The sequence below is a fragment of the Agrobacterium sp. genome (assembly GCF_059499945.1).
Genome location: NZ_JCABZP010000015.1, coordinates 1 through 57,454 on the forward strand (window position 1 = coordinate 1; position 57,454 = coordinate 57,454).

50 protein-coding genes and 1 riboswitch are annotated in these 57,454 nt (G+C 58.7%); of the genes, 24 read left to right on the forward strand and 26 right to left on the reverse strand.

The features are described from left to right. Positions 1-541: 541 nt before the first annotated feature. From AC5I5B_RS17550 to AC5I5B_RS17560, 3 genes are read right to left on the reverse strand one after another with little or no spacing between them, the layout of a single operon-like run. The gene (locus tag AC5I5B_RS17550; RefSeq protein WP_495752774.1) at positions 542-1,018 is read right to left on the reverse strand and encodes a hypothetical protein; all 477 of its coding nucleotides are present in this window, start codon (positions 1,016-1,018) and stop codon (positions 542-544) included. Next, a complete protein-coding gene (locus AC5I5B_RS17555; protein WP_173614800.1) occupies positions 1,018-1,650 on the reverse strand; it encodes a hypothetical protein in 633 nt (210 codons plus the stop codon). Before AC5I5B_RS17555 ends, AC5I5B_RS17550 begins: the two co-directional genes overlap by 1 nt. After that, complete coding sequence (locus AC5I5B_RS17560) at positions 1,637-1,897, reverse strand: hypothetical protein (protein WP_173614799.1); 261 nt, start codon at positions 1,895-1,897, stop codon at positions 1,637-1,639. The genes AC5I5B_RS17555 and AC5I5B_RS17560 overlap by 14 nt, the downstream gene beginning before the upstream one ends. A 185-nt stretch (positions 1,898-2,082) precedes the next feature. On the opposite strand from AC5I5B_RS17560, the gene AC5I5B_RS17565 reads away from it, so the two are divergent. Together AC5I5B_RS17565 and AC5I5B_RS17570 are read left to right on the forward strand one after the other, a co-directional pair. Beyond that, entirely contained in the window at positions 2,083-2,802 is a 720-nt protein-coding gene (locus AC5I5B_RS17565) for a hypothetical protein (protein ID WP_174031441.1), read from the forward strand. A 507-nt stretch (positions 2,803-3,309) separates the two neighbouring features. Next, positions 3,310-3,825: a disulfide bond formation protein B gene (locus tag AC5I5B_RS17570; RefSeq protein WP_111833895.1), complete on the forward strand. Its 516-nt coding sequence runs from the start codon at positions 3,310-3,312 to the stop codon at positions 3,823-3,825. Positions 3,826-3,856: 31 nt separating this feature from the next. Here the strand turns inward: AC5I5B_RS17570 and AC5I5B_RS17575 are convergent, their stop codons facing one another. Continuing rightward, positions 3,857-4,414, reverse strand: coding sequence for an HNH endonuclease (locus AC5I5B_RS17575; RefSeq protein WP_003507075.1), 558 nt, complete (start codon positions 4,412-4,414; stop codon positions 3,857-3,859). A gap of 346 nt (positions 4,415-4,760) precedes the next feature. On the opposite strand from AC5I5B_RS17575, the gene AC5I5B_RS17580 reads away from it, so the two are divergent. From AC5I5B_RS17580 to AC5I5B_RS17590, 3 genes are all read left to right on the forward strand, one after another. Continuing rightward, a complete protein-coding gene (locus tag AC5I5B_RS17580; RefSeq protein ID WP_165001489.1) occupies positions 4,761-5,060 on the forward strand; it encodes a hypothetical protein in 300 nt (99 codons plus the stop codon). Positions 5,061-5,195: 135 nt separating this feature from the next. Continuing rightward, positions 5,196-5,801, forward strand: a complete 606-nt coding sequence (locus AC5I5B_RS17585) for a transglutaminase-like cysteine peptidase (RefSeq protein WP_080864801.1) — start codon at positions 5,196-5,198, stop codon at positions 5,799-5,801. 261 nt (positions 5,802-6,062) lie between these two features. Further along, a complete protein-coding gene (locus tag AC5I5B_RS17590) occupies positions 6,063-6,854 on the forward strand; it encodes a metallophosphoesterase family protein (RefSeq protein WP_111833896.1) in 792 nt (263 codons plus the stop codon). Between the two features lie 31 nt (positions 6,855-6,885). Here AC5I5B_RS17590 and AC5I5B_RS17595 read toward each other — a convergent pair whose 3' ends face one another. From AC5I5B_RS17595 to AC5I5B_RS17610, 4 genes are all read right to left on the reverse strand, one after another. Continuing rightward, entirely contained in the window at positions 6,886-8,112 is a 1,227-nt protein-coding gene (locus AC5I5B_RS17595; protein ID WP_080866918.1) for a glycosyltransferase family 4 protein, read from the reverse strand. Next, the gene (locus AC5I5B_RS17600) at positions 8,109-9,446 is read right to left on the reverse strand and encodes a polysaccharide pyruvyl transferase family protein (RefSeq protein WP_111833897.1); all 1,338 of its coding nucleotides are present in this window, start codon (positions 9,444-9,446) and stop codon (positions 8,109-8,111) included. Before AC5I5B_RS17600 ends, AC5I5B_RS17595 begins: the two co-directional genes overlap by 4 nt. Further along, positions 9,434-10,918 (reverse strand): lipopolysaccharide biosynthesis protein, encoded by a 1,485-nt coding sequence (locus AC5I5B_RS17605; protein WP_003507087.1) that lies wholly within the window; start codon positions 10,916-10,918, stop codon positions 9,434-9,436. Before AC5I5B_RS17605 ends, AC5I5B_RS17600 begins: the two co-directional genes overlap by 13 nt. 162 nt (positions 10,919-11,080) lie before the next feature. Then, positions 11,081-12,316, reverse strand: a complete 1,236-nt coding sequence (locus AC5I5B_RS17610) for a glycosyltransferase family 4 protein (RefSeq protein ID WP_111833898.1) — start codon at positions 12,314-12,316, stop codon at positions 11,081-11,083. Positions 12,317-12,809: 493 nt separating this feature from the next. Here AC5I5B_RS17610 and AC5I5B_RS17615 point away from each other — a divergent pair, with 493 nt between their 5' ends. The 7 genes from AC5I5B_RS17615 to AC5I5B_RS17645 all read left to right on the forward strand — a co-directional run bounded on the left by AC5I5B_RS17615 (position 12,810) and on the right by AC5I5B_RS17645 (position 22,457). After that, positions 12,810-14,129, forward strand: coding sequence for a hypothetical protein (locus AC5I5B_RS17615; RefSeq protein WP_111833899.1), 1,320 nt, complete (start codon positions 12,810-12,812; stop codon positions 14,127-14,129). Positions 14,130-14,272: 143 nt separating this feature from the next. Then, entirely contained in the window at positions 14,273-15,385 is a 1,113-nt protein-coding gene (locus AC5I5B_RS17620; RefSeq protein ID WP_111833900.1) for an acyltransferase family protein, read from the forward strand. Between the two features lie 183 nt (positions 15,386-15,568). Beyond that, positions 15,569-16,480: a hypothetical protein gene (locus AC5I5B_RS17625; RefSeq protein ID WP_111833901.1), complete on the forward strand. Its 912-nt coding sequence runs from the start codon at positions 15,569-15,571 to the stop codon at positions 16,478-16,480. Positions 16,481-16,610: 130 nt separating this feature from the next. Then, complete coding sequence (locus tag AC5I5B_RS17630; RefSeq protein ID WP_111833902.1) at positions 16,611-18,860, forward strand: polysaccharide biosynthesis tyrosine autokinase; 2,250 nt, start codon at positions 16,611-16,613, stop codon at positions 18,858-18,860. A 13-nt stretch (positions 18,861-18,873) separates the two neighbouring features. Next, positions 18,874-19,527: a hypothetical protein gene (locus AC5I5B_RS17635; RefSeq protein ID WP_087745879.1), complete on the forward strand. Its 654-nt coding sequence runs from the start codon at positions 18,874-18,876 to the stop codon at positions 19,525-19,527. Between the two features lie 78 nt (positions 19,528-19,605). Then, entirely contained in the window at positions 19,606-21,177 is a 1,572-nt protein-coding gene (locus AC5I5B_RS17640) for an O-antigen ligase family protein (RefSeq protein WP_099087287.1), read from the forward strand. Positions 21,178-21,251: 74 nt separating this feature from the next. Beyond that, positions 21,252-22,457 carry a glycosyltransferase family 4 protein gene (locus AC5I5B_RS17645; protein WP_111833903.1) on the forward strand — a complete coding sequence of 402 codons (1,206 nt, stop codon included), beginning with the start codon at positions 21,252-21,254 and terminating at the stop codon, positions 22,455-22,457. A gap of 41 nt (positions 22,458-22,498) precedes the next feature. Here the strand turns inward: AC5I5B_RS17645 and AC5I5B_RS17650 are convergent, their stop codons facing one another. Together AC5I5B_RS17650 and AC5I5B_RS17655 are read right to left on the reverse strand one after the other, a co-directional pair. After that, positions 22,499-23,593 carry a glycosyltransferase family 4 protein gene (locus AC5I5B_RS17650; protein WP_099087289.1) on the reverse strand — a complete coding sequence of 365 codons (1,095 nt, stop codon included), beginning with the start codon at positions 23,591-23,593 and terminating at the stop codon, positions 22,499-22,501. Positions 23,594-23,648: 55 nt separating this feature from the next. Further along, complete coding sequence (locus tag AC5I5B_RS17655; protein WP_111833904.1) at positions 23,649-24,797, reverse strand: glycosyltransferase family 4 protein; 1,149 nt, start codon at positions 24,795-24,797, stop codon at positions 23,649-23,651. Between the two features lie 412 nt (positions 24,798-25,209). Here AC5I5B_RS17655 and AC5I5B_RS17660 point away from each other — a divergent pair, with 412 nt between their 5' ends. Together AC5I5B_RS17660 and AC5I5B_RS17665 are read left to right on the forward strand one after the other, a co-directional pair. Next, entirely contained in the window at positions 25,210-26,544 is a 1,335-nt protein-coding gene (locus tag AC5I5B_RS17660; protein ID WP_162695479.1) for an SGNH/GDSL hydrolase family protein, read from the forward strand. Between the two features lie 138 nt (positions 26,545-26,682). Beyond that, on the forward strand, positions 26,683-28,107 hold the full coding sequence (locus tag AC5I5B_RS17665; protein WP_162694578.1) for an O-antigen ligase family protein: 1,425 nt from the start codon (positions 26,683-26,685) through the stop codon (positions 28,105-28,107). Between the two features lie 54 nt (positions 28,108-28,161). On the opposite strand, the gene greA is transcribed toward AC5I5B_RS17665, so the two are convergent. After that, positions 28,162-28,644 carry a transcription elongation factor GreA gene (gene greA / locus AC5I5B_RS17670; RefSeq protein WP_003509544.1) on the reverse strand — a complete coding sequence of 161 codons (483 nt, stop codon included), beginning with the start codon at positions 28,642-28,644 and terminating at the stop codon, positions 28,162-28,164. 274 nt (positions 28,645-28,918) lie between these two features. Between greA and eglC the strand changes: the two genes are divergently transcribed. Then, the gene (gene eglC / locus AC5I5B_RS17675) at positions 28,919-30,316 is read left to right on the forward strand and encodes an endo-1,3-1,4-beta-glycanase EglC (RefSeq protein ID WP_035213495.1); all 1,398 of its coding nucleotides are present in this window, start codon (positions 28,919-28,921) and stop codon (positions 30,314-30,316) included. A 78-nt stretch (positions 30,317-30,394) separates the two neighbouring features. Here eglC and AC5I5B_RS17680 read toward each other — a convergent pair whose 3' ends face one another. The 6 genes from AC5I5B_RS17680 to AC5I5B_RS17705 form a co-directional block, all read right to left on the reverse strand. Beyond that, positions 30,395-31,309 carry a TIM barrel protein gene (locus AC5I5B_RS17680; protein WP_003509546.1) on the reverse strand — a complete coding sequence of 305 codons (915 nt, stop codon included), beginning with the start codon at positions 31,307-31,309 and terminating at the stop codon, positions 30,395-30,397. Positions 31,310-31,335: 26 nt separating this feature from the next. Continuing rightward, positions 31,336-32,061 (reverse strand): glycerophosphodiester phosphodiesterase, encoded by a 726-nt coding sequence (gene ugpQ / locus AC5I5B_RS17685; protein ID WP_003509547.1) that lies wholly within the window; start codon positions 32,059-32,061, stop codon positions 31,336-31,338. 11 nt (positions 32,062-32,072) lie between these two features. Then, on the reverse strand, positions 32,073-33,185 hold the full coding sequence (locus AC5I5B_RS17690; protein ID WP_003509548.1) for an ABC transporter ATP-binding protein: 1,113 nt from the start codon (positions 33,183-33,185) through the stop codon (positions 32,073-32,075). A gap of 5 nt (positions 33,186-33,190) precedes the next feature. Next, a complete protein-coding gene (locus AC5I5B_RS17695; RefSeq protein ID WP_003509549.1) occupies positions 33,191-34,267 on the reverse strand; it encodes a carbohydrate ABC transporter permease in 1,077 nt (358 codons plus the stop codon). After that, positions 34,267-35,178 (reverse strand): carbohydrate ABC transporter permease, encoded by a 912-nt coding sequence (locus AC5I5B_RS17700; RefSeq protein WP_003509551.1) that lies wholly within the window; start codon positions 35,176-35,178, stop codon positions 34,267-34,269. Before AC5I5B_RS17700 ends, AC5I5B_RS17695 begins: the two co-directional genes overlap by 1 nt. Positions 35,179-35,246: 68 nt before the next feature. Next, positions 35,247-36,620, reverse strand: coding sequence for an ABC transporter substrate-binding protein (locus AC5I5B_RS17705; RefSeq protein WP_111833907.1), 1,374 nt, complete (start codon positions 36,618-36,620; stop codon positions 35,247-35,249). Positions 36,621-36,713: 93 nt separating this feature from the next. Between AC5I5B_RS17705 and AC5I5B_RS17710 the strand changes: the two genes are divergently transcribed. After that, the gene (locus AC5I5B_RS17710; protein ID WP_003509555.1) at positions 36,714-37,853 is read left to right on the forward strand and encodes an ROK family transcriptional regulator; all 1,140 of its coding nucleotides are present in this window, start codon (positions 36,714-36,716) and stop codon (positions 37,851-37,853) included. A 28-nt stretch (positions 37,854-37,881) separates the two neighbouring features. On the opposite strand, the gene AC5I5B_RS17715 is transcribed toward AC5I5B_RS17710, so the two are convergent. Both AC5I5B_RS17715 and AC5I5B_RS17720 read right to left on the reverse strand, forming a co-directional pair. Next, positions 37,882-38,298: a hypothetical protein gene (locus AC5I5B_RS17715; RefSeq protein ID WP_223567331.1), complete on the reverse strand. Its 417-nt coding sequence runs from the start codon at positions 38,296-38,298 to the stop codon at positions 37,882-37,884. Positions 38,299-38,348: 50 nt separating this feature from the next. Then, positions 38,349-38,840: a hypothetical protein gene (locus AC5I5B_RS17720; RefSeq protein WP_003509559.1), complete on the reverse strand. Its 492-nt coding sequence runs from the start codon at positions 38,838-38,840 to the stop codon at positions 38,349-38,351. Between the two features lie 172 nt (positions 38,841-39,012). On the opposite strand from AC5I5B_RS17720, the gene AC5I5B_RS17725 reads away from it, so the two are divergent. The 7 genes from AC5I5B_RS17725 to AC5I5B_RS17755 all read left to right on the forward strand — a co-directional run bounded on the left by AC5I5B_RS17725 (position 39,013) and on the right by AC5I5B_RS17755 (position 45,398). Continuing rightward, entirely contained in the window at positions 39,013-40,965 is a 1,953-nt protein-coding gene (locus AC5I5B_RS17725) for an AfsR/SARP family transcriptional regulator (RefSeq protein ID WP_065695112.1), read from the forward strand. A gap of 8 nt (positions 40,966-40,973) precedes the next feature. After that, the gene (locus tag AC5I5B_RS17730; protein ID WP_060724938.1) at positions 40,974-41,402 is read left to right on the forward strand and encodes a hypothetical protein; all 429 of its coding nucleotides are present in this window, start codon (positions 40,974-40,976) and stop codon (positions 41,400-41,402) included. A gap of 37 nt (positions 41,403-41,439) precedes the next feature. After that, the gene (locus tag AC5I5B_RS17735; protein WP_060724992.1) at positions 41,440-42,639 is read left to right on the forward strand and encodes a YcaO-like family protein; all 1,200 of its coding nucleotides are present in this window, start codon (positions 41,440-41,442) and stop codon (positions 42,637-42,639) included. Then, entirely contained in the window at positions 42,636-43,346 is a 711-nt protein-coding gene (locus tag AC5I5B_RS17740) for a TfuA-like protein (protein ID WP_060724939.1), read from the forward strand. Before AC5I5B_RS17735 ends, AC5I5B_RS17740 begins: the two co-directional genes overlap by 4 nt. Beyond that, entirely contained in the window at positions 43,343-44,506 is a 1,164-nt protein-coding gene (locus tag AC5I5B_RS17745; protein ID WP_031234105.1) for a hypothetical protein, read from the forward strand. Before AC5I5B_RS17740 ends, AC5I5B_RS17745 begins: the two co-directional genes overlap by 4 nt. A gap of 126 nt (positions 44,507-44,632) precedes the next feature. Then, positions 44,633-45,070, forward strand: a complete 438-nt coding sequence (locus tag AC5I5B_RS17750; RefSeq protein ID WP_020012131.1) for a helix-turn-helix domain-containing protein — start codon at positions 44,633-44,635, stop codon at positions 45,068-45,070. 94 nt (positions 45,071-45,164) lie between these two features. Then, the gene (locus AC5I5B_RS17755; protein WP_026364026.1) at positions 45,165-45,398 is read left to right on the forward strand and encodes a hypothetical protein; all 234 of its coding nucleotides are present in this window, start codon (positions 45,165-45,167) and stop codon (positions 45,396-45,398) included. Between the two features lie 188 nt (positions 45,399-45,586). Here AC5I5B_RS17755 and metE read toward each other — a convergent pair whose 3' ends face one another. From metE to xylF, 4 genes are all read right to left on the reverse strand, one after another. Further along, complete coding sequence (metE, locus tag AC5I5B_RS17760; RefSeq protein WP_111833908.1) at positions 45,587-47,935, reverse strand: 5-methyltetrahydropteroyltriglutamate--homocysteine S-methyltransferase; 2,349 nt, start codon at positions 47,933-47,935, stop codon at positions 45,587-45,589. Between the two features lie 99 nt (positions 47,936-48,034). Next, a riboswitch (cobalamin riboswitch) is annotated at positions 48,035-48,251 on the reverse strand. Between the two features lie 69 nt (positions 48,252-48,320). Further along, a complete protein-coding gene (locus tag AC5I5B_RS17765; RefSeq protein ID WP_111833909.1) occupies positions 48,321-49,103 on the reverse strand; it encodes an ATP-binding cassette domain-containing protein in 783 nt (260 codons plus the stop codon). Between the two features lie 18 nt (positions 49,104-49,121). Further along, entirely contained in the window at positions 49,122-50,435 is a 1,314-nt protein-coding gene (locus tag AC5I5B_RS17770) for a sugar ABC transporter permease (RefSeq protein WP_111833910.1), read from the reverse strand. A gap of 79 nt (positions 50,436-50,514) precedes the next feature. Further along, on the reverse strand, positions 50,515-51,555 hold the full coding sequence (xylF, locus tag AC5I5B_RS17775) for a D-xylose ABC transporter substrate-binding protein (protein WP_003509574.1): 1,041 nt from the start codon (positions 51,553-51,555) through the stop codon (positions 50,515-50,517). 242 nt (positions 51,556-51,797) lie between these two features. Between xylF and AC5I5B_RS17780 the strand changes: the two genes are divergently transcribed. Continuing rightward, the gene (locus AC5I5B_RS17780) at positions 51,798-53,030 is read left to right on the forward strand and encodes an ROK family transcriptional regulator (protein ID WP_162695480.1); all 1,233 of its coding nucleotides are present in this window, start codon (positions 51,798-51,800) and stop codon (positions 53,028-53,030) included. Between the two features lie 19 nt (positions 53,031-53,049). On the opposite strand, the gene AC5I5B_RS17785 is transcribed toward AC5I5B_RS17780, so the two are convergent. The 3 genes from AC5I5B_RS17785 to scpA all read right to left on the reverse strand — a co-directional run bounded on the left by AC5I5B_RS17785 (position 53,050) and on the right by scpA (position 57,331). After that, positions 53,050-54,594: a glycerol-3-phosphate dehydrogenase gene (locus tag AC5I5B_RS17785; RefSeq protein WP_111833912.1), complete on the reverse strand. Its 1,545-nt coding sequence runs from the start codon at positions 54,592-54,594 to the stop codon at positions 53,050-53,052. Positions 54,595-54,759: 165 nt separating this feature from the next. Then, entirely contained in the window at positions 54,760-55,176 is a 417-nt protein-coding gene (mce, locus tag AC5I5B_RS17790; protein ID WP_111833913.1) for a methylmalonyl-CoA epimerase, read from the reverse strand. 13 nt (positions 55,177-55,189) lie between these two features. Further along, entirely contained in the window at positions 55,190-57,331 is a 2,142-nt protein-coding gene (gene scpA, locus AC5I5B_RS17795; RefSeq protein ID WP_087745906.1) for a methylmalonyl-CoA mutase, read from the reverse strand. Positions 57,332-57,454 lie beyond the last annotated feature (123 nt).

Sequence of the window (57,454 nt, forward strand, 5' to 3'; positions counted from 1 at the left end):
ATTAAGCCCGAGAAAATTCTACTTTTGAAGCCCGTTATTCGGCGGGGGGATTACCCTACTAGGAGACGACCAAAATCAGTCTCTCTCATACAAGCTGAGACTACGAGCTAGTGCATTAGCGTTTCTTGGGAAAACCAATCACACGCCCCTCAGCATCGCGCAGTTGGTGAAGGATGTTTACGCGGCACGATCATCGATAGTGCACGGACTTAAAAAAAAGACGTCAAAGAAGCTAAAGCCGGTTTCAGACAAGCGATATGAGGATGAGCGACATAAAGCTTCTGAGCTGCTCCGCTTCGTAATAGATGCTCTTCTCATGCACCCAAAATTTCTCGATCCCAGTAAAATCGATACAGAGCTGCTGCTCCGCTCAGGTGTTGATAGTGGCGAGGATAGCTGAACGAGGAGGCTGCTCAAAACTGTCCAATCTTTACGATAGATCGAGCTTCCCAAGCTGCACTCCGGCATTCACACTCATTGAAGCGCGAACGTCACGCCTTCCAGCAGGTGGAAAATAATAATATCCGAAGTCGCGTATTCATTAAACGGGTTTGCGTCTAAGATTCTCGCTTTCATTCTGGGATAGGCAAAGCTTTTCCGCTTTCTCGGAAGTCCACCGTATGCGTTCTCTCGATAAAAAGCGTAAGGTGTTTTTAGCCTCTGTGATCTTTGTTAGGTCATCTGTGTGGTAGTACATTCCACAATGAGGCAATTTCTTTTCTCGGAAAGATATGATGTCGGCATCCTCGTCGTTCACTTCCAACAGGCATGTTTCGATGTCGAGAAGAGCAACCGCACCATTGTCGATAGTGAGCTTTTTACCGATAATATCAAACGCGTTAGAGAAACAAGCCTCGTCGTCGGCGCCGGAAATCATGAAGAAAGAAACGTACTCCTCAGGCGGGCTCTCACGCAAATCGAAAGCGCATGCTTGAACCTCATCTGCTCCCCTAACCCAAATAGACTTTAAAAACCGAGAAGCGATACCTTCTGTGATATTGCTAGAAACAATTTCCATCAGATCATCCTGAGGACGCGTTCGAACTGCCCGAAATCCCGCTTATCCTTGATTTTCGCCACACCCGAGATTTTTACGAGCCTGACGCCCCTGTTGATATACGAGTAGTGGATGTCTCCCTTCCCCGTTAGTAACGCGCTCATCAAGCTTTTGTCGCTAGACAACAATGCTACAGTCACGAAGCCTGTGTCAGCATCGATTGACACTTCATGCTTCCTGCGAGACAGAACTGGCAGAAGATAAAAATAATTTCTTGCTGAATCAGGCGAAATCTCTTCGCGCTGGTTCTCGGCGCTAACTGCTATGTAATCTTTAATAGCGTCGACCAGTTTTCCAACTAGTTTTGAATACTGAGAAAACGCAGGTTCATTATCTTGTTGCTCTGGGAGCAACTCAGAATGATGACTAAAATCGATGTCTAATGAATCAACGAATGAGCACCAGCCAGATATATCCGCAGGTGCGCTTTGTAAACCTTCAACTTTACTAGGGTATTGCTTATATCGGACCGATTTAGTTTCGATGCCTCTAGCAACATTCACCGAATCGTATGACGTTTTGAAGCTTCCCGTTTCCTTTTGATGGACGCGGTCCCTGCTTTCAAGTCTGATATAAAGCCTACTCTGTTTCATCCTTGATCCCAAGAATAGAATTTGCGAGCAATCGAGCCCTGCTCGTCGGCATAGCAATCGAAGAAATTATCCGCTGATTCTCATTCTCATCTGCCATGTCAAAGAAATCTATTACGATAATATCGTCCTCAACACGCTGAAGGCCAAAACCGAAGGGAAACAACGTCGGTTCTGATTTATCAAAGTTCTCGTTTTTGGGTCGAGTTTTTTTAGCGCTCATGTCAACCTTGGCCTCACGGCTATTCAACTGGATTTCTTATACGCTACCGCGCCTTGTCTATGTCAAGGATAATGATCGATTCATCACATAGTGGCATTAGACACTGTCTCAAGCCGACTCCTTATGGGTTCATCGAAGCTGTCGGTGGATGCACAGGCTATCTGAGGTAGAATGCTAATAGCCCGAGTCGCGTTAGGGGAATTACACAAAGCATGGATTACGAGCTCATTACGGATGACGATTACGAGACTCTTCCTTCAGAGCCTGAGAAAAGGTTCACGACTATAGAAAGGATTTGCCGCAAGAACATGTTGGCGATTATCTCGAATGAGACAAGTCAGCCGTTCGACAGCCTTGTGCGAACCCAATATATGACGATCGTCACAGCCAGCGCTGAGGAACTGGGGATTCCGGGCATCCGGTACATCAACGAGTACCAAACAGTTGAGCAGGACCTTAATGAATTCTTTCGGCTGGTCACGGGGGTCACAGCAAAGATTAGGCTTCGGAATTCCTCAAGTCGTGATGCGCTTTCCGTTCGGCTCGCCAGCAAAACAAAAGGTCTCATTGAGAATGAGCTGACGAAGCTTCGAGCATCGGTTGAAGAGAGCAACCTCTCGGACGACAAGAAGGAGCGCCTGCTTGGAAAGATTGGTGAGTTCCGCACAGAGCTTCATAAAGAGCGTTTGCGGTTCGGCGTTTCACTGTCTGTTCTGGCGTCTATCGGGGCCATGGTGGGCGGCACAACAGCCTTTTTAGCTGAGGCACCCCAGGCAATTGCAACAATTACCCACCTCATCGGCGTTGATAAGCAGAAAGAAGACGAGGAGATACTACGGCTGGAAGGTCCCACGAAGCCTAGGCTGCTTGCCCCGCCGCCGTCTGCTACAAAAGGCTCGTGGGATGCGCTTGATGACGACATTCCATTCTAGCGAATAGTCTTTGCCATTTTGGAAAGCGGGGCCCCACCTTAACAGCAATTACGGAGCAACTCGTTTGGACGCCAAGACCTTTTCGACACTATGACCTTTGAAACCGGAAGCCAGAGCTTCTGAGAATGGCATTGGACACTTTTTGAAAAAGCCTAGTAAGTGTATGGAAAACCAAGGTGTCCAACAATGCCGCAAACCGCTGATTTTCCATAAAATCAGCGGCCCGGCTTGGGGTACCATTTCCAAAAGCGCATTGATTTCTCTAGGCTTTGTCCAGCACCCGCCAGTGAGTTCTTCAACGGCCCCATGCCGGCCGGCAAGCTCACGAAACTTTGCTTGCGCACCCCCCGAATATTGCCAGGCTTTCATTTGCCAGATGCGGCGGACTGGATTAGACGAATCCCGTTACACCCCGTGAGGACCGGCGACTTAATTTCGCCATCACGCCCGCCTTTTTGAAAGCCCGTCCGGGATATCTGCTTCTTCGCGAAGTTTGAGGAAAACAACATGGCCAATGCGACCACCGCCGACAATAGCCGCACGCTCGCCGCTCTCGGCGTCACGGCGGGAATGATCTTCACCGTCGGCTCCGCCCTCGGTTTCCAGCATATTGGCGGTTATACGCCCTGCGCGCTGTGCCTGCTGCAGCGCGATCCCTATTATTACGCCATTCCGCTGGGCGTATTGGCCGTTGCGACCAGCGTCTTCAAATTGCCGGTTCAGATCACCCGGGTGCTTCTTGCCCTTATCGGCGTGGCGATGCTGATCGGCGCCGGGCTCGGCGTCTACCACGCCGGCGTGGAATGGGGTTTCTGGGCAGGGCCGATTACCTGCGCCACCGGGGCGCCGTCCATCACGACGAATGCCGGCGATCTCCTGGGTAATCTGAACGCCATCAAGGCACCCTCCTGCAACGACGCGGCCTTGCGGGTGCTCGGCCTTTCCTTCGCGGGCTGGAATGTCATCGCAAGCGTTGCACTTACGGCAGTCGCCTTTTTTGGCGCGAGCCGGAAAAGCCGGTAAGCGGAAAAGCCGCATTGCAGTCCTGAAAAGATCAGGGCTGCAGTTCGGTATCCCAGTAAAGATAGTCCATCCAGCTTTCGTGTAGATAATTGGGCGGGAACAGCCGCCCGTTATTGTGCAAATCCTGAACCGTGGGCTGGAAGGGCCTCTGCGCCGGGAACATGCCCGCCTGCTTGGGAAGCTTGCTGCCTTTTTTAAGGTTGCAGGGAGAGCACGCCGCAACGACATTGTGCCAGGTGGTTTCACCGCCATGCGCGCGGGGAATCACATGGTCGAAGGTCAATTCGTCCCGCGTGCCGCAATACTGGCATTCGAACTTGTCCCGAAGGAAAACGTTGAAGCGTGTGAAGGCGGGGTTGCGGGTGGGCTGCACGTAAGTCTTGAGGCTGACGACGCTCGGCAGCCGCATGGAAAAGCTGGGGGATGACACCGCGTGATCATATTCTGCAATGATGTTCACACGGTCTAGAAAGACAGCCTTGATCGCGTCCTGCCAGGACCATAACGACAAGGGATAATAACTCAGTGGCCTGTAGTCTGCGTTCAGAACGAGCGCCGGCAGGGCCTGTGGTGAAACTGCAATCGTCAAGGGCTTCTCCTGAGCGATTCGGCATCTGCACTTGTATATTAGGTCCGTTGTTACAGGATTGTGAAGCCTATAAATGCAGCGGCAAAGAGCTTAATTTTTGAGCCCCAGAATGGCGTTTTTCGCATTCCTGACGATCGAGCGGCACGGTGACGCCTCCTGGCGACGTGGCACCGCTGGCTGATGCGGCAGGGAGGCGATTCGGCCTTTGCCAGACACAAATCCTTCTCACACCGGATGCAATATCGGTGATATGATTACCCCCGACAGACGCTGAAAAAGCAATGCGCGCCGGGCGTGGCAAATGTGCGGCGGCGTCATCCATTATTTCGTCCATGGAGGAACGGCCATGACGGTGGGCAGGCAGCAAGCAGCAGCATTGCGCAGGAGGCTTGCGGCCGGGGTTCTGGCCGCCACGATCGGCTTCTCCACGGGTGCCCATGCGCAGCAATATCAGAATTTCGAAGTGACGCCGGATGGCCGCGGCGGGGCGCAGGGAACGATCGGCGGACGCAATTTCGAAGTTTACCGGAATTACGACCGGCCGCCGGCAAGCAGAGCCTCACCCGATACACAGCGAGAACTCCGACGAGCCGTCCCGCAACAGACCTGTATTGTCGACACGGAAGGTCGAACCCGCTGCAAGTGAGCGCGAACCCAATTTTTCAACGCGCTGTAACAAAATTAGATTTCATTAAAATGCAATCTATCGACTTAAACGGCCCGCAAGAATGGGTCGCTATGGTGCCAGCACAAGAGAAGGCAACTGTGCAGGGGCAAGGACATGGCGAAGAGAACAATCCGTCTGGCAACGTTTTTTGCCGTCGCTGCCGGCATGGCGGCGAGCATTGCGACAACGGCATCGGCCGTGCAGCTTGGTGGCCTTGCCCAAAAGCCTGGCGCATCGCGGCCCGGCCTCTTCATGACCACGAGCCGTCCGACCATCGCGCCCATTGCCTTTGCCAAATTCTGTGAAAGCGCCGCCGACCAGTGCATCCGGACTGGTGACCGCGATACGGTGGAGCTGAGCAAACAGAAGCGTGTGGAACTCCAGCGCATCAACGCCGAGATCAACACCTCGATAATCTATGCCAGTGAAGGGGACGGCGAAGACGACTGGAAACTGAACCCGGCAAGCGGCGACTGTGACGATTATGCGGTGACCAAGCGGCAACGCCTCCTGCGCGCCGGCTGGCCTTCCGGCGCCCTGCGCATTGCCACTGCCCGCACGACGGATGGCATAGGTCACGCCGTTCTGGTCGTCAGCACCAGCCAGGGCGATCTGGTGCTGGATAACCGCACCAATGTCGTCAAGCCGTGGAAAGCGGTGGATCTGAAATGGATCAAGATCCAGTCGCACGAGGACCCGCGTGTCTGGCTGAAACTCTAGAACATGTCTTTACGCTGAAACCGCCCTTTCGGACGACAGGCATTCGACCGCCGGTTAAGGCAACGTATCTTTCGGTCATCAAAGAGGGTATTCTCTCCTCGCAGGATTGACGCGTCCCGCTTTACAAAAGCCGCCTCTCGCCGCTTCGTCCGGCGGGTTTTGGCGGCTGACCCAGCATTGCGTCAACGCAGCTTGGGCGGGTGATGCGGCTGCCGCTTTCAACACTCTTGACCTTGTGCAGGAGAGACAGTATCGGCAGCTATGCCCAAGGTGCTCAACTGGATTCGCGGTCGTAAACAACCAGCCTCCCGCGACGACCGGAGGCGACGCAGAATCGACCTTGGCGACAAGCCAGCCTCCTTTCCGATCTATGCCATTGGCGACGTGCATGGCAGCCTCGACCTGCTTTTGCAGGCGGAGCGGAAAATCCTTGCCGATCTCGGACCCGACCTCTCTCCCGCGCTGGTCGTTCTCCTCGGCGATTATGTCGATCGCGGGCGCGATTCCCGTGGCGTTCTTGAACATTTGCTGAAGCCACCGCCGACGCCGCTGCGCCGTATTGCACTTTGCGGCAACCATGAGCAGCTCTTCCATGATTTTCTCGAAAATCCGCAGGAGAACATGCACTGGCTGGACTTTGGCGGCCGCCAGACGCTCCTGTCCTACGGGGTCGACATAGACTATTTCCTGCAAAAGGGCCGCTTGAGACTGCAGCCGTTCAGGGATGCTCTGCTCGGCGCAATTCCGCAAACCCACCGCCAGCTTTTATCCAGCCTGCCGATCTATGCCCGGATAGGGTCTTATATTTTCGTGCATGCCGGCTTGAGACCGGGATTGCCGCTGGAGGCGCAGACCGATGAGGACATGCTCTGGATCAGGGAGCCGTTCCTTTCACAAGGGGCCGGGCTGGACCTCGTCGTCATCCACGGCCATACACCGGTAACCGAGCCGGAAACCGGCCCGCAGCGGATCGGCATCGACACGGGTGCATTCACCACGGGCAGGCTTACCGTTCTCAGAATTTCGGATGCGGGCTTACACCTGATTGGTTAAGCGCGTTGCCGCGACCTCAAGACTAGCGGTTTCAACCAATTCGCCTGCCGCTCAGAATATTATCAAGGGTCGTCATTTGCTGGCGATTCCATTCAATGGCGTCCTCAAACGCCCTGTTTCCCAGTTCCTGCCGCTGATCGTGGCTCGAGGCGAGCTGCAGGATCGCGTCGGCGAAACCCCTGTGGTCATCATCGTCCACAATGACCACACCGCGCCGGTATCGTTCCGAAAGCCCCCTCGCGCCCGTGCGGGTGCTGATTGTGGGAACACCGGCAGCCAGGGCATCGAGCAGTTTTATATTGATGCCTGTTCCAAGCGTGATGGGATTGATGGAAAGCGGCGCGCGCGTGAAGGCGTCCTTCACATCATCCACGCGGCCGAGCTTGAGAATGCCCTCTTCATCTTCAATCTTGCCACATATACCGCCCGCCAGCACCAGACGTATATCCGGCCGGGCAGCCCTTACCAGCGGCATGATGTTCCGGAGAAACCCCTTCAGGGAAATGATGTTGGCGTCATTACCGGAACCGAGAAACAAGAAGTCGCTCGGCGTGAAGTCTTCCACTTTTCCATTGAGATCGAGAATATGGCTGACGGTTGCGAGAGCCGGCGGCTCTTCCCCCAGCCGCTGCCGGAACGCGTGCTCCTCTTCCTCCTGAATGGCGACAACCACATCCGCACGGCGCAATGCCCGGCATTCCACCGCCGGCGGCACCGAGAACCAGTATCCATATTTGTTGGCGGTATTGATGAACGCCTTGTGCCGGTCGGCGAAGGAATCATGGGTATCGAGAATACGCAGCACGCCCTTCGGCAAGCCCAGAAACGCCCTCGAATGAAACGCATATTCCACAATGACGGCATCGATCCCCAGCCGGCGTTGAATATCACGAAGCTGCCGACCCATTTCCGGATAATAGAATTCATCCAGCTGGTTATAAAAACCACGCTCGCGACCAAGCATCCGATGGAGCTTGCGAAGGGCCCGAAACGACGTCAAGCCAACCTCGAAACCAAAATCGCCGGGAAGCCGGTTCCTAAGGCTACCCCCCTGCCGGGAAACAAGGTGCAGGTGATCCGGTCCGAATTCAGCCTCATGCCCCGCCAGATCGAAATCGGTGGCAATCGTGCCATCGACATGGATGAAATGCACCTCGTGCCCTAGGCCGCGCACGGCGCGCGTCAGCTGCAGAATCCTGCTTCGCGCGCCTTCATTGGCGGGAACGACCGGAAATGCCGAGACGAAAGCGACTTTCATGAAAGGACGGAGGCACGCGCCGGGAAAGTCTCGAACAACTGAAAATTCCTCTTGGACATCGCCAGAATTTCCGGCAGCCTTTTCCCGACGTTTTCACGGATTTCGTCAGATTGGTCGATAAATTCGATCAGTGCGCTTTTGATTCCATCCTGCGTAAGGAAGGAAGACGGAGAAAGCAGATCGGCAGCGGAGAGACCGAAATGCTGATAGAGCCCTTCGAACTTTCCCTGATAGGCGATGCATATCGCTGGAACGCCTTTGCCCAGCGCGGCAATGGCGAGATGCATGCGGCCGCTGACGAGGCCGTCAAGCTGGCCGGCGACGCCTTTCAAGACGGGCGCTGACCATTTTCCGTCGAGATAACGGACCCTGTCGGTTCTGGACGCAGGCACACGCTCGGCGATAGCCTTGAGATAGGCCTGATCGCCCACATTGTCGCGATAGTCATGCGGGATGAGCAGCCAGCACACCGGCCTGGCATCGACGGCAAATTGCAACGCTTCCGCCGCATGCCTGATGACCGCCTCGGTCTGCGCGTGGTCGGCGTTTTTGAACAGCATGGGATGCAGGTTGAAACCCATGACCCGGTATCCCTCGGCCCGCTTTCGCGCGATCCATGAACGCGTGCCCTCGTCAGGCTCAGAAGGAACGAGACTGAACGCGGAATCGGAAACGAGCGCCGCATTTGTCTTCGCAAAGGTCTGTAGGCGCTCAAGCGAGATAACGTCACGCACCTTGAGCGAGCACTCCGGATGAAGGGAACGATAGAACATTGCCAAGGGGGCATGCGGCGTTTCATTGAAGCTGAAGCCGAGGATGACGTTCTTTATTCCGGCAGCGGCGGCGAGATCCGCACTCGCAAGAAGTTTTGCGCTGACCAGGGGGTGGTAATATCCATCCATGACATCGGCGCCGACAACGACGACACTATCATATTGTCTTGTCGCAAACTGCTGCGCCAGGGCTTTTATGAAATCGGGCTTGCCAAAGATATCGACGGGAACAAAGCCCCTCTGGTAAGCGGAATCGGCGTAATCCATCCCATCGACAAGGATGTCTATCTCGACATCGGGATTACTCGCACGCGCGTGTTGCAGCGTCGCGGTGATCATCGCATCATCGCCCAACGAGCCAAAAAGCGTGATGGGATCGCCGGCCACGATCAAAAGCCGGCTTAACCGGTCGCCGGCAGCGGCGGGTTTCATGCCCGCCTTCAACGCCTGCAGATCGTCAAAGAGTTGCCGAAACGCGATATCCCTTCTTCGCCGCTCGATATATTTCACCGCTCTCTGGCGCAGCGGTGCTGGCAGTATTTTTTTTATCAGCTTGCGCATTTGCTTTCCTTTCGGGAAATGATTTTGCCCATGACGAGCGCGATGGCGGACCGGGCCTCGTTTCGCGCAGTCAGCACCAGAAGCAGAAGATAGGCCACGCCGAAAATGGAGCCGAGCAGGATGCCGGATATGAAATCGCCGGCGCCCAGCAGCTTGACCTCGGGACGCATCCATTGAACGAGCAGGAAGCAGAAACCGCTGGAGGCGAAGCTCGGCAGAAGCAGGAGGAATATTCGCCACAGCCCGATGCCAAGCTCGCGGGCGATGAAGAAAAATGTGAAGGGCGTGGAGGTCAGCTGCCCGACGGCATAAACAATGACGATTTCCCTGATGCTATCAGTCGGAACCAGCAGGATCAGCAGGATCGTCGAAACCGCCTTGATGCTTCCGGCAATCAGCACCTTGTTCGGTTTGCCGCGCGCGGAAAGGAAAGGCGCGTTTTGAAACTGAACACATTGCAGCGCGCCGAGCAGAAGCAGCGGTTGCGCCACCCCGTCGGCACCCTGCCATCGCACACCAAATAGCACGTTGCAGATTTCCGGAGCCAATGCCGCGGCGAGCACGAAGACCGGTGTGGAGAAGATCGCCGACATGGTGATCGACTGCTTGTAGAGCGCCGCCATTCGTTCCCGCTCGTGCGATATGCGCGAAAGCACCGTCAGTGAAACGTCATAAAGCGCCGCCTGAAGCAATTGCATCAGAAGTTGATAGAGCCTGCTGCCGACGGTGTAGAGGCCGAAGAGCGCGACCCCGTAATGTCCGAGAATCATGAAATCGATCAGGCGCGTGGCCGCGAAATCGACAATACGAAGGCCGAGCGCCGACGAACCGAAGCGAAGCAGTTCAACGAAGGTTCCGGGATTGAGGGTGGCGCCCGGCAGCCAGTGCGGCTTTCGCCAGAGCCAGATCAGCGTGACGATGGTGGCGACATAGGTCTGAACGACGAGGCTCCAGACACCGAGGCCGATGATTGCGAAAACAATCGCCACGCCGCCACCGATGATGTTCGATATGAAGGTTCTGATCGCCAGCGGCTTGAAAGCCAGCGCGCGGCGATAATTCACCTCCTGAAACATCGATGCCGTGTTCAGCGGCAGCAATATGCAGATCGCCACGATGACCGGCGCCAGCCCTTCGACCTCAAACCAGCGCTCCAGTTCCGGAGAGAACACGCAGACGGCAATGGCCAGCAATGTCGCCACCGCAACCGAGGCATAAAACGGCAGATTGACGTCGCTGGGCTCCAGATTGCGTTTCTGCACGATCGCATCCGCGAATCCGAATTCCGACAGCATCTGGATCAGCATCAGCACCAGCCCGGCGGTGGCGACCATGCCGTAATCGGTAGGGCTGAGGAAACGGGCGAGGACGATGAAGAGAATGGAGGTGAAAAGCTTGCCGCCCCAGTTCTGGACGATGGACCAGAACACGCCTTTCAGGGCCGCATTGCCTATCGACGTTGCCTCGGACATCAATCCACCACCTGCAAAACCAGCCACATCAACGCACCCGGCGCAGCGACCGCAAAACAGTCGACGCCCATGCCAGGAAGGCGGAGGCTGCCGTTATTGCTTCCCACCATATGCTCTCTCCTTCGAAGAAAACCGCTGTAACGGACGGGGTCCGTTGCCGGTCTAAGATGCACGCAGGGTTCGGCTTTGCCGGTGGCTCGTCAGGACGTCCTCATAAAGTTTCACATAGTTTTCGCCGACCCGGCGCGAGGTGGATTCCTCGACGATGTTTCCGAAATCGGCCTCCGTCGGCAATTCTTCGCGCGAAAGCGTCAGCACGCGGCGAATACGGGCAGCGAGATCCTTGGCGTTGCCCGGTTCGAACAGCCAGTCGTGGTTGGTCTCGCCAATCAGCTCCGGAATGCCGCCGGAGGCTGCGCCGATGACCGGCACACCCATGGCATAAGCCTCGTAGATCGTGCGCGGTGAAGGCTCGGCCCAGAAGGAGGGAACGATGAGCACATCGATCTCTTCGAAAAACTCCTTCGGCCTGGCCCAGCCGACGAACTCGATCGGCAGATCACCGGCCTGGGCCGTGAAACGCTCGATGGAATCATCCATCGCATGACCGGCGACCAGACAGCGCCAGTTGCCGTGACCGATTTCCTTGAAGGCATCGACCATGTTGCCGACGCCTTTTTCCGTGTTGATGCGGCCGATGTAACCGAAGGTCAGCGGCCTGCCGCTGCGGTCAATCTGCCGGCGGGCGACGGGATCGCCCTCGGGAACCGTGCAGGAATAAAAGATGACGCGGCGCAGGCTTTCCGGAATGTGGTGGAATAGCCCGTGATTGACGTGCGTCTTGAGGATTTCGGTGCCGACGCTTGCGACAGCGCCGATATAACGCTGCGTGAATTTCTTGGTGAAATTCACCACCTGACAGCCGAGATGGAGGTGCTCGCAGGGCTTTCCGCCCTTGAACATGGCGGCATTGCCGCACAGGAGATCATATTCGCAGATCGTGTGAACGATCGGAATGCCGCGCTTATGCGCCGCCCGCCACACCAGCGTCGTCACATCCAGCAGCGAATGAGTGTTGAGAACGTCAGGTTTGAAATCGTCGAGAACGGCCTCGAACTGCTTTTCGACGTCGAAATTCCATTGCTGCTTGAGCTTCTGCATGCGCCGCTGCTGCGGGGAATATTGCGGCCAATCCTCAAGCCAGAAATCGTTGTTGTGGAACATGCGGTAAACGGAGACGCCGTTGCGCACCGTTTTCGGTTCGGCCTGCCGCTCTATGCAGGCAGCGCCGACCGTATGTCCCATGGAGACGAGTTCCTCGGCGAGATGTTCGACCGAGCGTTCGCATCCACCAACGATATGCGGCGGATAAAGGCTGCTAAGATGGAGAATTCTCATGCGGATACGCTCTATTTTCCTTCATCGAAAATCTATGGCGTCCATCCCGGGCTCAGTCGTCTCCGTAAATTCCCGGAGACCAGTGAGACATCTGCAAAATACAAAGAGCCGGAGCGGAACTAATGTTTGAAAATATGAATTACGAAAATCTACTTTTCAAAAAGCACGGGAATTGGCGGCATTTCAAGTGATTTTTTTCGCGGCGCGGTAAAAGCCATGCGGTGTTGCGAAAAGAACCGCTCTCATGTTACGGTTTAGCCACTTTAAAGTGCAGGCAAGCGGGAGCAATCGGCTCCGTTGCGGCTGATGACAATACTACATTTGATAATATCTGTTTTATTTCAGAGACATGGATTTTTGAGCGACCGTAAATGCCAAAAACTTCCAGGACATTCTGATCTCGAGATGCGGACAGCCGTGATCGTCATTTAAACGGCGACATCCATGTGATGGCGCTTGCTTATACTCTCTCCGGACGTACCAGGAGGCGCAGATGAATGGAAAACAGCCGATCGCCATGGGTGGCCTGACGCGGCGCAACCTGCTTTCAGCCGCACCCCTTGCATTGGTCGCCGCCTCCGGTTTGCCTGCCATTCCCGCGCGGGCGCAGGCGGTTGCTTCCGCCAATACCGAAGCCTTTCTGGACAGTGTGGGGGTGTGTGGCCACTTCACCCGCACCACAGGCGTCTATCCGGAACAGTTCGACCGGATCATGCCCGAGATCGAAGCACTGGGCGTCCGGCATCTGCGCGATGACGGGCTCATCGCCGCCAGAAACAGCCCCGTCTTTCAGCGGCTGCGCCGGATCGTGGCGGCGGGCCTTCGCCTCACCATCATATGTTACGACAATCTCAACCCTTATGTCTCCACGCCGCTCGACAGGCTTGCGGATTTCTACGACTGGTCCGACGCGGGTATCGATATTTTCGAGGGCAGCAATGAACCGAACCTGACGAAGGATCCGCAAAACGCCCCGCGCATTTCGGCGGAGCATCAGGCCGCCCTGCACGCCGCCGTCCGCTCGATTCCGCGACTGAGCGCGGTGCGCGTTGCGGCGCCAAGCTATGTCCTTGAGAACAGGGCGCTGGCATTGGACCTGAAGGATGTCTGCGACTACGGCAATATCCACCCTTACGCGGGCATGGAGCACCCCGAAACGACCGGTCCGGGGGCGCTCTCAAAATCCGTTGCCGCTTCGGCGCATATAGCAGCGGGCCGGCCGGTGCTCGCCACGGAGATGGGCTACCATACCTCGCTGCAAACCGAGACCTTTCATTTCCCCGTCACCGAAGACATCAAGGCACGCTATATGCCGCGTATGCTGCTCTGGTGCTTCATCAGCGGTATCCGCCGGTCCTATATCTATGAAATGGTTTCAAGCTTTGCTGCGGATGAGACAAACCCGGAATCCTCCTTCGGTCTCCTGCGCCATGATCTGAGCCGCACCCCCGCTTACGAGGCCGTTCGCGCCCTTCTTTCCCTCTGCAAGGCAGAACGGCAAACCGGGCAGGAGGAACGGCAGATCGATTTCCTCACGGCCGATCCCCAAAGATTGTCCCTGCATCTCGCAAGGCCGGACGGTGCTTTGCTCGTGCCGGTCTGGCTTGGAATTTCCGGCTGGCAATGGCCTGCGCGGATCGAAAACCCGCCCGCCGAACGGGTTGCGACATTTTCGGTGGCCGGCCAGCACAGTCACGTTGTCGCACACCGTTTCCGCGATGACGGCTCCGTGAGCCAGCAGACAATAACGCAGGAAAGCGGGCAATACCGGCTTTCGGTCAGCGACCAGCTTACCGTTCTGGAAGTTTTCTGAGCAGTGCGGAGGAAATGCCGCATCGCAAAATTGTGTGTATCGCGTCGTGCTGTTGCATGCTAGCCTGCTTGAATAATGGACTTCTACCCCGCAACCGCGGGCGCAATATATTACTAAATATATCTTTATTTTATAGATTGACGATGATGAAAAACTTTAAAGAAGCGCCCGCTGCCGGGGCGCAGCGTCTCGATGTTCTTCAGGTAATGCGCGCCGTCGCGGCAACCATGATCGTTGCGTTGCACGCTGATGTGAACTGGCAATTCACGCTTTTCCCGCTGCATCTGCTGAGGCTGGGCGGCGGTGTCGACCTGTTTTTCGTCATTTCCGGCTTTGTCATTGTTTATGCGTCCCGGCCCTATTTTACAGCGCCGGGCGGCCGTTCCGCCTTTCTGCTGCGCCGGTTCCTGCGCATCGTCCCGCTTTACTGGTTTGTGCTGACCCTGCGGCTTGCCATGGCCGCCAGCGTGACTCTTATCAGCGCCAAGGCCTTTCCGCCGTTACAGTCGATCCTCACATCCTATCTGTTTATTCCCTATGACAGCATGGGTTATGGCGACGCCTATCCGTTTCCGCTGATCGATCTCGGCTGGACGCTGAATTACGAAATGTTCTTTTACATCGTTTTTGCGGTGTTCATCTTCCTGCCGCTGGAGCGCGCGGTATTCACGACAGCCGCCGTGCTGTTTACCGCCGTCATGGTCGGCTCCGCCTTCGATCTCGGCCTGCCGTTCAGCTTCTGGTTTCAGCCGATCATTCTCGAATTCGTCGCAGGCATGTTCATTGCGGTCCTCTTCCTGCGAGGCGTCCGCCTGCCGCCCCTGCTCGGGCTCGCAACGGCGCTGTGCGGCCTGGCGATCTGGATGCTGACCGATCTGAGCAGGATTGGGTTCCAGTGCGATCCGGGCTGTTACTCGTTTTCACGGCTGTTCGTTTTCGGCGGCGGCGCAATTCTGCTGATGGCAGCGGCGACCCTGACCAGAAACATCTCCCTGCCCCGTTTCGCGCAGCCGCTGGCAAAACTCGGCGATTCATCATATGCGCTTTATCTGCTGCACCCCTTTATCTTCCGGGGCTTCAAGATCGCGCTCGGCGGCGTCACTTACCCGCCGGAGTGGAGCAACGTCGTTTATCTCGTCATCGTCGTCAGCACCGTCGCCATAGCCCACGCCTTCCACGTCCTTGTCGAAACACCGGCCAATATCTGGCTGCGTGACCGGCTGATAACATCACCACGGAAAGTCGCCGTGTCCTGAATAAAACAGAGAAGGCAAGGGCGGCGGCCGTTAACAATAGCTGAGGGTTTCCGCTGCGGGTTTATTTTAGCGCTTGATCCTTTGCTTGGGCTGTGCGATTTAAAAAGAAATTTTAGATGTTGGGTAACCATCCCCAACGTTGGATGTATTTAAAGTCGTATTTTAAAAGATTTGGAGAGTTGGATGCCCCGCATTCGTAACGGCTCGATGCTCGTTGGTGCGATGTTTGTTGCCAGCATGGGTCTCTTTTCCACTGTCGCCAACGCACAAAACGTGGATTCCGTGCCACCGGCCGCCGCGCAGCAGACCCCTTCGGTCGAAAGCGCCGCAACAGGCGCGCCCGTCAAAGCCGCCGATGAAACCACCGCTGCATTTCTTGCCCGCGTCAACACCACCAATCCGGACACGGTTTCCATTACCGCGGCTGAACTGTTCAAGCAGTCTCCGACGCAGGGAATGATCAAGGATCTGGTCACCATCGCTTCCAGCACGGATGCGGCAACGGTCGACGTGACCGAAAAAGTGACGAGCGGCTTTCCGATCATCGCGGTTTCCACCAGCGCGGCACAGTTTTCCGAACAGCTTTCCGCCCTGATCCTGAGTGATTCCGGCCAATTGCCAACCATCGTCGCACTGGCCCAGAAGGTCGGCAACAAGGACTTTTCCGAAGTTGTCGGCGAAGGCCTGGCACTTGCCCACGCCACCGCAATGCGCAATGGCAATACGATACTTGCGGCCGCCATCCAGTTGCAGACAAAAGGCGCCAACGTGCCCGCCGATCTTCTCATTGCCTTTAGCGAGAATATCGAGGGAACGGCTGCCGGCCCGGCCGCTCCTGCGGCTGCCGCGGCGGCTGCATCGCCGATCGGCGGCGCCGGCTCCTCGCCGGCCAGCGCCAACAGCATCGGCGGTTCGGGAACCGCAGGTGTCGCAGGCGGCACCGCACAGGCAGGTGGCGGGAGCGCACCCGTCGGCGGTGGCGGCAGCGGTGGCGGCGGAACAACAGGCGGCACGGGCACGTCGTTCTTCACCACGATCAATAACTTCTTCTCGACCGGCAGCACCACCACGCCTGTCAGCACAAGTCCCGTTTGAGTTTGGCTTATTTGACTTCCCGAGAGGGAAGGCTGCCGCCAGTTCTGTGATGCAACCGTGACTTGGCAGGCCTTGCGCCTGCCGAAAAGAGCGAGGCTGACAGTTGTTGCAAAGGCACGATCCCCTGACGATGGCCGATTACGATAAAAGCGGGCTGACGGCCGAGTTTATCGACATCGATGCCGCTCTTGCGATAATCCGCCGGCAATGGCGCATCGTCCTTGCCGCGATCGCGGTTGCCGGGGCAATCGGCCTCGCCTTTGCCGCGACGGCCGTGCCGGTCTATTCGGCTACGGCGACCCTGCTGATCGACCGCAACAATAGCCAGATTGTCGAACAGCTTTCGACGATCGGCGGCGTCATAGAGGATGAGGCCTCCATTCTGAGCCAGGTCGAGGTCCTGCAATCGGAAACCATCGGGCTTGCCGTTGTCGATAGTCTCAAACTCACGGAAAATCAGGAATTCAGGGCAACGCGTGCGTCGCTTCTGAGCTCGATATTTGGCACTATCCGTTCGCTCGTCAACGTTTCGCAATGGTTCTCGCCGGCAAAAAAAGAGTCTGTTGTTGACGATGGAACCCTGAAGAGATCGCTGTCGGACCAGCTGCTTAACGGCCTCAGCGTCAAGCGCATCGGCCGAACCTACGCGCTGGAGCTCACCTATAATTCGACATCGCCGGTTCTCGCCGCGCAGATCGTCAATGCCGTGGCCTCGGCCTACCTGCTGGACAAGCTGAACTCCAAATACGAGGCGACGCGGCGGGCCAGCGACTGGCTGTCCGACCGTATTGCGGAACTGCGCCAGCGCGCGCTTGATACCGATCTTGCCGTGCAGAAATTCCGGGCCGAACACAATCTGATCTCGACCGGCAATAACAGCCTGCTTTCCGATCAGCAGCTGGCCGAATCCAATAGCGCCCTTATTCTGGCGCAGTCGGAGACGGCAAAGGCGCGGGCGCGCGTGCAGCGCATCGAGCACATTCTCGCCACCGACGATGTCGACGGGGTCGTCACCGATATTCTCGACAGCTCCGTCGCAAACGATTTGCGCAAGAAATACCTTGAGTCCTCGAAGATCGAGGCGGAAATCACGAGACGCCTCGGCAGCAACCATATTCAGGCCGTGCGTCTGCGCAATGAAATGCAGGAATACCGGCGGTTGATGTTCCAGGAAATCAGCCGCATCGCGCAGAGTTACAAAAGTGATCTGGAGGTTTCGGAAGCGAAGGAAAAATCGCTTGCCGAGAGCGTCGCCAAAGCAACCGACATCAGCAACTCGGCCAGCGAAACACAGGTTCAGCTGCGCGAATTGCAGCGCGAAGCCGAAACCTACAAGAACATGTACCAGACGTTCCTGCAGCGTTATCAGGAAGCGATGCAGCAGCAGTCCTTCCCCGTGACGGAAGCGCGCGTGATTTCCAAGGCGATGCCGCCCAGGATTCCGAGCAAACCGAACAAGCCCATCATCCTGGCGCTGTTCATGATCATGGGTGCGGCAGCCGGCGGCGGCATTGCCATGTTCCGCGAATTCCGCGATCGGTTTTTCCGTACCGGCGAACAGGTTCGCGATGTCCTCGGACTGGAATTCCTCGGCAATACCCCGCTGATCCCGAACAAGCCGGTGACAGAGGCTCCGGAAAGCGGCCATCCCGGGCTGACGCTTCCCACCAGCGTTGCGCGTTACGCAGTTGACCACCCGCTCTCCTCCTTCGCCGAAACCCTGCGCAGCACCAGACTTGCCATCGATCTCGGCATTTCCGCCAAAAGCGGGGCGCGGATTGTCGGTGTTGTCTCGGCCTTGCCGAGTGAAGGCAAATCCACGATCTCCATCAATCTGGCGCAGCTGCTCGCCGGGCAGGGCGCTCGGGTCCTGCTGCTGGATGCCGATATCCGCAATCCCGGCGCCACGCGCGCCATGGCGCGTCACGCCAGCGAGGGTCTGCTCGAAGTATTGCTGGAAGGCCGCAGCGTGCAGGATGTGCTGCTTCGTGACGAAAAGACAAAGCTCGCTTTCCTGCCCACAGTGGTCAAGCAGCGTGTCCCTCATTCCTCCGAATTGCTGACCTCGGCGCAAATGCACAAGCTGCTGGCTGAAGCGAGCAACGCTTTCGACTACATCATCGTCGACCTGCCGCCGCTCGGGCCGGTGGTCGATGCGCGCGCCATGGCGGGACGGATCGATGGTTTCATCTTCGTCACGGAATGGGGCAAGACCGCTCGCAGGGCGGTGCGGAACACGGTGGAAAATGAGGTCCATATCCGCAAGAAGTGCCTCGGCGTCATCCTCAACAAGGTGGACACCGAAAAGCTGAAGCTTTATCGCGCCTATGGTTCAAGCGAATATTATCATTCGCGCTATACACGATATTACCATGACTAGGCGTGGTGGCGTGATGCGCCTGCGGAAAATCCTCGCGGTCGTGCCGGTCCTCGTCATTTCCGTCTTTGTCCTGTCTGTCGCGGCGCAGGCATTTTCCCAAAGCCGGCGTTTTTCCGATATCGTCGCATTGGCGAGAATCGCCGATGAAAATAACGGTCTTGCACCTGAACTGCTTGCAAAAACCGTCGCTGAACTTCACCCCATCGTCACCGAAAAAATCTGCCGTTCGGATATCGTCAAAGCCGGGCTAAGGCTCGTTCTGGCCGATCTCGATGCAAATGGCGCCGATCCGGCACCCGATTCCGGCGCGGCGCGCCTCGGTTTTGCCGAGACCTTTATTCGCCATTCGCTCTCCTGTTTTCCCGCAAATGGCGATGTCTGGCTGCGTCTTGCCATGGTTCGTTCACTGCGCAACGCCTCGCCCATGGAAGTCGCCGTGCTGATGAATTTCTCCCAGCTCTACGGGCCTGCCGATGCCAATCTGATCCGTGGGCGTTTCGTGATGTGGCAACAATTTCCGAAAAACACCTTGCCCGAGGCCGAAGCGGCCCGCGAGGCGGACACGGCCATCGTCTGCGGCAGGCAAGGAGAAATCCTGCGATGGACCCTGGCGGAAGTCTGCCCAAAGCCGCCATCGGAAGGCGCGACACGCCTGACGCTGCCATGATCTGAAACAGCAAGAGAACAAACCCCGTCCGTCGTTCGGGCATAACCACCACAAACAATTCCGACAAAGCCCAAAGACATGTCGCTTACCGAAGCCCGATCAGAACCGCTCTCCTCCCCGCAGCCTCCATCGGCGGCAGTTCGGGACCGTGTCCGGCCGGTCGCAATCGTCGCGTTCTGGGCGATCTTTCTGCTGGCGCTTCTCAATCGGGGCGCAACGGAAATCGAAAGCCGCATCGTTGTCACGGCCGCCATCTATCTCCTGCTGGTGCCATCGATCCTCCTGTTCGGACCTCCCAAGGCCGGTGCAGGCAAGGTACTTGCGGCGGCCTGCCTTTTGTTGGGAGCGCTTATCGTGCAGATGCTGCTGCAGGCATCCCCCCTGCCCGGCATCGCGCGCGCCAACCCGGCCTGGTCCACCGCTGCCATGTTCATGCAGAATGCGCCAGCCGCAACGATCTCACTGACGCCTGCGGATGACCGACTCGGCCTCATGAGCGCCGCCCTGCCTTTCGGCGTCTTCATGACCGGCCTTGTGATTTTCGATACCGACGAGCGTGCGGCCAAGACGCTGCGATGGTTTGCAATCGCCGGGGGCTGGCTCGCGCTGTTTTCGATCGTGCAATTCGTGCTTTTTCCCGAAGCTCTCGGCTTCATCCAGAAACGCTTTTATCTCGGCAGCCTCACCGGCGTCTTTGTCAACCGCAATACCGCCGCAACCTTCTTCGGTCTCATTCTTCTGACGCTCGCCGTATTATTACACAAAAGTCTCCTCGCTCCGGATTGGGCGAGAGTAAAGGCGCTCGTGGCAAACCGCCTGACCGTGCCGACTGAGCAGAAAAAACTCATCCGCAGAGCCGCTTTTCTCGGGGTACTAGCGGGCTTTTGCTTCATCGCATTGATGCTGACGGGGTCACGCGCCGGGATCGGATCAAGCCTCGCAGCGTTGATTTTCCTGATCCTTCTGATTGTGTTCAATTCTCCCGCCAGAACCGGCCGCAACGGGGTCTCCGGCCGGCGCAGGCAGCGTGGGACGAGACGTCGCGCCGCGCTCCTGATCGCGATCGCCATCGCCCTGTTTGCACTTTTCGCCAACCGGGTGGCGCTTCGCATGGAAACACGTTTGGAAGATGACATGCGCTTCTGCTACATGCCGGGCATCGCGCGCGCCATCGCCGACAATTGGCCGCTGGGATCGGGTCTGGCAAGCTTTACGGACATCTATGCGCCCTATCATGCCGCGCGATGCGGGGTGGACGCCGTCGTCACCCATGCCCACAATGTCTATGCCGAGGGGCTGCTGACACTCGGCGCGGCCTTCCCGTTTTACCTCGCTTTTTTTGTGCTCATCCAACTGGTGATCTTTATTCGCGGGGTACGGAAACGCAGAAATTATCGTTATGCCTCTCATCTCGGCCTTGCGGCGCTGCTGCTTGTGCTGCTGCATTCGACGCTTGATTTTTCGCTGCAGATTCCCGGCTTCGCCATGGCCTATGCCGTTTTCCTCGCCCCGGTCGTCACGCTTTGCCTGAACCCGCCCGGAATGGAACGGGAAGGACGCAAAAGGCAGAGACAATCTCCGGCCGAAGCTGCAATGCCGGCACCGATCCATTCAAGCCGGACGGCACAAACTCCGCTTCGTCTGCCATGACAGGAGTTTGGCATTGGTTCGCGGATGCAACATAATTGTCGTGATCTTAACGCCATGGGCGCAGGAATTTGAGCATGCGGATATTGCAGATAACCTCGCTATTTGCTCCGGATCGGGTGGGCGGTGCGGAAATATTCGTGGAGGACCTCGCGCGTGGACTTGCCGATAAAGGACACACGATCGCGGTGGCCGCCATCTCCCGTAAAGAGCAGGCAGCGGAACAGCGCGACGGTTTTGCCATTCACCGCCTAGGGCACACCACGCCGTTCTTCATCGGCGACTGGGGGCAACAACCGGAATGGAAGCGGAAATACTACAAGATCGCCGTGCAGCTGGATCCGCGCCTCGTTCGCCGGCTTGCGCGTGTCATCGATGATTTCCGGCCGGACGTGGTCAATACCCACTCGCTCTCGGAACTGACGCCGCTGATATGGCCGATGATCCGCAAACGCGGCATTCCGCTCGTTCATTCGCTGCATGATTTCACGAGCATGTGCACCAACGGATCGCTGTTTCACGACGGGCATATCTGCGATGGCAGAAGCAAAAAATGCCGCGCCTTTTCTTACCTCCATCGGCGTTGCCAATGCGCGGTTGATGCGGTTGCCGGCGTTGGTCGCGATATCGTCGAGCGCCATGTGCGGGCCGGCTTTTTTACCCAGGTGCCCGAAAACCGCCGCACGGTGATCTGGAATGCGATTTCACCACCGGCTTCGCCGCAACCGCGCCTCCCCCGCGCGCCGGGAGAGCCGCTCGTCTTCGGTTATCTGGGCCGCATCGAAGCGGCGAAGGGAGCGGACCTGCTGATCGAGGCCCTGCAGCTCCTGCCGCCGCAAGGCTGGCGACTGGTCATGGCGGGCCGCGCGCCTGATGGTATCGAGGCCTATCAGCAAAAGACAGCCGGCCTTCCGGTAACGTTTCCGGGCTATGTGGAGGCCGATCATTTCTTCGCCGGCATAGACTGCCTCATCGTCCCGCCCTTATGGCCGGAGGCTTTCGGACGTACCGTCGCCGAAGCCATTCTGCGCGGCGTACCCGTCATCGGCGCAAATCTTGCGGGCGTTGCCGAACAGATCGGCGCGGACAGGCCGGAACGCCTGTTCGCGCCGGGCAATGCCGCCGAACTGGCCGCGCGCATGGCGGAGGCCATGCGCAATCCCGCCATGCTCGAGGAAACCCCTGAAACCCGGGAGCGAATTCGGCAAGGTGTCGCACCCGAAGGGGTCGTCGCAGCCTATGAAAAGCTCTATTCGGATGTGCGTAGAACCGACGACGCATGAACCGTCACTGTCGAGACAAGGCGCTTGGGCATCCCCTGGTCTCAACGCCGCGCTTGAAAAAGCTGCGCGTAGCTCTCCGCCGCCTTCTGCCACGAATATAATTTACGGTTCTCATAACCTGCCTGGCGAAGATTGTCTGCGAGTTCCGGATTCCCCAGAAGCCGCTCAAGCGCGTCAACAAGGCTTTGAGTGTCCGCCGGATCGAAAGTCAGGGCGCCATTGCCGGCGATCTCCGGCGTTGCGGAACGGTTGGAGCAGACGACCGGGCATCCCAGCTGCTGCGCCTCCAGCACAGGCAGGCAGAACCCCTCATAGGTAGAGGGTACACAAAGGCAGGCGGCATGCCGGTAAAGTTCGGCCAGCTGCCGATCATCTATGCCGGAAAGCCGGATCAGCCGGGTTTTCAATTCCGGATCAGCCAGCGCGCAGGCGATTTCCTCCGCCTCGTCGCGGCCGACATGCACGACACGCAGATCCGGCCATTTTTTTCCGAGTATGGCAAAGGCTTTGCCAAGGAGGGAAAAATTCTTGTTGGAAGTCGCGTTTCCGACCACCAATATGTAGCGCCCGGCAACAGGCGGTACCAAACCAAGAGTCTCGGGATCGACATTTAGCGTACTGTCGGAATGAATGGTAAGGCTCTTATTGGCAGCGGCAGGATAAAAACGCGCCAGATCCTTCCGCGTCGCGTCGGATACGCAGATAACCTGATCCGAGCCGGCCATCATCAGCTTGAAGATGAAATCGGTCGTCAGGGTTGCCCGCCAGCCGATCTGTTCGGGAATGGTTTTGAAATAAAGATCGTGAACAAGGGTGAGACGCCGTTTGCCGCCGAGGGGACTTCCGAAAGGATCGGCGTTAAACAGCACATCAATGCCATGCTGGCGGCAAAGCGCGGGCAGCATGGCGGCCTGATGCACCACGTCAAAAACCATGATGCGGGGCCGCGGAGTCTCGATAAGCTGCAATCGGCTGTCGCGCAGGCTTTCTGGCAGTTGCGCCCGCGTCCACGGAGAGCGCAGAATATAATCGTCACCTGTCTGCTCCAGCAGCCGCTCCAGCAGGCTGAAGGTGACGCGGGCGACACCTGAAGCCTTACCGCCATATTGGCTCGGCATGTTTACGAGAATGCGCATCCTGGCCCTTCCGCCTGCCGGCATTGCCTGTTCCTGTCGATCACCGAACGGAAGCTCACGCTGCCTCCTCCAGCAGCGCGGAAACGGACCTGCAGGTTTCCTCCAGCGAGAAACGTTGGCTCACATCCTCCCTCCCCTTTTGCGCCAGCCTTTCCGCCAGAGCCGGATCGGACAGGACGCGGCCGAGCGCTGCGGCCAGCGCAGATGGCTCTCCCGGCGGCACGAGAAGGCCCGTTTCGCCGTCACGGATGATTTCGGTAACCCCGCCGCCGCGCGTGGCGACAACCGGACGCCCGCACATCATGGCCTCGACAACCACCCGGCCGAAGGGCTCGGCAACAATTGAGGTGTGAGCAACCGCATCCATCGCCGCCATCAGTTCCGGCACATCCGAGCGGAAACCGAGGAAGCGGACACGGCCGTCGAGACCGAGACTGGACGCCTGTTCGCGGATGCGCGCCTCATAGGCCTCCTGCCCGAAAAGCGCTCCCCCGACGATCACCGCCTGCACGCCCTCCATCGCCGCAATCGCCTCCAGAAATACATGCTGTCCCTTCCATTCGCTCAGCCGGCCAAAAAGGCCGACAAGCGGTTGCGGACCGAGGCCCAGTTCCGCTCGCAGCCGCGCGGCCTTGCCCGGCTCGTAGACCTTTGCCCTGGCGGGATCGAAGCCGTTGTAAACGATGCGAACCTTATTCGCCTCACCGCCGGCTTCGATGAAAGCCCGGCCCGTCTCCTCGGAGTTGACAGCCACCAGCCTGGCGAAAAGGCGCGCAAATGCCAGCGAAGCCCGACGGTTGGTGGTGCTGAAAGCGGGATCGGTGACGATATCGTGCAAAATCCAGACGAGCGGGCGACGGCTGAGCTTCGCGGCCAGCGCGCAGACAAAAAGCGCCTTTTGCGAGTTGGCGCAGATCACATCATAATGCCGCGCCTCCCGGCTCAATTGCCAGGCGACCGCCATCACATCAGCCGCTCCGCGTAACAGGGCGCCGAACGACGCATTGCGGCGGATCGACAGCATTTTTTCTCCGGCGGACAGCATGACCGGAGGCCGCCCGGCGTCAACCAAATCATCTGCGGCCGCACCACCACTGAGAAAACAAGCGCGCCAGGAATGCGGTCCACCCTTGACGAGATCAGCCAGAAAAAGTTCGGCGCCGCCCTTCTCTCCGGTATGGCTGACAAAAAGAGCGGATGTCATGGCGTCTCCCCTGCCGTAGGAGAGAACCCACGATGCGTCTGGTTTTGATTGCGGGCATGAACAGCACACCTGCGAAAAGAACCATCCTGCGCGATAGCGACAGGGATATCTTCGTCGGAGATTACAGAGAAATGCACGTTGCTAGATAAAAATACCAGCATCAGAACCTTTATTAGTAATAAAATTCAAAAATAGCAAAAGTAAAATACAAATATTCTATTTTCATACTTCAGACGAAATGCAAGAAAAATTCATGACGTTTGTTTTTATGCGCTGATCGCCATTCCGCTCCGGCATTTTTTCCCCGTGCCTCACGGCGGAATTATCCTGAGGCCAGACCAGGAGAACGAACGATGACAGCGCTCGGATACAACATATGCATATATATGGCACGAACGGAAGAGGTGGCAGCATGATCGGCGTAACGCTCGGCATCCGCCCCCGGACCATGGGCGCCATCGGTCTTTCCTTGACGGCGTTCTCTGTCCTGCGCGCCCGGCTGGCAGCGGGTCAGAATGCCACGCTGTTCGTGAACGGCGACAGCACCGCCCATGCCGAAGCCGGACCATTTCATCAATTTGCGATGATGCTCGGCGAACTGCACGATACGACGGTGGTGTTACATCGCTGGGCGGAATGGGAAACGAATGCCGCCACCGGGCCAAAAGCCTATGCGGAACCGGTCACGCTGCGCGCCGGTAAGGGGGCGAGGCTGGCGGTCTATCTCGCAACGCTGCCCGGCGGCATGGCGGGTTACATGCTCGCGGAACAGCGCGCAGCGGCGCTGAACATCCCCCGTCCGGATCTTTGCATCCTGCATCAGGGCCATAATATGCAGACCTTCGAGGTGCCTGGCGGCATTTTGAGCTCCGGGCGATCCACCCTGCTCGGCCCGCTCGGCATGACCGAATGGCAATGGCCGGGCACGCCACAGCTCATCACCACGCAGAACCCGTGGCGTGATGGGACGGGTTACGACAAGGTCTATCAGGCAATCCTCGATTTGGCCCGAGCACATCCGAACCTTACGCTGGTGGATACGCATGCGGCGTTTCTGGCGAAGGCCAAGGACGCCGCCCTTTATCGGGACAATATCCACCCGAACGATGCTGGATCGCGGCTCATTGCCCGAACCCTGTTCGATTCCTACCTCGCTTCGGCATCCGACAGCGGTTTTCAGACACCTTGCTGGCCGAAGCTGCCTGCCGCCAATCTCATAGGGAATGGTGACTTTACCGACTGGTCGGGCTCCGCTCCGACGGGCTGGGGCCTGATTGCGCCGGGCTCAGTTACCAAAACTACCGACGTCATTTTTTCTCCATCCTTCACCAGCAGCCTTGCCCTACATGCAAATGGCAGCCAGACGGCAGGACTCACTCGCTATTTCCGCAACGCGGAGGCCGCAGCAATGATCGGCAAGACCGTCTCCTTCGCCGTGCTTTACAGGAATAACGAGAGGCAGCGACTTCCATATGTCACGATGGTCGTGAAAAGCGGCGGCGCAGTCCGGACGATCGCTTGCTCCGCCCTGCAATTTGGAGGCGCCAACATCTCCGGTAACAGCGGCTGGATGTGGGCGATCGCCAACGGGATCGCCATAGATCCAGACATGAGCCCGACCGGGTATAATTTTTATCTGCGCATCCTTCCCGCATTCGGCACCAGCGCGCCCACCTCAAATGAGCCAGTTCACATTCAGCGCATCATCGCGGTCGAAGGGGATTTGCCGAAAGGCAATCTTGTCTAATGGAGAAACGGATAAAATTATCTTGCGTGGCGACGTCATCGAGCCCACTAATGGTCGCCATATTATATTTATTGCCGCGCGGTAACGCCCCTCTCTAAGGGACCGTCGAAATCCGCCTACAAAAGATAAAGGCCGCGAATGAAAAAACGAAAAAATCATGCGGCATCGCGCCTGCCCGCCCTACCGGGTTTCGTTTTGGCAATGCCGCTTTATCCTTCAAAAACAATCAATATTCCCGGCATCTTTCTGGCTATATTCGTTTTTTCCATCGGTTTCTTCATTCAGTGCAACGTGGTGACCAGCAATATCGGCCTGCGTTTCCTCAACATTACCGACATGCTGGTGCTGATGACGCTGCCCGTCATTGCGCTGCTTTACATTCGCTGCCTGACACCGTCGATCGCCCTGTTTTACCTCCTGCCGCTGACGGTCCTGTTTGCACTGACGGCCCTGTTTGCCGACGCGCGTGGCGATGGCGAATTTTATACGACGGCGATGACCTATTTTTATGCGGTCTATTTTCTCTTCTTTGCCTACATGCTGTTCAAGGAGAACCTTCTCGAACTGTTCTGCTGGGGCATGTTCGCGGGCTTCATAGCCGTGACTATCCTGCTTTTCCTTGACATCGTCATTCATGACCAGCTCGCCTCCATCGGATTGTCCTTCATGTTCGATGAAGCGGGCGTCCTGGAACTCGCGGCAAAAGGTGAAATAACGCCGCTGCTTTTGCGCGTCGAAAAGGCAGGCGGCATCTGGCCTGTGGGAAACACCGCTGGACCAGCCTTCGCACTGGCCGGAGCAGCCGCTGCCTATCTCGCCGAACGCCAAAGACGGCCCGCGCTGTTTGCGGTGTTTCTGCTCATATACCTGGCAAGCTTTACGCTCACGCTCAACCGCTCGGGTGTGTTTGCCGTGCTCGCCATCGGACTTTATTTTTACGTCCGGAATTTTTCGGTCAAAATGCTGCTCAGCACGTATTTCGGCTTTGCTTTATGCGCCCTTGTCATCGCCGCCGTTCTGCCGCTCGGCGCTTTCGACTTCGCGGGAGAGGTATTTTCGAAACGTTTTCTCGAGGACAGCAATAGCAGCAACAACTTGCATGAGCGGTGGGAGACGATCACCGGCGGTTTTCAGGTCATGTTCCTGCATCCGTTGGGCATCGGATTTACCGCTCGATATGAAGAGCTTGCGCGTATCGCAAAGATCGGTACGCCCCATAACGGCTTTATGGCCACCGCCTACGCTTCCGGCCTGGGATTTTGCATGATGAGCGCCTTTGCGCTGTTTTATGCAATTTTCCGAAAACGCAAGATCGGCTTTTTCGTCTATTCGGCGATCGGGATCATTATCGGCTATCAGTTCGAAGAGCTGAATTTCAATCCCGTCTTCATGGCCCATGTGGGGCTTGCCCTCGCCTACGCCGCCATAGATCTGGACTTCAGGCTCTTCCTGAAGACCACAGTGATGCGGATGCTGGGAACAGCAGATGACGCTCGCCACCGAGAAGAAGGAATCGTTATCGGTAATCCGGGCCTCAGCCCCTTATTGTCTGACGGCAGATAGCAACAAGAAGGCCCTTATTTTTGAGGGCCCATTTTACCCAGTCCGGCCCGGGCGTCAGGCGACTTCGATGATTTCGATCTCCCTGCCGCCCAAACTGACCAGATCACCAGCCATTTTTCCCGTCAGCACCCTTGCAACCGGGGAGACATAGGACATCGTTCCGGCAGCCGGGTCGGCCTCATCTTCGCCGACGATCCGAAACCGTTGCGTTCGTCCGTCATCGCGGCTGAACGTCACCAGACTGCCGAAGGCGACGACGCCGTCCGCTGGCGGATCAGGCATCAGTTGCGCGGTGCGGACCCGCTCGGAGAAATATCGCAGATCCCGCAACGGATTGGCGGAAATGCGCCGTCTTTCATTGATGTCTTCAATGGCATTGGCCGCCTCACAGGCTTCGCGCGCCAGCCGCAACTGCTCTTCCAGCGCCTTCAGCCCGGACTGCGTTACCAGATTGGGATGAGGCGAGATTACCCGATCCGGCAGAACGGTTTCGGCTGCGGTTTCCGCGCTGTCTTCCTTGGTAAAGGCTACGCTCAATCCTGATACTCCATTCCTCAGATGCCGCGCGGACATCTGCAATCCGCCCCGATCTTGCCATCACCCGCAGGGGTACAGCAAGAGCGCGCAGATGGTTCAAAACCCGACATATAACAGGCGGAACCGACCGATGACAACGCGCCCGTTCAACGGCTGAATGCAACCGCAGGGGAACATACCCCTTATATTTCGGCCTAACAGGAGGCTTTTTGCCCTGTTAGGGTGTGCAGCAGGAGGAGTGAGGACACCAACGCTAACGGACAGGAGACGGTTCATGGCCCGGACAGTAGTGAATGCGCTTGGAGACACACTCTATTACAGCGGCAGTTCCACCGGATTTTTCTCCGCCACGGGCTCCGGCCCGCGGCTCGCCGGCACCGCCGGCAATGATTCCATGTGGGGTGACAGCTCCGTCAACGTGACCATGGCGGGCGGCACCGGCGACGATATCTATTATCTCTATTCCGGTATCAATCGTGCCGTCGAAAATGCCGGGGAGGGCATTGACACCATCGATACCTGGATGAGTTACACCTTGCCCGACAATTTCGAGAATCTCAGGGTAACGGGTGACGGTCGTTACGCCTTCGGCAATTCACTCGACAATATCATCACCGGCGGATCGGGCAGCCAGACGATCGATGGCGGGGCCGGCAACGACGTACTGATCGGTGGCGGCGGGGCCGACACTTTCGTTTTTACGAGCGGTAACGGTACAGATCTCATCATGGATTTCAGCGCCAATGACACGATCCGGCTGAATGGTTACGGTATCACATCCTTCGATCAGCTGGCCGGCAACGCCACGCAGCAGGGCAGCGACCTGTGGCTCAATTTTTCAAATGGCGAGGCCATCGTTCTTGCAGGAAAAACCATAGACGACCTTCAGGCCGACCAGTTCGAGCTCAGCCTCGATCGATCCTCTCTCACCCAGACCTTTGCCGATGAATTCGACGCGCTGTCCCTGCACAGCGGCAATCAGGGCACCTGGGACGCCAAATATTGGTGGGCACCCGAAAAGGGGAGCTCGCTGACGACGAATGGTGAGGCGCAATGGTACATCAACCCCTCTTATGCCGGCACGTCGGAGGTCAATCCGTTCAGCGTTGCAAACGGCGTCCTGACGATAACCGCCGAGAAAACCGCGCAATCGATTGCCGATGAAGTCGAGGGTTACGATTATACCTCCGGCATGCTGAACACCTATTCCTCCTTCAGCCAGACCTATGGATATTTCGAAATTCGCGCCGATATGCCGACCGACCGGGGCGCCTGGCCTGCCTTCTGGCTCCTGCCCGAAGACGGCTCCTGGCCGCCGGAACTCGATGTCATCGAAATGCGCGGCCAGAATCCCAATACGCTCATCATGTCCGCCCATTCCAACGCCACCGGTGAACAGACATCGGTCATCAACAATGTCAGCGTGCCGAGCACGGAAGGGTTTCACACTTACGGCGTGTTGTGGGATGCCGAACACATAACCTGGTATTTCGACGATGTCGCCGTGGCGCAGACGGAGACGCCTGACGATATGCATGACCCGATGTATATGGTCGTCAACCTTGCCGTCGGCGGAACCGCGGGAACACCATCGGATGCTGATTTCAGCGACGGCTCGCAGATGATGATCGATTATATCAGGGCCTATTCGCTCTCCGACTGGGCAGCGTAGACCAAAAACACCGGCAGTCGCATCGGGACTGCCGGTGTTTCAAACATCAGCCTGTCGAATTACACCTTGTTCAGGCCATCACTCGGCTGCGAGTTGGGTGCGGGCGGCATTAAGCGACATCAGATGCCGCGCCGTTTCGAGGCTTGCCGGCTGCTCGGCGCGGTAACGGCGGCCGATTTCCATCATCAGCACGGTATCGGGCAGGAACGAAAGTTCGGAGAAGATGCCCTGCCAGTCGATATCGCCCCAGCCGAGCGGCATGTGCAGATCGCCGATGCCAAGCGCCGTGTTTTCCTGGGCAAAATAAGGCTGATAAAAGCCCTGCGGGCGGCCGAAGGAATCGTGCACATGCAGATGGCCGGCAACCGGCGCCATGGCGCGAAGCTCATCGCGGAAATCGAGGCCACGATAGGTGGATTCGAGATAGGCATGGCTGAAGTCGATCAGCGCCACGACATTGTCGTGACCGACAGCCTTCACGGTCGCAGCCACTTCGGCCGGCGTCTGGCGGTATTGGCCGGGCTCGGTGGAGAAGATATTCTCAAGGGCGATACGCACGCCATAGGGCCTGCAGAACTCCGCCAGTTCGAAAAGCGCTTCCCGCTCGCGGCTGTCGGCATCGGCCCGTTCGGCGATCTGGTCGGCACGCAGGGCGCCGCTGTGCTGGACGAGGATGCCTGCGCCGATACGGTCACAGAGAACGGCAAGCGCCTTGGCCGCATCGATCTGGTAACGGCATGTCACCGGGTCCATGAAATTCGAAGAGACGAGACCGTGCACGGTGTAGCGGAAGTCGAACTGCTTTGCGAGCGACACGAAACGGTCGGCGCGCTCCTCGATGATCCGGCCGCCAGCGATCATATCGAGGCTTGTTGCGGCGATTTCTACGGTGTCGCAGCCAATTTCGGCAAGCGCGCGAAGATCGCTTTCAAGGGTGGCCAGTTCGCCATCGTCCGAGCCGGCGTTGAAGCCGGTACCTATAAGATTGCTCATGTCATGATCTCCAAGGGGAAGGAAGGTTATGCGAATTCAGGGAGCTGCGCGGTACGGCGCATCGTATCGAACAGGTCCGGGCGGTCGATGTTGACGTAGTCTACCCCGGCCAATGCGATCTCTTTATGAAGGTCGATGTCATCACCGCCGTAATAGACCATGATTTCGAGACCGGCCTTGCGGCATGCCGCGACAAGACCGGGCCGCCGCATCTGTGCCGGCGTGATCTCTATGATCGAGGCATGGTGCACGGCCGTCGCCAGCGAAGGCGACTTCGCAATGTCGAGCGTCATCATCTTGCGGAATTCGGGTGCGATGGCCTGCAGACCGCGGCGCATTTCCTCGGAAAAGGAGAAAAAGAAAGTATCGCGCAACATGCCGAGATCGCGCACCAGGGCGGCGACCTTGACGGGATCGCAATATTTCAGCTCGACATAAACGCCGCAGCGGCCGCGCAAATGGCGAAGATAGGCATCAAGACGCGGCACCACAGCGCCCTTGAAGTTTTCCCCGAACCAGCTGCCCGCATCCAGCGCATCGATCTCGCTCGACAGGGCATGGCCGATAGGCCCGGTACCGTCGGTCGTGCGGTCAAGCGTTTCGTCGTGAAAGACATACAGTATGCCATCCGCACTCTCGCGCACATCAAGCTCGATATAATCCGCACCCTGCTCTAGAGCGAGATCGGCGGCGGCAAAGGTGTTTTCGGGCGCGAAACGGTTGGCGCCGCGATGGGAGACAATTTTGGGCATGGAATGTCCTGTCAGTTTACGGGTTCCGGCTGACGCGCCGGCGTGGTCGAATTGTGGGAAAGATCGGCGTGCAGTCCGGCAATGCGGTTGCCGGCTGCGTCAAAAACAAGGGTCAGACCGGATTTGCAGCTGATGCCAACCCGCTCACCGGGCGCATGCCTTATCGTCTCGCCATATTCCAGCGCATGGATGACACCTGCGGGTGTGTCGATGCTGTAGAAAACCTCGCGCCCCATCGGCTCGACGGTGGCGACCGCCCCTTCAAGCCACGCTTCGGCTGGCTTGGTAAGGGTGATATCCTCGGGGCGCAGCCCGAAGGTGATCTCACCGTCGCAACGGGCATTGATGTCGAGGCGGGCATCGCCGATCCGCAGCTGCTCGCCCTGCGCCTGCCCCTTCAAGAGGTTCATCGGCGGCGTGCCGATGAACCCGGCGACGAACAGGTTGTTGGGCCGGCGATAAAGATCGTCTGGCGTACCGATCTGTGCAATGGCGCCATTATTCATGCAGATGATCCTGTCCGCCATGGTGATCGCCTCGATCTGGTCATGGGTGACGATCAGAGTGGTGATCTTCAGCCGCTTCTGCAGGTTTTTCAGCTCGGCCCGCATCGTGATGCGCAGGGTCGCATCGAGATTGGAGAGCGGCTCGTCCAGAAGCAGGATATTCGGTTCCTTGACCAACGCTCTAGCCAGCGCCACACGCTGCTGCTGACCGCCGGAAAGCTGCGAGGGCCGCCGGTCGAGCAACGCGCTGATCTGCACGAGGCTTGCCGCCTCCTCCACCCGCCGCGCCGCCTCCTCGCGCGGCACATTCTTGAAACGCAGCGGAAAGGCGATGTTCTGCCGTACCGTCAGATTGGGATAAAGCGCATAGGACTGGAAGACGATGCCGACATTGCGGTCGCGCGCATCGATGCGGTTGACGTTGTGGCCGTCGAAGGCGATCTCTCCGCCGGTCGGCGCGTAAAGCCCGGCGAGCAGGAAAAGCGTGGTCGATTTTCCGCATCCCGACGGGCCGAGAACGGCGACGAATTCGCCGTCTTCGATCGTCAGCGTCATGGGTTGCAGAACCCGGGTGTCACCCCAGCTTTTGGTGACTTTGTCGAGGGTGATCCTGGCCATGGCGATTATCCTTTGATCCCGCCGAAACTCATCTGGGTGATGTATTTCTGGGTGAAGATGTAAATGATCAGCACAGGCAGCAGATAGATGATGCCGACAGCGGCGATCATGCCGTAATTCACGCCCACGCTGTCCTGTGCCACGAAGAAGAGGTAGAGGCTCATCGTCATCTGGCTTTTTTCGATGAGCAGGGTCTGGACAAAGACATATTCTTCCCAGCCCCGCAGAAAGGTGAAGGTGGCGACAGCTATCAGCCCGCTTCTGACCTGCGGCAGAACCACCATGCGAAAGGCCTGGAAACGGGTCGCGCCATCCGTGACGGCACTCATCTCGATGTCCCAGGGGACATTGTCGAAGAAGCCCTTGAGAACGAAGATCGCAAAGGGCAATTCCAGCGCGCTCATGACCAGCACGACACCGAAGAGATTGTTGAGCAGCCCCATGTAGTGCAACTGCACGAAGATCGCGACAGTCAGCGCCAGTGCGGGAAATGCGTGGAGCAGCAGAAGTCCGCGCAGGATGTTTTCACGTCCGGCAAAGGCAAAGCGCGACAGTGCATAGGCAGCCGGCGTGGCGACCAGCGCAACGATCAGGGTCTGGGAAGCGGCAAACAGCAGCGAGCTGCGCATGGCTGTCCAGACGGACGGCATCAGCGCAATGCGGGTATTGCCGGTTTTCTCGATGTCACGGCTCCACAGGAAGCTGTAATTCTCGATGGTCAGATGCGGCAGCACAAGCACGAAGACCAGCGCCGCCACCACGACGCCGAGCGCGAGCCAGAGCAGTGCGGGGTTGCGCAGGCGTGCTGAAAACAGCGCGATCGCAATCGCCCCGAAATAGGCCAGCGCGGCAATCGCGCCGCTGCGCCACAGCACCAGCCGGCTGAGATTGTCGTCGGAACTGGTCAGCGATTTCACCAGCAGCCAGAGATAGGGCAGGAGAACCGGGACGGAGACGACCGTGAGAAACACGAGGATGACGGGAAGGAAGCCGACACGATGGGCGCGGCTGCGTCTTTCAAGATGCGCCCAGTCCGGTTTCAGATCGGAGGCGCGCCGGGCGTGGCTTTGAACGAGCGTCATCACAGCACCTCGATTTTGGCGGGGGCAAAGGTCGCGCGCATGTTGCTGACGCGCCATTGAACGAGGGTCACGGCGACGCCGATGGCCATCAGGCCGAGCGCCAGCGCCGCGCCATAGGCGTAAGCACCGTTTTCGAAGGCGCGCCGGTAGATATAAAGCGCATAGGTGGTGCTGTCGTAGACAGGGCCGCCGCCGGTGATCAGCAGGATATATTCATAGGTCGTCATCAGCGACAGCGCCTGATAGAGCGTGATGAAACGGATCGGAGCCGAAAGCGCCGGTGCGATAACGTGGCGGAGCACGCCCCATTCGCTGGCGCCATCGACGCGCGCCGCATTGGCGAGATGCGAGGGTATCGAGCGGATCGATGATGTCAGGATGACCATGGCGAAGGATGCGCCGACGACGCCGTTCGCCACCACCACCAGAAACAGCGGAAAGTCGTTGCGCAGGTTGAGCGCCGGTGCGCCGAGCATACCGAGGAACTGGTTGAGCAGGCCGGAGGAGGTCGGATCGGCAATCCATATCCAGAGCACGCCGTAAAGCACGGCCGGGCTCATGCGCGGCAGCAGCCACAGGCCGCGGAAGAAATTGCCCAGCCTGTCGGGTATCGCCGTCGTCGTGACCGCCAGAAGCGCGCCGAGGCCGATATTGAAGAGAAACAGCGTTGCGCCGACATAGATGAATGTCGTCAAAAGCACGACCGGCAGGCGTACATCACGCTGCACCATGCGCTGGAAATTCTCGACCGTGAATTTGCCGACCTTCAGATTCGCGCCCATATCGGTAAAGGCGATCACCAGATTGACGACGATCGGCGCCAGGAAAAAGACGCCGAGCAGGGCAAGAGCCGGCGCCAGATAAAAAATCGGCCGGGCCGGACGACGCGCCCTGAGCTGGAACTGAGACATTGGGATATACCGGTGGGAACACGGGAAAGCCGCCCGGCGTAACCGGGCGGCGTGGTGTCTGATAAAACTCAGTTGCTTGCGGCTTCGCGGATTTCGATATCCGCGCCAAATTGCAGTTCGAGTTCGTCGGCGATGAAATCGACCGCCTGTTCGGCCGTCATCTTGCCGGTCTCGACCGCCTGCAGGCCGCTGAACAGCACCTTGTTGTAGCTGCCGAACTTGGTGTGATTAGGCACGAACCGTGCGTCCTTCATCATCGGCGATGCGGCGGAAAGAACCCAGTTGTCGCGGTATTTCGGCATGGCCGTCTGCGCGTTGCTGATGGCGGTGTGATAGGAAGTGACGGCGTGCTCGTTGTTGAAATAGGGCAAGGTCGCCAGCGCCACGAGATCGGCGGCAATATCGGCATTGGCACTCTTCGGGTTGACGGTATAGAGCAACGGATGCGACAGGTTGACCGGTTTGCCGCCCTTTTCGGCTGCCGGTGCGGAAATCCAGCCGATCTTGTTGAAATATCCTTCGCGATCGGTCGGCCAGGTTGCGCCGTTCTTGTCACCAACCTGCCAGGCAACGGCCCACACGCCCTGATGGAAGATGAAGGCCTTTTCCTGTTTGAAGGCGGTCTGGATGGCTTCCCAGCTCATGGCGGTATTGTCGACCGGCGTGACGCCCTGCTTGGCGTTGCGCTCATACCAGCCGAGCGCCTTCACCATTTCCGCCTTGGGGAAGACAAGCTTGCCGGTCTTTTCGTCCATGAACTTCACGCCATAGGACTGAAACACCATCAGATAGTCGATACCGACATTCGGGCGATGCAGCATGCCATATTGAGCGGCCTTGCCGTCGACCACTTCCTTCGACAGCGCGGTCAGATCATCGAGCGTGAATTCACCGGCATCGACCTTGGCCGGCAGGCTTTCGATAAAGGCCTCGTCCTTGCCGATCTTGCGCAGCATGTCCTTATTGTAGAAGAACATGCGGATTTCCGCGTCCTGTGGAATACCGTAAATCTTGCCGTCGGTGCCCTTGGCCGAATTCCAGAGGACCGGAAGAATATCGCCATAGACCCACGGGCCGGCGGCGATCCTGTCTTCCATCGGCATGGCATAACCGTCCTGCGCGAACTGGCCAATCCATTCATGCGGCAGAATGTAGATATCCGGCCCCTGCCCCACCGAAAATGCCTTCAGCGTATCGAGAGCGAAACCGTCCCAGCCCTGCACGCTGCTATTGTTCGTGTCGATGACGATGCGCTTGTCGACGCCGGCGGCCTTGAACTGCGCGTTCATGATGCCGGCCGCCGCTTCAATGTTGGTGACGCGGGCGGGCGCGTTCTTGTCGGCGAGCGTCCAGAGTTTGACGTTGATGTCTTCGGCAAAGGCAATGGCCGGCAAAAGTGCGCCGATGGCGACCGTGGCCGCCAGGGAAAGAGATTTAAACATGAGGTGCATTCCCGTTGAAACTGATTATTTAATTAAGTTGCTTAATTTACAGCTTTATGACATTTCCGGCACTAAAGCTGGGAGAGCAGAACTTTGGCTGAGAAACGAAACGGCGGATTTGCGGGTATCGGCGCGACACAGGGCGCACTTCTGGGTTACATCAGGCGCAAGGGCTCGGCATCGCGGGTCGAACTTGCGGAATATTGCAACGTCACACCGGCGGCCGTGAGCATGATGACTCGCAACCTGCTGGAACGCGGTCTTATCGAGGAAGGCGCGCGCCGGCAGGAAGGCCGCGGCGCTCCCCATATCGACCTCATGCTCAAGAAAACCGTCGGTTATGCCCTCGGCGCCCATGCCAATCGTTATTCGGTGATGCTGACGCTGCTGAATTTCGGCGGGGAGATCGTTGGCGAATTGCAGATGCGCGGTTCCTATGACGCGTTTTCCGATGTCCAGCGGGCACTTGAGGAAGGATCCGAAGAGCTGCTTTCAAAAAACGCGATTAGCCGCAACGACCTGATCGGTGCGGCGATTGCCATGCCGACCCGCTTTCGCAACGAGGCGATGTCGCTCGATCTTGCTGACGAGGTCATTTCCTGGGCGGGCTCCGACCTTTCCACCATGCTGCGCGAGGCGCTGCGCTGCCCGGTGATTATCGAAAACGACGCCAATGCGGCGGCCATGGGCGAACTCACGCTCGGCAATACGGCGGGGCACGAAAATTTCGCCTATCTCTACCTATCCGAAGGTATCGGCGGCGGCATCATCATCAGGAACGAACTTTATCGCGGTTTTCTCGGCAATGCCGGCGAGATCGGCGCCCTGCGTGGTCGCGGAAACTCACGGCCCTCTTTCGAAGATTTGGCGGCCTGGTGCCTCGAGCATGTCGGCGAAAAACCCTCCGGACGGGCTCCTGACATCTGGACGGACTACCTGTCCCGCAACACCGCCGTGCTCGACGCGTGGCTGGACCGGGCCGGGCCACAGGTTGCCCGCCTTGGCTTTGCCGTCAGCGCGGTATTGGCGCCCGACGCCATCTATGTCGGCGGCACCTTACCGAAAATGGTGCGCGAAAAACTGGCGAAGTGGCTGGATTATGAGGTTTCGGACCCGTTCAGCGGCGCTAAGGTCATCCAGCCACAAATCCTGCTGCCCGGGGTCGTCGCAACGGACCCCGTGGCCTTCGGCGCGGCGGCAATGATCCTGCACAGTATTGGCGAAACGGACTGAGGGCGTGCAAAGGGTGGCGACGGATGTTTCACCCCCCGAGATTGTGCACCATGAAATAAATCAGCCAGCAATGCGCGATCGCCAATATCGCCCAGGCCCATTTTGCCGCCCTGATATCGGAATCGACGACCCTGTTGCGGATCTCGGTCCTGGCCGGCGTCTCCTCCCGCGCTTGATCATCTCCGAGGGCGGGTGAGGGCAATGTCCGGGAAATCGGTTCGCTGACAACATAAAGCCTGTCATTGCGCAGAGGCGGGCACGACTCGTCATCAACGCTCTCCGCATCGGAAAGCGTATCGTCGCTGGAAGCGCAATTCACCGCCGCAAGTTGCGGTGACATCCCCCTGTTACGCACTTTACCTCTATTGAGCATCATAATTTTCCACACAATAAAAATAAAAATATTCCCTGACGACCTCCGATAAAGCCGCGCTTTACCGGGCATGCCGCAATCTGTGCAGTCCACGCCTTCACGCCCCAAAGACGTCCCCGCGATCAGGGCACCAGGGCTCCCGGCAGACCACGCCCGCCCGCATAGGGCTTTGTCTCCCGCTGGATCAGGAAGACGGATTTTTCCACCGGCAGCGGCTCGATCGTCCGATAACGCTGAAACCGCTTTGAGTATTCGAACCGGATGAACCTGTCGTCGAACTTCCCCGCCAGAACGCGATAGCCGTTGACGAATTCATTCAGGATTTCCAGCTCTTCTCCCCACACCCAGCCGCCGTAGGACGTTCCTTCATTCGACCGCAGCACGATCTCGAAAAAATGCCCGCCCGCCACCAACGGCATACGAAAGAGGATATCGAGATTATCCTCGTCCTCCTCATCGCCTTTCTTCGCCGACAGCCTGGCATGCGCGACCTTCGCATGGACCAGCGCCGAGACCGGATAGAACGGACGGCCCTTGAACCACATGAATTCACTGACCGCATATCCGACATCGTCGGCACGCTGATAAGGTTCGATGCGCGGCTCGAAGGCCATGTAGCTTCCGTTAAACGCTATCACTTTCGAAAAATCCCGATGCCTGCCTGCCGCATGTCCGCTGTTTTCCACCCGTCATTCATGCTTCTGTCTGCGACAATAGGCAGGCCGCGTCACACCAGCGTCAAATGGAATGCTATGATGACTTTCAATTTCCCGGGCACGTTGTTAGATGATGATTCATGAGGGGACGAAAGTGGCTGGGAACGCTGAACTGATACCGATCCGGCTTTTTGGCACCCCGCGCTGTGATGCGGTGCGGGAGGCATTTTTTCCGTCCAAGGGCTTCGCCCTCACTGCCGCCCTTATCCTTGCGCCGAACCAGTCCCTTTCCCGCCAGCATGCCGCATCGCTGCTGTGGGAAAATGTCGAGCAGAAAAGGGCTCTCGGCAATCTGCGGCAGCTGATCCTGCGCCTGCAGAAGCTTCCCAACGAGGATGAGGCGATCCTTCTGACCGAAGGAAACGATCTTAAGGCCGGCAAGCTGGCGCAGCGAACCGACCTTGCCATCTTCCTTGCCGGCGCAAGGGCCGAAGACCCGATGCGGCGGCTCAATGCGCTGCTTGAATTCGGCGGCGAGTTGCTGGAGGGGTTGGAGGCCGGACAGGATCATCTTTATCTCTGGCTGCTTTCCGAGCGCCGTCGTCTCAGGGACCTGTTCTTTTCCAGCTACACCCAGCTTCTGGAAGAATTGACGCGTTTTGGTCGCGCCAGTTCGAACGATATCGCCAGGCTTGCCGAATGCGCCTGCAAGATCGAGCCGGAGCGCGAAGAAACCTACCGCGCCGCCATGGCGGCCTATGCGCGGATCGGAAACATCAGCGCCTGCGAGGGCATGCACCAGCTTCTGATGGAGCAGCTCCGCCAGGAGGGGCGTTCCCCGGAAGCGGAAACCGTGGCGCTGAGGCGGAGAATACAAAGTCTGACCGCCACGATAACGGTCGCCGCCGAGCCGGAAGAGGGCAACCGCCGAAAATCCCAGACTAAACCCCGCGTCGCATTCGTTCGCCCGGCAAGGGTTGACGGGCAACCGGTCTCGCCGGTCATGCAGGCCTTCGTCGAGGATGTCGCCAACAGCCTTGTCCGATACCGGACCTTCACCGTCCTTTCGCCGCACAGCACCTTTGCACTGGCGCATCAGCGGGCCGATGACAGCTACGCCATGCTGCGGGCGGATTACCGTATCATTTCGACCGTGTTCGACGAAACCCGCATGTCGGTTGCCTTGATCGAGGATGCAAGCGGTGAAATCGTCTGGTCGCTGGAGGCAGTCCTGACCGAGCGGCATATCCACGCCGCCTTCCGGCTGCTGTCCAAACAGGTGGCCGCAGCACTTGCCCGCGAAATCGAGCGGCTTCAGGTGGAACCCGACCGCAACCATAGCGGCGAGGCCTATCGGCAATTGCTGGAGGGCCAGCAGCTTCTGCGCGGCAAATGCGACCTGCCGCTTCTTCGAAGAGCCCGCTCGATGTTCCGCAAGGCGGTCGATCTCGACCATAGCCTGGCGGTTGCCCGCGCCCGTGTGGCGCAGAGCCTGCAGCTGGAATGGCTGATGCTTGGCGGCAATGATCCCCATCTCCTGCATCGCGCCAAGGCGGAAGCGGATTCCTCCGTCGAGATCGACCCCGCTCTTGGTGTCGGCCACTGGATGTGCGCAGTGGTGGCGCTCTACCAGCGGGATTTCGACATCTCCGCCGAAAAATTCTTCGAGGCGGAGGCGCTGGCGCCTAACTCCGCCGACCTCCTGCTTCAGCATGCCGATGCGCTCGCCCATTTCGGAGATGCGGAAATCGCCTGGGAGAAATTTCAGCAGGCCATCGACCTCAATCCGCTTGCGCCCGACATCTACTGGTGGGCCGGCGCCAGCATCGCGTTCAAGCGCGAGGATTACGGCACGGCGGTGGAACTGTGCGGGCGGATGGAAAATGACGAGCCGGCGCTGCGCGTTCTGACCGCAAGCCACGCTTTGCATGGCGATTTGGTCGCCGCCCGCGAAACCGGCAGCAGGCTTAAGGAAAACTATCCGGGTATGACGGCGAGGGAGATCAGCAGCCTGTCTCCAGACCGGGACCCGGTAGCGAATGAAAAATTCTATCACGCACTTCGATTAGCTGGGATCAAATAGGAGATATTATGTCCTCGCATTTCTTCATTGTCGGAAAAAAGGGTTTCGGCGTTCTCTTCATTCGCACGGCGCCGCTGCGGGTTGCGTCCGTGTCGCATGAGACGATTGCCGCCTATGAAGCCAACCATCCCGGCGTGGATGGTTATGCCCGCGTGGCAGCGGCCGCAAAGTCCATGCTCGTTCGTCAGAACGGCCAGCCTGAAGCGGAACTGGACCAGGTTCAGATTCAGGGCATCGAAGCCCTCGTCGCCGGTGGCGCCGTGGTTTCCGAAGCCGATTTCGCCTTTATCGGCGAAGTGAGCGACGCCGGCTGGGATTTCAACCGCATGGTACAGGCGCCGATCGAAGCCGCCCTCAAGGCTGTCGGCCCGGCCGGCTCCGTCACCGGCGAGCTGTTCGACGCCATCCTTGCCGACGACGGCAACGCGGCACCCTGATCGCGGTCGCGCAGCCTTGACCGGCGCCGATGCTCCCATGTCAGCGACCGCGGCTTCAAGGCAGGCAGACGCTTCATTCTTCGATCCCGGACTGCTTCGGCGGTTCGGGATTACCCGTGTCGGCGATGTCACCGGCCTCGACATCATCGGCATTCCCGTCTGGTTCGCCACCCGGCCCAATTCACGCGGGCTGTCGGTATCGCAGGGCAAGGGGCTTGTCGCGGAACAGGCCCGGCTATCGGCGATCATGGAGGCAATCGAAGGCGCGGTTGCCGAAGACACCCGCAAACATATCGCCATTTTCGGCTCCATTCAGGAGATGCGGGACAAAGGCGTTCCCCTGGTTCCTTTCGAAACCGTCGGCCGGGTCGATCCGGACACTCTCCATCCGCAAAAAGAACGCGCCTGGGTAAAGGGAACATCCATTCGCCACCAGCGGGAGGTTTTTGCCCCTTATGAACTCGTCGGCATGGATTTCCGCGTGGATTTCCCATGGGACCGGCGAGCCTTGCGCATGAGTTCCCAAGGGCTCGCGGCCGGATTCGACCATGACCATGCGGTTCTCCATGCCCTGCTCGAACTCATTGAAAATGACGCCTGCTTCCTCGTCGACACTTTCGAAACACGCGCCATCGCACCTCAACCGATCCTCATTCCGGCGGGCGTCGATCCTTCCCTTGACGGTCTTGTTCAACGCCTGTCGGATATCGGGCTGCTGCCGTCCTTCTTCGACATGACGAATGGGCTTGGCGTGCCGGTGGTGATGGCGAGCCTGTCCCGCTCTCTTCAGGCTAAGGACGGGCCGACCACCCGCAGCGCCGCGGGCGCGGCCTGCCGGCTTGATATGCATGGCGCTGCGATTGCTGCGCTGCTGGAGGCGATCCAGTCGCGATTGACCGATATCAGCGGCGCGAGGGACGATCTTTCCCCTCTCCGCTACCAGCGGGATATGGTTGCGGCCGGGCCTTCGGCCTCCGGCGCACCGCCGGTGGAAAGGGTGCCGGTCAATCTCGATTTTGCAGATAGTGCCGTGTCTTCGCCGCCATGGCGCCAGCTTGCGACGCACCTTTTCGCCGGCGGCATCGAGGATATCTATGTCTTTCCTTTGGAAACGGACGTAGCCGGCCTGCATGTGGTGCGGGTTCTGGCAAGTGGCCTTGCCCCGGCCGGCGGCGGGCTCCAGCACATCTCGCAGCGCACCCTCGATCACTTGCTGACTGTCGGAGGCCTCGGATGAAGCCGGTGGTTTTTGCAGGCCCGTCCATCCACGGCATCGCCGGCGAACATATGTCCGGCCTCGATCTTCGCGGTCCGGCGGCTTGCGGCGATATTTTCGATGCGGTCCGGCAAGGCATCGGGGCAATCGGGCTGATCGACGGGCTTTACGGCGATTGCGCCGCCGTCTGGCACAAGGAAATCCTCTATGCGCTGTCCAGCGGCGTCAGCGTTTTCGGCGCCGCCAGCATGGGTGCGCTCCGGGCGGCGGAATGCGCTTCCTTCGGTATGATCGGCATCGGTGAGATTTTCGAGGCCTACCGGAACGGGCAACGTTTTTCCGATGCCGATGTGGCGGTGAGCCATGCACCCGGCGAACTCGCCTACCGCCCGCTGACAGTCGCGCTGGTCGACGCCGAAGCGACGCTTGCGGCCTGCCGTGAAGCGCTCACCCCGGAGCAATATGACGCGCTCGCGCGTGCCGCCAGCAACCTGCATTTTACCCGCAGGACATGGCGCTCCATCGCTGCCGAAGCCGGCCTCGGCTCTGTGACGGCAGATTTGCTCGCGGCCAATGCGGTTTCCGTCAAGAGAAACGATGCGACGAGGCTTCTGGCGGTGCTCTCGGGCGAGACGCTGCCATTCCCGCCGCCATCATGGAAACTGCAGAACACGATGTTTTTCCAGCAATTGACTGCACGGCAGACGGCAGGGGACAAGACGTCTTGAACGCCGTCCAGTCCACGGCACTGCCTTTGGTGCCCGATTGCGGTGGGCTGATCCGCACGATCGCGTTCGCATTGCCTGCCGCCTTTTTTGCGGACAACGGACCCGCTGACACCGTTTCTCCGCTCATTCCCATCGGAAACCTGCTTTCAGCCCTGCCTGCGGATATCGCTGCCGCTATCGTGGTCGATCGCGCCTGTGTTGCGCCCGCACAAAGCTGGCTCGACGGCCTGCCAACCCACTGCCCCACCGAGTTGATACCCCTTGCCGGAAACGACAGCGTTTCGCATCCATGGCTGCAGGATATGCTCCATGTGCGGAGAAATGATCGCGACGGATATGCCAGTGCGGAGTTTGTTTTGGCGGCGGAAAAGGCCGTCGGGGTCAGTCTGGCCGAGCATCTGGGAGCGGCAACTAGGTATTCCGATGTCGCCTTGGCGGGGGGCAATCAGCTCGTCGGCCCGGATTTTCGGCTGGTGGGCCATTCTAGCCTGCAGGATGACAGTGGGATCGGAAGAAATGCGGCCATCCCGTCGCAACGATGGCGAAAGGTTGAGGCTCTCGACGACCGAAGCGTGTTCAGTTTCGGGTATCGGCCGGAGGATCTCGGCACTATCCCGGCATCTCTGACTCCTTCCGCGACTCCAATTTGCGGAGCGGAGATTGCCGGCGAAAGAATGCACCAATGCGGCTTCCACGTTGACCAGTTCGTTTCCGTCACCGGTCTGAGAAGCGGGGGCCGGCCGTTATTGCTCGTTGCCGATCCCGTCGCGCATGGCGGATGCAATGCCCGCGCCGCAACCGATCTGAAACGAAAGCTGGACGCCTCGGCCCTTTCGCTTGTGCGGCAAGGCTTTGCGATTGAACGAAATCCCATCCCGGTTTCACCGGCCATCGATACCAACAAATGTCTGCCCAGACTTTACAACAATGTCCTTCTTGAAAATGTCACACGTTCCGGTCAGAAACGGCCATTCGTCTGGATTCCGCATTTCGGCGATAGGGAAGCGCTTGAGGAATTCGACGCGATGAATCGGAAAATTTGGGACAGATTCGGCTTTCAGGCCATCGGTGTGGCCGGATGGAGCCATCTTTCAAGCCGCAACGGTGCGTTGCGTTGCGCGACAAAAATAATAAATCGCGGCCCGGACACGCGATTATGAACAAAAAACCGTGCTATTTTGTCAATAAAGCTTCATAATACCCGTGGAAATTGTGTTGAATGTATACCTTCAACAATATTAATTGATAATCATCGGATTTAAGAACCTCAACCGGAGGAATTTGTAATGCAGGCCAAACTACCCAGCCCGATCGACGTCCATGTCGGCGCACAGATCAGAATGCGCCGCAAGTCGCTCGGCATGAGTCAGAGTGCGCTGGCCGGGCGATTGGGCATCACCTTCCAGCAGGTCCAGAAATATGAAAAGGGCGCCAACCGCGTCGGCGCGTCCCGCCTGCAGGCCATTGCATCGATCCTCGGCGTGGAGGTCAGCTCCCTGTTCGCCAATGCCACGCCCGATGGCGACCCGTCAAATCCGGCTCTTGGCACGATCAACGCCATGCAGACCTTCGTGGCTTCGAATGAAGGCTTTTCGCTCAACCAGGCCTTTTCGCGCATCAAGAGCGCCGCCGTGCGCAGAAGCATCGTCGCCCTCGTGACATCGCTTGCGGCGACTGAAGCGGCGGAAAATGCCAGCGCGCCGGCAGACAAAAACGACAATTGACGCAGGTGTGACGCTCGCGTGACGCTCGATGTGGTCAAAAATGAACAACGCAACATCAAAGCGTTTTCATACTGTCGACTGTCGAGAGGGAATCATGGTGGCGTCTACCACAGCTATACTTGAACAGGACAATGCAGACGAGATTCTGGCGCTCGGGCGGATGGTTTCCTATCTTTGCCAGCGCTCGAAGTCTCTGGAACTGGGCATGTCGACCTATTTCCTGGAAATGGCATTGCTGTCGCTGGCCCAGGACATCAATCAGCAGGGTCTGCCGCTGGTAAACGCAGAAATCAATGTCAGCGCCTTGGCACAGGCCGACCTGCATTGAACGTTTTCGCAACGGCATGAACCTGCAGGCGTGATCGTTTCCGCGCCGGCCTCCAGTCGTGAAAGCCTGGGAACGTCTTGTCTGTCCGGCTGGCTCCATCCAGCAGGAGAGTCATTCACATATCTTCCTCCACATTTTATTGGCGCAAGCCATGAGTGAGGCCCGGTTTTGCCAGGCCTCACTTCATATCAGGGCGCCGCGCGGCGAAGCTCGACGGCGGCGGCAACCATGTTGACGAGGGCCGGCCTGACCTCCTCCCACTTGCGGGTCTTCAGGCCGCAATCGGGGTTGATCCAGAGCTGCCGGTCGTCAAGGCGCTCCCGCGCCAGCGCCAGAAGATCGACCATTTCTCCAACATCAGGCACACGCGGCGAATGGATGTCGTAAACGCCGGGACCGATCTGGTTCGGATATTTGTAAGTCCGAAACGCATCCAGCAACTCCATCTTCGACCGCGAGGTCTCGATGGAGATCACGTCGGCATCCATCGCCGCAATGGCATCGATGATCTGGTTGAATTCGGAGTAACACATATGGGTGTGCACCTGTGTGCGATCATCCACGCCGCCGGAGCAAATACGGAAGCATTCCACCGCCCAGCCGAGATAATCCTGCCAGTCCCGGTGCCGAAGCGGCAGGCCTTCGCGAAGAGCTGCCTCATCGATCTGGATCATTTGTGCACCGGCTGCCTCGAGATCGTTGACCTCATCGCGGATGGCGAGCGCGATCTGCCGGCATGTCAGGCTTCTGGCGATATCATCGCGGACAAAGGACCAGTTAAGGATCGTCACCGGTCCGGTCAGCATGCCCTTGACGGGCTTGTCGGTGAGCGACTGGGAATATTCCCACCAGCGGACCGTCATCGGTTTCGGCCGCGACACATCACCGAAGATGATGGGCGGACGCACGTAACGCGAGCCGTAGCTCTGCACCCACGCATGCTGGGTGAAGGCGAAACCGGAAAGCTGTTCACCAAAATATTGCACCATGTCGTTGCGCTCGAACTCGCCATGCACGAGGACGTCGAGACCGATATCCTCCTGCCAGCGAATGGTTGCTTCGGTTTCTTTCTGCAGGAAGCTTTCATATTGCGCATCTGTCAGGACACCCTTCGAATGCGCGGAGCGGGCCTTTCGCACCTCCGGCGTCTGCGGGAAGGAGCCGATGGTGGTCGTCGGGAAAAGCGGCAGCGCAATAGCCTGCGACTGCACCTTCTGCCGCTCGGTAAAGGCATTCGCCCGCTTCCTGTCGGCATCGCCGATCGTTGCGATGCGGTTCTGAACGGCCACATCAGTCACCTTTGACGAGGATGCGCGTGCGACAACTGCCCTGGAGGCGGCTTCCAGTTCCGCCGCGACGATGGCCTTGCCTTCACCGAGCGCCCTGCCGAGCGTGGCAAGCTCGCCGAGCTTCTGGGTCGCAAAGGAAAGCCAGCTTTTCAGATCGGCATCGAGACCGGTTTCCAGTTCAAGATCGACCGGAACATGCAGCAGCGAGCATGAAGGCGCGATTTGAAACGCTTCCGCACCCCGCACGGCAATTGCAGCTTCCAGCCGGTCGATAATCGCGGCGAGATCGGCGCGCCAGATATTGCGGCCGTCGATGACACCGAGCGACAGGACACGGCTTTCGGGCAACGCCTTCAGCACCGCCTCGAACTGACCGGGGCCACGCACCAGATCGACATGAAGACCCGCGACCGGAAGTGCGGCAACGACCTCCAGATTATCCTCGAGACCGCCGAAATAGGTGGCCACGAGGATTTTCAGATCCGGGGCGGCTTTCGACAATTGCTGATAGGCCACAGTCAGCGCGTGGCGTTCCCCCTCGGAAAGGTCCAATACAGCCACGGGTTCGTCGATCTGCACCCAGTCGGCGCCGGCCGCACGCAGGCGGTGTAGCAACTCTTCGTAGACGGGCAACAGTTTTGCCAACAGATCGAGCGGCTTAAAGGCTGCCTCACGCACCTTGGCAAGCTTCAGGAACGTGACCGGCCCGAGAATGACCGGGCGCGTATGAATGCCGAGCGCCTTCGCCTCGAGAAAATGATCGACCGGCTTTTGCGAGGTGAGCGCGAAATGCTGATCCTCGGAGACCTCCGGCACCATGTAATGATAATTGGTGTCGAACCACTTGGTCATCTCCAGCGCCGGAACGCCCTGACCGTGGTGCGCATGTCCTTCATGCACATGACCGCAACTTGCATGCGCCTCGCTCTGGCTGCCGCGCGCCATGGCGAAATAGGTCGACATGGACACCTCTCCGCCCGTCCATCCGTAGAGGGACGGGATGGCACCGACCATCGCAGCCGTATCGAGGACGTGGTCATAGAGGGAAAAATCGTTGGACGGGATATGGCTAATCCCCTTTTGCTGCTGAAGCGCCCAGTTTTCGGCGCGCAGCTTAGCGGCGGTTTCGAGAAGTACTGCTTCGGAAATCTTTCCCGACCAGAAGCCTTCAATCGCGAATTTCAGTTCGCGACGGCGGCCAATCCTCGGAAATCCGAGCGATGCGACTGGAATGGTCTTGTTTGACATTGTCATACCCCAGATGGTTGTGGGGGCATGGGTAAAGCGGACGCGTGCGGGCCCAGCCGTTGCCGGGCCAACGAGCAACCACCGGGACACCCCGCCCGTGGACGTTATTTTGCCCTGGCAGGTCTCCTGGCTCGCGGGTCGTCACCTTTGCCCGTCTTCCCGGGGCTTTCACCCCAGTGACGTTGATGGACAAAGGCTCACCGCTTACAGTTGCGGGGGCAGCTCCGGTATTGCCGATCCAACGGCGCACCGGATTCCCTCTTAGCTCCGGGATTGAAACAATCAGGCCCGGAGAACCATGACACCCGCATTTCTCACCACGGGCGTCACGATGTCAATAGATATAAAGAAATCTTTATATCTTTATTTCATTCGAAGACAGATGTCAGGACACGACCGCGCCCGGACCTGCCACAGCACCTGATGGCACCTTGCCCAGAATAATCATGCCGAGAACCTCGTCCTTCGTCACATCTTCCGTGCGGGCATGGCCGACCACCTTGCCGTTTTTCATCACGAATACCCGGTCCGCCAGATCAAAGACGTCGTGGATATCGTGGCTGATGAGGAAGATGCCGATGCCCTGCCGTTTCAGCTCCTTGACGAGATCGCCGACCTGCGCGGTTTCCTGCGGCCCGAGTGCAGCCGTCGGTTCGTCCATGATAAGGATGCGGGCGTCAAAAAGGATGGCGCGGGCGATGGCAACGGATTGCCGCTGACCGCCGGACAATGCCTTCACTGGTTCCTTGAACCGCCGGAAATTGGGGTTGAGACGCCCCATGACCTCGCGGGCCGAGGCCTCCATGGCGACATCATCAAGCGTGCCCCATTTCGTCTTCAGCTCACGGCCGAGATAAAGATTGGCCGCCGCATCGACATTATCCGCCACTGCCAGCGTCTGGTAGATGGTTTCAATGCCGTATTTCTTGGCGTCGCGGGGATTGCGGATATCCACATCCTCGCCGTTGATGAGGATATCGCCCCCATCCCGCCGGTATGCGCCGGACAATATCTTGATGAGCGTCGATTTGCCCGCACCATTGTGGCCGAGAAGGGCGACCACCTCGCCGGGGAAAAGATCGACTGAGGCGTTTTCCACCGCATGGATACCGCCGAAGGAAATGGAAATATTGCGCATTTCCACGAGGGGCGTGACTTGGTCCGTCATTGGGGTTCTCCTCGGTTCTTACTTGGCGCGGGCGCGGTAGATGGTGTCGAGCCAGACGGCGACGACCAGAACCACACCGACGACGATGCGCTGGAAAGGCGTATCGATGCCCACGAGCACCATGCCGGATTGCAGCGATTGCATGACGAGCGCGCCGAGCATCGCGCCCGCTATGGTGCCGACGCCGCCGGCGAGCGAGGTGCCGCCGATGACCGCCGCCGCGATCGTATAAAGTTCGTCCAGTTCACCCTGGGCGTTGGTTGCCGCATTGAGGCGGGCAGTGGAGATTGCCGCCGCGATGGCGCACAGAACGCCCATCAGCGTGAATATCTTCACCGTGACCCAGCGGGTCTTGATGCCGGCGAGTTCGGCCGCTTCCGGATTGCCGCCGATGGCGAACACATAGCGTCCGAAGCGCAGCCGCGTGGCAATGAAAGTCATCACTGCACCAACGGCGAGCGCCATCAGCACCGGTATGGCAATGCCGTGCGGAATGAACAGGCCACCATCCGGCCAGGAGATGCCATTGGCATCGGCATAGTTGCGGGCGATGTTGATCGGCCAGGGATAGCTGTTGACCACCGCCACGAAACCGACGACGACGAAGCAGCCGAGCGCCACCAGAAAATATTCCGCCCAGACCGGCCGCAGCGGAAAGCCGAAACGGCGGCGCTGGTGGCGGGAATTGAGGATTGCAGCGACAATGGCGACGCAGGCGACGATGGCAGCGACCCAGCTCCATGTCGCGCCAATCGAGCCGCTGGTGCCGCCGCCCATCAGGCGGAAGGTGGAATCCATCGGCGCCACGGTGCGGCCGCTGGTGACGAACCAGGTGCCGCCGCGCCAGACCAGCAGGCCGCCGAGCGTGACGATGAAGGACGGCACATTCAGGAAGGCGATGATCGAACCCTGCAGCATGCCGATGGCGCCGCCGACGAGAATACCGACCAGAAGCGTGACGATCCATGTCGCCCAATGTTCGAAGCCGAGAAGCTGCGGCAGGATTTCCGCCTGCGTGACACCCATGATCATGCCGGAAAAACCGAGGATCGACCCGACCGACAGGTCGATATTGCGGGTGACGATGACGAGCACCATACCGGTCGCCATGACAGCCACGGACGCGGTCTGCACGGAAAGGTTCCAGAGGTTTCGCGGCGTCAGGAACAGGCCGCCGGACAGGATATGAAATCCGATCCAGATCAGAAGAAGCGCGCCGACCATGCCGAGCAGGCGGGTATCAAGCTCCGTTGCGCTGATGAAGCGCGCGATGGAGCCTGTCTTTTCCGTCTTGGCGGACGCTGGGGAATTGGATTGGGTCATATCGGCCATGAACTGCCGGTGCTCCTCACATCTTAAAAGGCGCTGCGCCATGAACCATGGCGCAGCGCCCGAACCGGGACATAGTCGATCAGTTGCAGGCCTTGACGGATCCGGCCTTCACACCCTGGCAGGCCGTTTCCTTCTTGATCCAGCCGGCATCGATCACGACGTTCAGATTGTCCTTGGTGATGGCGATCGGCTTGAGGAAGACCGACTGCATCGTGACCTTCTTCGGGCCGCCGTCAAAGGCGGTGACGCCCTTGATTTCCGTCATCTTCTTGCCGCCAGCAAGCGCGAGCGCAATACCGGCCGCTTCCTTGCCGAGTTCGCGGCTGTCTTTCCAGACGGAAACCGTCTGCGTGCCGAGTGCGACGCGGTTAAGCGCGGCGAAATCGGCATCCTGGCCGGAAACGGGCACCGAACCCGCCATGCCCTGCGCGGCAAGAGCAGCGATTGCGCCACCGGCCGTGCCGTCGTTCGACGCGACGACAGCATCGACCTTGTTGTTATTCTTGGTCAGGAACTGTTCCATGTTCTTCTGGGCATTTTCCGGCTTCCAGCCATCGGTATAGGCTTCGCCGACATTCTTGATCTTGCCCCCGTCGATGGCGGCCTTCAGCACTTCCTGCTGGCCGGCGAAAAGGAAGTCCGCATTCGGATCGGAAGATGAGCCCTTGATGAAGACGTAGTTGCCTTCCGGCTTCACCTTGAAGACTTCGGCAGCCTGAAGACGACCGACTTCCTTGTTGTCGAAGGTAATGTAGAAGGCGTTCTTGTTTTCGATCAGGCGGTCGTAACCAACGACCGGAATACCCTCGGCAACGGCCTTTTCAACGGCCGGGCCAATCGCGTCGCTGTCCTGCGCCAGGATGATCAGCGCGTTGGCGCCCTGGGAAATCAGCGATTCCACGTCGGTCAGCTGCTTTGCGGCGGATGATTGCGCATCGGCGGAGATGTATTTCGCGCCGGCCTTGTCGAGCGCTGCCTTGATGGCCGCCTCATCCGTCTTCCAGCGTTCTTCCTGGAAATTCGACCAGGAAACGCCAACGACGAGATCAGCAGCAATAGCGGCAGTATGAAGGGAAACGAGTACGGCCGTACCCGCCAAAAGCTTGGCAAAAGAATTCATGATGTCCTCCCGGTAAGGGCGAAGCCTGCACCTCCATGCAGGGAAAACGCCCGGAAAAAGCTGTCGGTCTCTGTGGTTTCACAATTTTCTCGACAGTCGAGAAAATTAATGTCAGAGATTCCCCATGCTGTCAACAACGGCTGCGGGCAGCATCCGGGTGCCTTGATCTTGCTTCTGGCATGCGCCATCAGAGGGGATCAGCACGACAGGAAAAAGGCCGTTCAGGGAGCATGCCCCAGCCCATGTCCGCCATTGCAAGTACGGAACTGGTGCGCCAGAAAAACAGCCTGTCGGTGATGGCGGCACTGCGTCTGCACGGCAGCCTTTCCCACACCGACATGTCGACTTTCACCGGGCTTGCCTCCGCAACTGTTTCCGCCATCACCATGGAACTCGAACGTGCGGGGCTCATTCTCAGGAAAGAGCAGCTTGCCACGGCCGGCCGCGGGCGGCCTCGTATCCTCTTCGGGCCTGATGGTGCCTTCTGCCACGTCGCCATCGTCATCATCTCCTCGGACAGCGTGCAATATTCGCTGGTCGATTATGCCGGCAAGCTGGTGGATCGCTTTACCGAGCAGAGGATCACGGCTGAAAAAGGCTCGTTCGGAGGTTCGATATTGGCGGGCCTTGCGAGGCTTGCGGACCGCTCGCGCATCAACCGCCACGACATTCTTCAGGTCTCGATTAGCAGTAAGGGGCTTGTGGATGCGGCAACGGCAGTGCTCGTCTGGTCGCCGGTGCTCGGCAACGAAAAGATAGATTTCCAGCAGCTTATTTCGCAAGACGGCCGCACCCGCGTGACGCTGAACAACGAAACGCTGCTGGCCGCAAAAGCCATCTGGATACGGGAGCACGCAAAGGACGGTCCAGCACCGGATGCGCTTGTCACCCTGTCGCTCGGCCACAGCATCGGGCTAGGCATTGCCCGTGCCACCGGCGGCGCGATCGAGGTCAGCGCGCCCAACTTCGGGCATATGCTGCATCTGGCCGATGGTGCGTTGTGCCGTTGTGGCACCAGAGGCTGTATCGAGGCCTATTCCGGGTTTTATGCAATCCTGCGCTCGGCTTTCGAGGCCCCACCGCAGGCAGAACCGGCAAAATTCGTGCCGATCGCCGAGGTGGACAAGATCGCCGCTTCGGCTCGCGCCGGGGGCCGAATGGCGCGGTTTGCCTTCCGCACCGCCGGCCTTGCGCTCGGCAACGGTCTTTCACGCCTCTTCAGCCTGCACGGCCATATGCCGGTTTTCATCACCGGCCCCGGCACCCGTTATTTCGACCTTCTGGAAAGCGGCCTGCGCGATGGACTTGCACAGTCACAGGCAGTGCGTTTCGGCGGCATGCCGAAAATCGCAATCGCCCCTCACGAGCCGGAGTTGGTGTTCGAAGGGCATATGGAACACGCCCTTTCCGCCGCCGACGACTACATCTTGAGCGCCGACGGCCCCGAGAGGCCGCCGAGGAGTTCGGGGAATTGACCTAAAACCTGGCGAAAGCTCAGGCCCGCTCCGCCACGGCTTCGGTCTTTTGCCTACCGCCTGTCAGCATGGCAACGAATTCATCGAGACCGGCGGCCTCGTCCTTGCTCAGGCGCAGGCCCTGTTTCGTGCGGCGCCAGAGAATGTCCTCGGCCGCAAAGGCCCATTCGTGCTCAACCAGCCAGCGCACTTCGCATTCGTAAAGCGTGCCGCCAAAATGCCGGCCGAGACTGGACACGTCGGTGGCGCTGCCCAACAGTTCTGCAGCCTTCGTGCCGTAATTTCTGACAAGCCGCTCGGCGTGGCGTCCATCAAGGAAAGGATATCGGGAGACGAGCGCCCGAACCTGCACCTCATATCTTTCCGCGCCGAAATCGCCGCCCGGCAGGTGGGAGCCCGCCGTCCACGGCTTGCCCTTTTCGCCGATCGCCGCGCCGATCTTTTCCAGCGCATGTTCCGCCAGCCGCCGATAGGTGGTCAGCTTGCCGCCGAAAATATTGAGGAGCGGCGCTTCGCCGTCGGCCTGTTCGACCTTCAGCACGTAATCGCGTGTGGCTTCCTGCGCTTTCGAAGCGCCGTCATCAAAGAGCGGCCGCACGCCGGAATAGGTCCAGACGATGTCTTCCGGCCGAACCGGCTCGCTGAAATAGTCGCTCGCCGCGTTGCAGAGATAGGAAATCTCTTCCTCGGAAATGCGAACCTTGGCCGGATCGCCCTTGTAATCTCGGTCCGTGGTGCCGATCAGCGTGAAATCCCGCTCATAGGGAATGGCGAAGATGATGCGGTTATCAGGGTTCTGGAAGAAATAGGCGCGCGGATCGGAAAACTTCCTGCGCACGATGATGTGGCTGCCCTGCACGAGCCGGACATTGTGAACATCCTTGCGCCCGAAGACGCCGGAAAGCACGGTATCCACCCAGGGACCGGCAGCGTTGACCAGCATGCGCGCTTTATGCGTGGCCGAACGACCGGTTTTTTCGTCCAGCGTCTCGATGAGCCACAGCCCGCCTTCGCGCCGTGCGGAAACGACCCGCGTGCGGTTCATGATCGTCGCGCCGCGATCCGCCGCATCGCGCGCGTTGAGAACCACGAAACGGGCATCATCCACCCAGCCGTCGGAATATTCGAAAGCCCTGGCAAAAGCCGGCTTCAGAGGCTTGCCCGCCGGGTCCTTGCGAAGATCGAGCGTACGGGTCGCCGGCAAAAGTTTGCGGCCGCCGAGATTGTCATAAAGAAACAGGCCGAGCCGGACCATCCAGGCCGGGCGTACTCCGCCCTTCTGAATGGGCAGAACGAAACGCATGGGCCAGATGACATGCGGAGCCATGGCCCAGAGGATTTCCCGCTCCATCAGCGCTTCACGTACGAGGCGGAATTCGTAATGTTCGAGATACCGCAAACCGCCATGAATGAGCTTGGTGGCCGCCGAAGACGTGCCGGAGGCAAAATCGCCCTTTTCCGCAAGCGCCACGGAATAACCCCTGCCCACAGCATCGCGGGCAATGCCGCAGCCATTGACGCCGCCACCGATGACAAAAAGATCAAAAATGTTTTCGCCGGACATGAAGCCTCCGCGACAATGCAGGGGAGAAACCCCTTATGGAAAGACAATTATATAAAAACGAAAACAAAACGAATGTCAAAAGAAAACAAACGAACCATCGAACGCAAATGAAAGCGCCGCCGTGAGCGGTGCGTCACAACGTCAGCCTCCTAGGAGATTTATGTTTCAGCCGTGTGTCTGAGAAACCTGCTCAAGCTCATAGAGCACGCCGCCCATATCCTTCGGGTGCAGGAAAAGAACGGCATTGCCATGAGCGCCGATCTTCGGCTGGCCATCACCCAGAATTCGAACGCCCTTTTTGAGGAGGTCATCCCGGGCCGAGGCAATATCCGGCACCTCGAAGCAGAGATGGTGCGTCCCGCCGCCCGGATTTCTTTCGAGAAAGGCGGCAATCGGCGAATTTTCTCCGAGGGGGTGAAGGAGTTCGATCTTGGTATTCTCAGTCTGAATGAAAACCACGGTCACGCCGTGTTCAGGCAGGGATTGCGGCTCGGAGACATCTGCGCCAAGCGCCCTGTATCGGGTGACGGCGGCTTCGAGATCGGGCACCGCGATGGCGACGTGATTCAATCTTCCGAACATGGTCGTCTTCCCCTCACACGTTCCGCCTGACGCCTTCGAGCAGGTCGAGAACCTTGTTGGCCGCGTCCATGACATTGGTGCCGGGTCCGAAGATCGCCGAAACCCCGTGGTCGAGCAGGAACTGGTAATCCTGCCGCGGGATGACGCCGCCGACCACGACGATGATGTCTTCCGCACCCTTCTGTTTCAGCGCCTCGACCAGCTGCGGCGCAAGCGTCTTGTGACCGGCGGCGAGCGACGACATGCCGACCACATGAACCCTGTTCTGAACGGCGAGATCCGCCGCTTCAACGGGAGTCTGGAACAAGGGGCCGGCCAGCACATCAAACCCGATATCGCCAAAGGCCGAAGCAATGACCTTCGCACCGCGATCATGCCCGTCCTGTCCGAGCTTGGCGACCATGATGCGCGGTTTGGTGCCGATCCGTTCAGCAACGCCGGAGAGGCGGGCTGCGAGCGTGGCGAGTTCCGGCTCATCCTTATAGGCCTCGCCGTAGATATCAGTCACCACCTCCGGCACGGCGGCATGGTCACCGAAGACCGCACGCAGTGCATCGGAAATCTCTCCCACTGTGGCGCGGGCGCGGGCGGCGACAACGGCGGCTTCGAGAATATTGCCCTTGCCGCTGCGGGCGATCTCGGAAAGTGCTGCCAAGGCGGAGGTCACGTCCTTGCCATCGCGGCGACGGCGCGTCTCCTCAATGCGGCGGATTTGCGCGGCGCGAACGGCGGCATTGTCGATATCGAGAACATCGATATCTTCCTCGTTTTCGAGACGGTAACGGTTGACGCCGACGATGACCTCCTCGCCCTTGTCCACCGCCGCCTGGCGGCGCGTTGCCGCCTCTTCGATCAGCCGTTTCGGCAGGCCTTCCGCCACCGCCCTGGTCATGCCGCCAAGCGCCTCCACCTCCTCGATCAATGCCCAGGCTTTCTCAGCCAGTTCATCGGTCAGGCTCTCGACATAATAGGAACCGGCCAGGGGATCGACGACCTTGGTAACGCCTGTTTCATGCTGGAGGATAAGCTGGGTATTGCGGGCGATGCGGGCGGAAAATTCCGTCGGCAGGGCAATCGCCTCATCGAAGGAATTGGTGTGTAGCGACTGCGTGCCGCCAAGCACGGCGGACATGGCCTCAAACGCGGTGCGGACGATGTTGTTATAGGGGTCCTGCTCCTGCAGCGAGACGCCGGAAGTCTGGCAATGGGTGCGTAGCATCAGCGACGAGGCCTTCTGCGGTTTGAATTCTTCCATGATGCGTGACCAGAGCAGGCGCGCGGCGCGCAGCTTCGCCGCCTCCATGAAGAAATTCATGCCGATGGCGAAAAAGAACGACAGGCGGCCGGCGAAATCATCGACATTCAGCCCCTTGGCCAAAGCAGCCCGCACATATTCGCGCCCATCCGCCAGCGTGAAGGCAAGCTCCTGCACCAGCGTCGCGCCCGCCTCCTGCATGTGGTAACCGGAAATGGAGATGGAGTTGAATTTCGGCATCTCCTTCGCCGTATATTCGATGATGTCGGCAATGATCCGCATCGAGGGTTCGGGCGGATAGATATAGGTGTTGCGGACCATGAACTCCTTGAGAATGTCGTTCTGGATGGTGCCGGAAAGGGCGGCGCGGGGAACGCCCTGTTCTTCGCCCGCCACGATGAAACTGGCGAGCACGGGAATGACCGCGCCGTTCATGGTCATGGACACCGAGACTTTTTCGAGCGGGATGCCGTCGAACAGGATTTTCATGTCCTCGACGCTGTCGATCGCCACACCAGCCTTACCGACATCGCCCTCCACGCGCGGGTGATCGCTGTCATAGCCGCGATGCGTGGCGAGGTCGAAAGCCACGGAAACACCCTGCTGGCCGGCGGCGAGCGCCTTGCGGTAAAAGGCATTCGAGGCTTCGGCCGTGGAAAAACCGGCATATTGGCGGATGGTCCAGGGCCGCCCGGCATACATGGTGGCGCGCGGGCCGCGCGTGAAAGGCGCAAATCCCGGCAGGCTGTCGAGATGGGAAATCTTCTGCAGATCGTCAGCCGTATAGAGCGGCTTGACCTCGATGCCCTCAGGCGTGTGCCAGACGAGTGTATCCGGTGAGCGCTTCAGCTCTTTTTCGGCAAGATGAAGCCAATCCCGCACCGTTTTTTCACCCGACATGCATCTCTCCCCTTCTGCATTTCATTCTAGCACTGTGGCCGGTGATCGTGACGAAAATCGAACGGCCGCCCGCAGGCCCGACCCCGTAAACCGCTCCGGCCCGCATCCGTTCCGGAAAACGGC

What these genes read in the sequence shown, in the direction of transcription:
- AC5I5B_RS17695 (WP_003509549.1), bottom strand. Translation starts at nt 34,267, where the DNA reads ATGACGCTCGTTCAAAGCCACGCCCGGCGCGCCTCCGATCTGAAACCG.
- AC5I5B_RS17565 (WP_174031441.1), top strand. Translation starts at nt 2,083, where the DNA reads ATGGATTACGAGCTCATTACGGATGACGATTACGAGACTCTTCCTTCA.
- eglC (WP_035213495.1), top strand. Translation starts at nt 28,919, where the DNA reads ATGGCCCGGACAGTAGTGAATGCGCTTGGAGACACACTCTATTACAGC.
- AC5I5B_RS17570 (WP_111833895.1), top strand. Translation starts at nt 3,310, where the DNA reads ATGGCCAATGCGACCACCGCCGACAATAGCCGCACGCTCGCCGCTCTC.
- AC5I5B_RS17785 (WP_111833912.1), bottom strand. Translation starts at nt 54,594, where the DNA reads ATGTCCGGCGAAAACATTTTTGATCTTTTTGTCATCGGTGGCGGCGTC.
- scpA (WP_087745906.1), bottom strand. Translation starts at nt 57,331, where the DNA reads ATGTCGGGTGAAAAAACGGTGCGGGATTGGCTTCATCTTGCCGAAAAA.
- AC5I5B_RS17580 (WP_165001489.1), top strand. Translation starts at nt 4,761, where the DNA reads ATGACGGTGGGCAGGCAGCAAGCAGCAGCATTGCGCAGGAGGCTTGCG.
- AC5I5B_RS17720 (WP_003509559.1), bottom strand. Translation starts at nt 38,840, where the DNA reads ATGGCCTTCGAGCCGCGCATCGAACCTTATCAGCGTGCCGACGATGTC.
- AC5I5B_RS17625 (WP_111833901.1), top strand. Translation starts at nt 15,569, where the DNA reads ATGCCCCGCATTCGTAACGGCTCGATGCTCGTTGGTGCGATGTTTGTT.
- AC5I5B_RS17715 (WP_223567331.1), bottom strand. Translation starts at nt 38,298, where the DNA reads ATGCCCGGTAAAGCGCGGCTTTATCGGAGGTCGTCAGGGAATATTTTT.
- AC5I5B_RS17630 (WP_111833902.1), top strand. Translation starts at nt 16,611, where the DNA reads ATGGCCGATTACGATAAAAGCGGGCTGACGGCCGAGTTTATCGACATC.
- AC5I5B_RS17620 (WP_111833900.1), top strand. Translation starts at nt 14,273, where the DNA reads ATGATGAAAAACTTTAAAGAAGCGCCCGCTGCCGGGGCGCAGCGTCTC.
- AC5I5B_RS17680 (WP_003509546.1), bottom strand. Translation starts at nt 31,309, where the DNA reads ATGAGCAATCTTATAGGTACCGGCTTCAACGCCGGCTCGGACGATGGC.
- AC5I5B_RS17590 (WP_111833896.1), top strand. Translation starts at nt 6,063, where the DNA reads ATGCCCAAGGTGCTCAACTGGATTCGCGGTCGTAAACAACCAGCCTCC.
- AC5I5B_RS17615 (WP_111833899.1), top strand. Translation starts at nt 12,810, where the DNA reads ATGAATGGAAAACAGCCGATCGCCATGGGTGGCCTGACGCGGCGCAAC.
- metE (WP_111833908.1), bottom strand. Translation starts at nt 47,935, where the DNA reads ATGTCAAACAAGACCATTCCAGTCGCATCGCTCGGATTTCCGAGGATT.
- AC5I5B_RS17645 (WP_111833903.1), top strand. Translation starts at nt 21,252, where the DNA reads ATGCGGATATTGCAGATAACCTCGCTATTTGCTCCGGATCGGGTGGGC.
- AC5I5B_RS17600 (WP_111833897.1), bottom strand. Translation starts at nt 9,446, where the DNA reads ATGCGCAAGCTGATAAAAAAAATACTGCCAGCACCGCTGCGCCAGAGA.
- AC5I5B_RS17660 (WP_162695479.1), top strand. Translation starts at nt 25,210, where the DNA reads ATGATCGGCGTAACGCTCGGCATCCGCCCCCGGACCATGGGCGCCATC.
- AC5I5B_RS17640 (WP_099087287.1), top strand. Translation starts at nt 19,606, where the DNA reads ATGTCGCTTACCGAAGCCCGATCAGAACCGCTCTCCTCCCCGCAGCCT.
- AC5I5B_RS17700 (WP_003509551.1), bottom strand. Translation starts at nt 35,178, where the DNA reads ATGTCTCAGTTCCAGCTCAGGGCGCGTCGTCCGGCCCGGCCGATTTTT.
- mce (WP_111833913.1), bottom strand. Translation starts at nt 55,176, where the DNA reads ATGTTCGGAAGATTGAATCACGTCGCCATCGCGGTGCCCGATCTCGAA.
- AC5I5B_RS17650 (WP_099087289.1), bottom strand. Translation starts at nt 23,593, where the DNA reads ATGCGCATTCTCGTAAACATGCCGAGCCAATATGGCGGTAAGGCTTCA.
- AC5I5B_RS17770 (WP_111833910.1), bottom strand. Translation starts at nt 50,435, where the DNA reads ATGGCCGATATGACCCAATCCAATTCCCCAGCGTCCGCCAAGACGGAA.
- AC5I5B_RS17740 (WP_060724939.1), top strand. Translation starts at nt 42,636, where the DNA reads ATGAAGCCGGTGGTTTTTGCAGGCCCGTCCATCCACGGCATCGCCGGC.
- AC5I5B_RS17725 (WP_065695112.1), top strand. Translation starts at nt 39,013, where the DNA reads ATGATGATTCATGAGGGGACGAAAGTGGCTGGGAACGCTGAACTGATA.
- xylF (WP_003509574.1), bottom strand. Translation starts at nt 51,555, where the DNA reads ATGAATTCTTTTGCCAAGCTTTTGGCGGGTACGGCCGTACTCGTTTCC.
- AC5I5B_RS17585 (WP_080864801.1), top strand. Translation starts at nt 5,196, where the DNA reads ATGGCGAAGAGAACAATCCGTCTGGCAACGTTTTTTGCCGTCGCTGCC.
- AC5I5B_RS17655 (WP_111833904.1), bottom strand. Translation starts at nt 24,797, where the DNA reads ATGACATCCGCTCTTTTTGTCAGCCATACCGGAGAGAAGGGCGGCGCC.
- AC5I5B_RS17635 (WP_087745879.1), top strand. Translation starts at nt 18,874, where the DNA reads ATGCGCCTGCGGAAAATCCTCGCGGTCGTGCCGGTCCTCGTCATTTCC.
- AC5I5B_RS17755 (WP_026364026.1), top strand. Translation starts at nt 45,165, where the DNA reads ATGGTGGCGTCTACCACAGCTATACTTGAACAGGACAATGCAGACGAG.
- AC5I5B_RS17705 (WP_111833907.1), bottom strand. Translation starts at nt 36,620, where the DNA reads ATGTTTAAATCTCTTTCCCTGGCGGCCACGGTCGCCATCGGCGCACTT.
- AC5I5B_RS17610 (WP_111833898.1), bottom strand. Translation starts at nt 12,316, where the DNA reads ATGAGAATTCTCCATCTTAGCAGCCTTTATCCGCCGCATATCGTTGGT.
- AC5I5B_RS17555 (WP_173614800.1), bottom strand. Translation starts at nt 1,650, where the DNA reads ATGAAACAGAGTAGGCTTTATATCAGACTTGAAAGCAGGGACCGCGTC.
- AC5I5B_RS17765 (WP_111833909.1), bottom strand. Translation starts at nt 49,103, where the DNA reads ATGACGGACCAAGTCACGCCCCTCGTGGAAATGCGCAATATTTCCATT.
- AC5I5B_RS17780 (WP_162695480.1), top strand. Translation starts at nt 51,798, where the DNA reads ATGTCCGCCATTGCAAGTACGGAACTGGTGCGCCAGAAAAACAGCCTG.
- AC5I5B_RS17730 (WP_060724938.1), top strand. Translation starts at nt 40,974, where the DNA reads ATGTCCTCGCATTTCTTCATTGTCGGAAAAAAGGGTTTCGGCGTTCTC.
- AC5I5B_RS17595 (WP_080866918.1), bottom strand. Translation starts at nt 8,112, where the DNA reads ATGAAAGTCGCTTTCGTCTCGGCATTTCCGGTCGTTCCCGCCAATGAA.
- AC5I5B_RS17750 (WP_020012131.1), top strand. Translation starts at nt 44,633, where the DNA reads ATGCAGGCCAAACTACCCAGCCCGATCGACGTCCATGTCGGCGCACAG.
- AC5I5B_RS17550 (WP_495752774.1), bottom strand. Translation starts at nt 1,018, where the DNA reads ATGGAAATTGTTTCTAGCAATATCACAGAAGGTATCGCTTCTCGGTTT.
- AC5I5B_RS17735 (WP_060724992.1), top strand. Translation starts at nt 41,440, where the DNA reads ATGTCAGCGACCGCGGCTTCAAGGCAGGCAGACGCTTCATTCTTCGAT.
- AC5I5B_RS17665 (WP_162694578.1), top strand. Translation starts at nt 26,683, where the DNA reads ATGAAAAAACGAAAAAATCATGCGGCATCGCGCCTGCCCGCCCTACCG.
- ugpQ (WP_003509547.1), bottom strand. Translation starts at nt 32,061, where the DNA reads ATGCCCAAAATTGTCTCCCATCGCGGCGCCAACCGTTTCGCGCCCGAA.
- AC5I5B_RS17690 (WP_003509548.1), bottom strand. Translation starts at nt 33,185, where the DNA reads ATGGCCAGGATCACCCTCGACAAAGTCACCAAAAGCTGGGGTGACACC.
- AC5I5B_RS17605 (WP_003507087.1), bottom strand. Translation starts at nt 10,918, where the DNA reads ATGTCCGAGGCAACGTCGATAGGCAATGCGGCCCTGAAAGGCGTGTTC.